Here is a 55,476-nt window from a genome sequence, read left to right as displayed (position 1 = left end):
TCGGCCGACCGCGCGGCGACGGCCAGGACCTCGGCGACCGTGGAGGAGCGGGCCGGGTTGATGACGGCGGCCGGCGCGATCGTGGCCGCGCCGAGCACTCCGATGCGCACGTGGTCTGTCACGCGGCGACCCTACACCGCTGGTTAACGCTGTTCACTCCACCAGATCGGTCGTCCGCGGCGGGAAGAACGGGATCTTCTCGACCGGCGACGGGTCGGACCAGGCCCACGACTCCATCTGGCGGCGCGAGCGCCTGCCGAAGAACGCGCGCCACAGCTCGTAGCCGTCGACCTCCAGGGTGATCGGGCCGTCGCCGAGGACACCGGTCCCGGTCCTGACGGCGACTCCCTCCAGGCGGCGCGGCGTCATCCACACCAGCGTGGGCTGCCACACCGCGTCCGGCAGGCGTTCGCGGCCGAGCGCCGCGCGGAGGTCGGCCTCGTGCGTGATCGCGTCCAGTGCCAGCTGGAACGGGATGCGCGGCATCTCGCTGATCCGGTCGCCGGAGACGTTCCACTGCTCCAGCAGGTCGTCCACCGGGACGTCCGCGCGCTCGGCCACGTGCCGCGCGGTCCACTCGTCCGACGGCGCGCCCTCCGTGCGGCCGCTCACCAGATCGGCGGCCGAGCCCGAGAGGTGCGCGATCACCTGGTGCACGGTCCACTCAGGACAGGCGGGCACGGTGCGGGCCAGCTCGTCGGCGCTCAGGCCCATCGTCAGGCCGATGATGCGTTGACGTGCCTCGCGGTAGATCTCTTCGAACACCCTCGGCTCCTCGCAGCGGTTACGGTGTCGGGCATGGACGTCCTGGTGGTCGATCATCCACTCGCCAAGGCGAGACTCACAACCATGCGCGACGCGCGCACGGACAACGCCGCGTTCCGCGCGGCGTTGCAGGAGCTCACCGTCATGCTGGTCTACGAGGCCATGCGCGAGGCTCCGCTGAAGGAAGAGCGCACGCACACGCCGGTCGCGCGCACCACCGGCCACCGGCTGGAGAACCCGCCGCTGCTCGTGCCCGTGCTGCGGGCCGGTCTGGGCATGGCCGACCAGGCGCACAAGCTCATCCCGGACGCCCAGATGGGGTTCGTGGGGCTCGCGCGCGACGAGGAGACGCTGCAGCCGACGCCGTACATGGAGTCGTTGCCGGAGAACCTCGCCGGACGCCCGGTGCTCGTGCTCGACCCGATGCTCGCCACCGGTGGCTCGATGGCCTACACGATCCGGCTGCTGACCCAGCGCGGCGCGACCGACGTGACGGCCGTGTGCGTGCTCGCGGCGCCCGAGGGCATCAACCACCTCGAGGACTCGAAGCTCCCGGTGCGCCTCGTCACCGCGTCCGTGGACGAGCGGTTGAACGACTCCGGCTTCATCGTTCCCGGCCTGGGCGACGCCGGTGACCGTCTGTACGGGGCGGTTTAGGACATACCTCCGATCGGACGTAGCAGTGGTCTAGACCTCAGGCCTATCGTGCTGTGGACCACATCGCCGCTGCCGCGAACGACTGAGGAGATTCATGTCCAGACGGAGATGGGGTGTCGCCGCCCTGGCGGTCGGCGCCCTGTCCGCGTCGCTGGCCGTTGCGCCCGCGAACGCCGACGTCGAGACCCAGGGGCACCACGGTTACTCGAAGGCCCGGACCGTCGGGTACTTCATCCAGTGGGGCGTGTACGGCCGGAACTTCCGGGTCAAGAACCTCGTGGACAGCGGAGCCGCCGCGCGGCTCACGCACCTGAACTACGCCTTCGGTTTCCTCGACGAGTCGGGCAAGTGCGTCAGCGCCGACCCGTGGGCCGACTGGCAGATGCCCTTCACCGCGGAGCAGTCCGTGAGCGGCGAGGCCGACGAGGCCGGGCAGGTGCTGGCGGGCAACCTGAACCAGCTCAAGCAGCTCAAGGCCAAGTACCCCAAGCTGAGGGTCAACATCTCGCTCGGCGGCTGGACCGGTTCGCGCTACTTCTCCAACGCCGCGCTGACCCCCGAGTCGCGTGCCGCGCACGTCAAGTCGTGCACCGACATGTGGATCAAGGGCAACCTGCCGGGCCTGCCGGAGGGCGCCGCGAAGGGCATCTTCGACGGAGTCGACCTCGACTGGGAGTGGCCCTCCAGCAACGGCAACACGGAACCGCCCAACGTGGTGCGTCCCGAGGACAAGCAGAACTTCACCAAGCTGCTCGCCGAGTACCGCGGGCAGATGGGCTGGAACCGCGACCTGACCGCGTTCCTGCCGGCCGACCCGAAGCAGGTGGACGCGGGCTTCGAGGTCGCGAAGGTGTTCTGCTACCTGACTTTCGGCACCCTGCAGGGCTACGACTACCACGGCGCGTGGGACCCGAACGCGAACCAGCAGTCCGCGCTGCGCGTCCCGAAGGGCGACCCGGCGCAGTTCGAGTTCAGCTCCGAGGTGACGGTCGACGCGTGGCTGCGCCGCGGTGCCCCGCGCTCGAAGGCCGTGCTCGGCGTTCCGTTCTACGGCCGCGGCTGGACCGGTGTCGCGCCGGGCACGCGCAACGGCCTGTTCGGCACGGGCACGCCCGCACCGGCCACGTACGAGGCCGGCTACGAGGACTTCAAGGCCATCAAGCCGAAGCTGGCCGACCCCCGGTACAAGATCTACCGCGACGAGCGCGCCGGCTTCGCGTGGATCTACGACGGCACGACGTGGTGGACCTACGACGACGCCACGGAGATGAAGCGCAAGGCCCGTTTCATCAACGACCGCAAGCTCGGCGGCGCGATGATCTGGTCGCTCGACGGTGACACCGCCGACGGCGAGCTCATCAAGGCGCTCGACGGCGCCCTGAAGTAGGGCCGCACCAGACGGACTGTCCTAACCGGACAGTCCAGCGGGTCCGGGGAGGTTTCGCGGCGGCCGCCTCCCCGGATTCCGCGTTTCTCCGTGGTTCTACGCCAGCCAGCCGCGGCCGTGCGCGCGCAACGCCAGTTCGTACGTGGCGGCGGCGTCGACCCCGTGCGGCAGGTTCCCGTTGAGCTCCAGGCTCACCAGGCCGTGCGCGATGCCCCACATCGACAACGCGATCCGCTCCGGGTCCTCGTCGCGGAAGACGCCCGTCTCGACCGCCCGCCGCACCGCGTTCCGCACCGGCGCGAACGTCCGGCCCGCCGCGCGGCTCATCTCCTTCGTCGGTTCGACGACCTTCGAGTACAGCACCGAGTAGAAGCGCGGGTCCGCGAGCGCGCTGCGCCGGTAGGCCAGTCCGATCTGGACGAGGTCCTCCGCGGGGTCGCCGGTGATCGGCACCGCGGCGAGGTGCGTCCCGAACCTCGTGAACGCCTCGTCGTAGAGAGCCTCGAGAAGTGCCGGTTTCCCGCCGAAGAGGGAATAGACCGCCGTCGTCGAGGTGTTGACGTCGGTGGCGATTTTGCGCAGGCTCACCGCGGCGGGTCCCTCGGTGCTGAGCAGCTCGCCCGCCCGCTCGAGCAGACGCCGCCTCAGCGCGTCGTCGTGGGTCCTGGGCCTGGGCATCGGTCAATCCTAACGGGCGCTGGCCTCGGTGGTATCACATTGGTACCGTCGTGTGAATGGCGATGACCTTGCGGTTGACCGAAGAGGAAAACCAAGCGCTCGCTGAACTGGCGCAGGCCGAGGGCCGGTCCAAGCAGGAGGTCGTGCGGCTCGCGATCGCGGAACGGTACCGGCGGATGCAGCAGGAAGAGCAGCTCGGAGAGGTCCTCGGGAGAGTGCTGCCCAAGTACCGAGGTCTTTTGGATAGGCTCGGATCCTCCTGACACTGTCATACCTCTCTGATCAACTGGGTGCTGTGATCTCCTACCTCGACGCCGGGGACCTGTTAGTGCTGGCCACGGCCGTGACCGGCGGCGACCTCGTCGTCCGGGACATCGGCCTGCTCGACACCGCTGCCTACCGTCCTCGCGCCACCGTCCTCGGCGTGGAGGCCTACAACACGCTGTGGATGAAGTCCTCCGCACTGCTCGACTCGATCGTCAGGACCCGCCCCCTGGTGGAGGGCAACTGGCGCCTCGGCTGGGTCTCCGCCGTCACGATGTGCGACATCAACGGCTACTGGATCGACGCCGACGAGGACGACGCGCTCGACCTGGTCCGCTCGCTGGGCCGCGACAAGATCGACGTCGCCGAGATGGCCGGTCACCTCGAAGCGTGGGGACTCCCGAAGGATTCCGCTTGACCTAGAGCGCACTCCAGGTCATAGCGTCGATCTCGTGAGTTACTCGATAGCCCAGGCCGCCCAGCGCAGCGGGTTGTCCATCGACACATTGCGCTACTACGAACGAATCGGGCTCGTCGACCCTCCCGCACGGGACTCGGGCGGTCGCCGCAGCTACTCGGAGGAGGACCTCGGCTGGCTGGCCTTCGTGACGCGTCTGCGCACGACCGGCATGCCGATCCGCATGATGCGCGAGTTCGCGCAGCTCAGGCACCGCGGCGACCTGACGGCGGGCCGTCGCAAGCAGATCCTCGTCGACCACCGCGCCGACGTCCGTGCCCGCATCGCGGAGCTGCAGACGTGCCTCGAGGTGCTCGACTACAAGATCGACCACTACGAGGTGGTCGAGCAGGACCTGGAAGCGACGGCCTGAGCCGGGCGGGTCCGCGTCGTGGTCGTGCGGAACGCCGACTTGAGCTGGAGCGCGCTCCAGGTCCTAGCGTGGAGGGATGGACGTGAAGCGAAGGAAGATCGGTGAGCTGGAAGTCGGGCCGCAGGGGCTCGGCTGCATGGGGATGTCGGAGTTCTACGGTGCCGGCGACGAGAAGGAGTCGATCGCGGTCATCCACCGCGCGCTCGAGCTCGGCGTCACGTTGATCGACACGGCCGACATGTACGGCCCGCACCTGAACGAGGAGCTCGTGGGCCGCGCGATCGCGGACCGGCGTTCGGACGTCGTGCTGGCCACGAAGTTCGGCATCGTGCGCGAAGAGGGCGGTGGCCGCTCGATCCGCGGCGACCGCGACTACGTGCGGTCGGCGGTCGAGGGCTCCCTGCGCAGGCTCGGCACCGACGTGATCGACCTGTACTACCTGCACCGCGTCCCGGCCGACACGCCGATCGAGGAGACCGTCGGCGCGATGGCCGAGCTGGTCACCGAGGGCAAGGTGCGGTACCTGGGCCTGTCAGAGGCGGGCCCCGACACCCTCCGCCGCGCTCACGCCGTGCACCCGATCACGGCGCTGCAGAGCGAGTGGTCGCTGTGGTCGCGCGACATCGAGGCGGAGATCGTGCCCACGGCCCGTGAGCTGGGCATCGGCCTGGTGCCGTACTCGCCGCTGGGCCGTGGCGTTCTGACGGGCCGTTTCGCGTCGACCTCCGACTTCGGCGAGGGCGACTTCCGCGCCGCGAACCCGCGGTTCTCCGGCGCGAACCTCGAGACGAACCTGAAGATGGTCGCGGAGCTGCGCGCACTGGCCGAGGAACGCGGCGTCACGGCCGGGCAGCTCGCGCTGGCGTGGGTGCAGCACCGCGGCGACGACGTCGTGCCCATCCCGGGGACCAAGCGGATCAAGTACCTGGAGGAGAACGTGGCGGCGGCGTCGCTCTCGCTGTCCTCCGACGACCTGGCCGCGATCGAGGCCGCGGTGCCCGCGTCGGCGGTGGCCGGCGACCGCTACCCGGACATGAGCTCCGTCGGCCGTTAGAACACACGTTCGAATCCATCCCCAGGGTTGTCCACAGGGTGGGGACAAGAAGCTGTGGACAACCCTGGATTCATGTGGACAACTGGGCCGCAACAGTCGCGCCGAGCTCCCAGCACGCCTCCAGATCGGCTTTGGCCGGTTCACCCGTGGCGGTGACGTGCCGGGCCGCCTTCTCCCAGCCCAGCCCGGTCGTGGCGGTCTCCACGCTGCGCACCGCGCCCGTCGTGTCGTCGTTGCCGTGCACGTAAAGCCCGAACGGCCGCCCACGCGTCGAGTCGAGACACGGGTAGTAGACGGTGTCGAAGAAGTGCTTCAACGCACCGCTCATGTACCCGAGGTTCGCGGGCGTGCCGAGCAGGTAGCCGTCGGCCTCCAGGACATCCACAGCGGTTGTGGACAACGCGGCCCGGCGCACCACCTCGACGCCCTCGATCTCGGGCGTGGTGGCGCCGGCGAGCACCGCCTCGAACATCGCCTGCAGGGCGGGTGACGGCGTGTGGTGCACGATCAACAACCTGGACACGCCGAGCAACATAACGTCCATGACCCGCGCCTCCTACGACATCGTCGCCGCGATCACGCGCCTTCGCCGAGCTCGCGCACGCGTGGTGAGACCACCGTTGTGATGCGCGGCTTTGCCTGAGCGGGCCGATGATGAGAATCCGTTCCGCTGATCTGCATGCTTCGAAAAGCGCTACTAAGTCCTTCGTGTGACATTGTTCGAGCGGGCGGCTCTTGTTCGACTGCGTCGGGATGCGGCTTGTCGTCTGCTGAGTGCGCTATCGTGTCTTCATGGAGTTCCTGAAGGTCGCGGGCAAAACTATTCAGCGGCCATGGATCGAGGAAGAAGACCTCGTGGACGAAGTGGCCGCCTTCCGGGGTGACTTCGAAATTGAAACAGCTCGGGTCCAGTGGGGTGATCAGTCGGGCGTCGCCGGAGAGGGGTCCGTTTCTGTTGCACTGGTGTCGGACGTGGATCTGTCGGAATCTCGTCTTGCTCCGCTCGAACTTTCAGACGTCAGGTTTGAAGAAGTGAATCTGGCGAACGCGGTCCTGACTGATGTGACCGCGCGGAGGGTGGACTTCCTTCGCTGTCAGGCGATCGGGCTTCGAGTGTCATTCGTGCAAGCTTCGGACATCTACGCCGAGGACTGCCGTTTCGACTACGCGACCTTCAGGATTGACCAGGTCAAGAATGCGGTCGTCTTCCGTCGTTGCTCATTCCGTGAGGCCGTTCTTGTTGGAGACCTTTCCAATGTGGTTTTTGACGAATGTGAGATGTCTCGAGTTGAATTTGATGCCACCCGCGCCGGTGGCTGCGACTTCACGACATCCAGGCTCAGCGATGTCAGTGGGCTGTTGACGCTGCGCGGTGCGAGGATCGAAGCCGTTCAGGCCGGCTCCCTCGGTGCTCAGTTCGCCAAGGAAGCCGGCCTGACGGTTGCGGGCTAGCTATTTCTTGTCCCAGTTGTCCCACGTCGGACGATTGTCGAAGCCGCCGCCTCCGGTCGCGTTGTCCCATGTGGGGTCGTTGTCAAAAGCGTTGATCCGCGCAGGTGGCTGACCGGTCTTGGTCAGCAGGTCCACGAGCGTCGTTCGACACTCCAAGATCCTGGTTTCCAGTAGCTGTCGACTGGTCAAGGCGCAGCACTCCCTCCAGTAGTGAGATCTTGCTGTTCCGGCAGTAGTTGGTCGCGGTTCCATCCATGCGGCCGTGCTCGAAGTAGCGGTTGGCAGGATGTCCGCCACCGCAGAAGTCGAAGTACGGGCATGTGAGCCGGCAATTCTTGACTCCCCGGAAGAACTCGGAGACCCAGGGTTCTTCGGTCGCTGATCGCTCGATGATCTCGTTCAGAGTGTTGTGCAGTACGTTTCCGCTGGAGAACGTGCCGCGAATCGAGTCGAATCCCGCGAGTTCAGGCGAGATCAGGGTTACCGAGCCGTCGTGGCCAACGGTCGGCAGGGGATCGATCAGTACTCCATCGCGGTGCGTAGCGCTGTCACGTCTGAGCACCGCGCTGGCATAGCCGAGTGCCCGTTCAAGCTCACGGACGCGGCAAGCGGGGTTCTCGCGCCAGCTCTCCGCGAGCGTCGTCCAGAAGTCGGTTACGACGTCTTGGCGGTGAGCGTTGGTGGAGACGTTGACGCCTTCCTGCTCCTCGATGTTGACGCCGAGATGCGCGATCCCGCACTCCAGGGCGAAGGCGTAGAGCCTGCGGGCGCGCTTGGGAGTCGGATCGGACACCACCGCGATGGCGTGGACCTTGTGGCCGTGCGCGCGCAGAAGTTCCACGCCGCGCAACGCCTTTGCCTGCGTGGGCATCCGCCGTCGGTCTACGCGACTCGCATTGTCGGCTGGTGGGCCGTCGATGCTGACACCGACGTGCACGTCCCGCGCTGCGAAGAACTCACACCAGGCCTCATCGATCAGCGTCGCGTTCGTCTGAACCACGTGCTTGACGTCGATCCCTGCGAACGCGTCCATCAGTTGCCCGAGGCGGGCGCGACCAGTGGCCAGCGGCTCGCCGCCGTGCCAGCACACTTCGACCGTGCCGGACGCTGCCCAGGGACGTACTGATGCGGCCACCGCTCGTGCGACCGCGAGTGCCATGGTGTTCCGCTCGTGCCGGAACGGCAGATAGCAATAGGTGCAGTCGAGATTGCAGAGCGTCTCTGGCTGCATGATGACCGCTGTCGGCCGAAGGTAGAGCTGCTGGTCCACGATTCCCCCTCGTTCATGACTTGGTCCGAGCGCTATCGGCGCCTCGGTCGCCGCTTCCACCACATCCACGGGAAGCGATGAACGAACGGCCATCGGTTTTTGAGCTGATCCCAGATGACGACGCCGATGATGAAGGCGAACGAGAGTGAGGCGAGGATCGCGCCGATGGTCTGTTCCCAGCCCCAGTTCACGCCGGCACCCTCCTCGGGCGGGAATGGGTTGTGCAGATCGTGCTCATGGTGGGCGAACCTCCCGGTGGATCTGACTGTCTCTGTTCCTACCGGGGTCAAACGATGTTTATGCTGATCAACGCGTTCACAAGAGTTGACAACGCGGACCGGGAGCGTGCGTGTCGGAGCTGGGTGATGCCCTCAGGGCAGCGCGCGAAGCCGCCGGGCTCAGCCTGTCCCGGATGGCCCAGCTCACCCACTACAGCAAGCCGTATCTGAGCCTGATCGAGAACGGGAAGCGCCGGCCGCTCCCGGACGTCGTCACCGCCTATGAACAGGCTCTTGGCGTGCCGTTGGGTAGTGATCCGGTGCGCCGCGCGCACGAGTGGCTTGTTTCGGACTCCCCGATTGCCGTGCAGTGCCGTTCCGGCCGGAGGGTCGGCGACTCCCTTGCGGACGCCGTAGAGGCTCGCGTGGTCGAGCTGCGGCACCTGGACGACGTGGTGGGAAGTACGGATCTGCTGCCCGCCGTGCGGCACGAGTTGTCCGAGGCAGAGTCGTTGGTGCGTAACGGTTCCTACTCCGAAGTCACAGGACGAAGGCTGCTGATCGCGACCGGTGAGCTTGCCCAACTCGGTGGGTGGGTCGCATCGGACGCGGGCAAGTACGCGGAGGCTCAGCGGCTCTACCTCGGCGGGGTGTCCGCGGCTTCCGAGGCGGGCGACGCTTCCCTTGCCGCGCAACTGTTCTCGTCGCTGAGCTATCAGATCGCGAACGTGGCTGACCCGCATGATGCGCTGTTGCTGGCACGGTCTGCGGTCAAGGGTGCTCGTGATGCCACGCCTGTGGTCAGGACGCTGTTGCTGGAGAGGGTGGCGTGGGCTAGCGCCAAGACGAAGGACCACGACGGGACACGCCGCGTGCTCGACGCGGTAGACGATGCGTACGAGCAGTGGTCACCTGGTATCGAAGAGCCTGAGTGGGTCTATTGGCTCAACAGAGCTGAGATCGACGTGATGGCCGGGCGTTGCATGATCGAGCTGGGTGACCCCGGCAAGGCTGAACCGCTGCTGTCGGCCGCTGTCGCCTCCTACCCGGAGGAGCACTCGCGGGAAGTGGCGCTCTACCTCTCGTGGCTCGCCGAGTCGTACGCGCGAGTCGGTGCACTGGACGCTGCGAGGGACACGTTGAGTCGAGCGCGGGGGTTTGCCTCGCGAATGCCGTCCGCGAGAACACACGACCGGTTCAGGCTGGTGGAGACCTTGCTCGGGGCATGAGCTGCGCCAGTCGAGCCGAGCCTGCTCGTAGATCATCCTTGGACGGCCGTCGGCTCAAGTGCGTTAGACGCGAAGCCGGACAGGGCCCGGCGACGGTACAAGGCTGCTCGCAGCACGCTCGCCGGAGGGCTTACTTGTTGTGGAGTTGTCATGCCGGCGTGGTGGCTGCGGCAGCCTTGACGATGCCAGCCTTGTCCAGGCTCCTTTGGCGATGGTTCGAGCTGCGCTTCCTGCACCGCGTCTACGAGCGCGGCGGCGCGAAAGACCTCGAAGTTGCTGCCGAGGCGCTGCGCACCACCCAGTCGAGGTCCCTCGCGGCCAAGCTTCAGCATCGCCGTGACCAGGGCGAACAGTGAACGCTATTTCGTCGCGTTGCCATCGCCTGCAGGGCGGGTGACGGCGTGTGGTGCACGATCAACAACCTGGACACGCCGAGCAACATAACGTCCATGACCCGCGCCTCCTACGACATCGCCGCCGCCGGCTACGCCCGCCTCATCCCGGACGCGCACGACGGCCGCCCGCTCGACGCCGCGATCATGCGCGCGTTCGCCGAGCTCACCGACGGCCCGGTGGGCGACCTCGGCTGCGGTACCGGCCGCATCACGCAGCACCTGCACGAACTGGGCCTCGACGCGTTCGGCGTCGACTTCTCCGAGGGCATGCTCGACCAGGCGCGGCAGCTCTACCCGCACCTGAGCTTCACCTGGGGCGACCTCACGAAGCTCGACATCGAGGACGACAGCCTCGGCGGTGCCGTCGTCTGGTACTCCACGGTCCACATGCCCGCGGACGACGTGCCGTGGGAGGAGTTCCACCGGGTGGTGAAACCGGGCGGGTACCTGTTGCACGCGTTCAAGCTGGGTAACCAGAAGAGGCACCTCGACCACGCGTACGGCCACGACGTGGACCTCGACGTCCACTGGCACGACATCGACGAGACCGTGACCAACGCGACGCGGGCCGGGTTCAACGAAGTCGCACGGCTGCAACGTCAGAAGGGTGTGGACGAAGGGGGACCGCAGGCGTTCTTGTTGCTCCGGAAACGGAACCCCGAAGCCGGAAGCACGTCTTAACGGGTGTACACAGGAGGGACCATGAAGACCACCGCCCTTATGACCACCAGTCCTCGTCAGCGTCGCATCACCTGGGGTTTCGGCCTTGCGATCAGCATCGGGATGATCGGGTTCGGGCCCCTCTTCGCGTCGCTGTGGCCGGGGTTCGACCACAGCCCGTGGGACGTCAACACGATGTTGCTCGGACTCGGCGTGGGGCTCTGCACGATCGCGTACATCTTCGGCCGGATCGCCGTCGCGGCGGTGACCGAGGGACGCCGCACCGCGGTGGCCCCGCCGACCAGGAGGGCGTACCTCGTAGCCGGCGGGGGTTTCGCCCTTGCCCTGCTGTGCCTGGTGATCGCGCTGAGCAGCTGACCTAGCCGACCAGCTCGGTCACCCGTTCACGCAGTTCAGACAACCGAGCCTTGCCCGCCGCACGGGCGGACTCCAGTCCGTCCGTGACGGGCTCGACCACTTCCAGGTACGCCTTGAGCTTCGGCTCGGTGCCCGACGGGCGCACGATCACGCGCACGCCGTCGGCCGTCCACCGCAGCACGTCGGCGCCGGGGAGCAGGTCCTCGGACGCGAAGTCCGCGGGCGGGTCGGCCCGCAGACGGGACATCGTCGCGCCGATCAGGCTCAAGTCGGTGTACCGCAGGGAGATCTGGTCCGTCAGGTGCAGGCCGTGGTCCACCGCGAGCTGGTCCAGCGCGTCCAGCAACGTGCGTCCGGACGCCTTGAGGCCCGCGGCCAGGTCGGCGGCGACGACGGCGGCCGAGATGCCGTCCTTGTCCGCGACGTGCGTGGGGTCGACGCAGTTGCCGAGCGCCTCCTCGTAGGCGAACACGAGGCCTTCGCCCGCCCGCGCCAGCCACTTGAAGCCGGTCAGCGTCTCCGCGTACCGGGCGCCATGTGCGGACGCGATCGACTTGAGCAGTGACGACGACACGATCGTCGTCGCCACCAGGGGATCCGCCGAGTCCGTCGTGGACAGCACGAGCGAGCCGAGCAGCACACCCGTCTCGTCGCCGCGCAGCATCCGCCACGTGTCGCCATCTCGAACGCCGAGCGCGCACCGGTCCGCGTCCGGGTCCAGCGCGATGGCCAGGTCCGCGTCCACCGACGCCGCGAGGGCGAGCAGCTCGTCGGACGCACCCGGCTCCTCCGGGTTCGGGAACGCCACGGTCGGGAAGTCCGGGTCCGGCACCGCCTGCGACCGCACCACGTGCACGTCGGTGAAACCCGCGCGCCGCAACGCTTCCACGGCGAACGCGCCACCGACGCCGTGCATCGGCGTCAGCGCGATCTTCAACGACCGCGCCTGACCGGTGGGCAGCGTCGAGACCCGCTCCAGGTACGCGTCGATCTCGTCGTCCGAAACCGTGGTGTACGAGGGGGTCCGGGGCACGGACACCGCCGCCGGCACCGACTCGATCGCCTTCTCGATCTCGCGGTCCGACGGCGGCACGATCTGCGAGCCACCGGCCAGGTAGAGCTTGTAGCCGTTGTCCGCGGGCGGGTTGTGCGACGCGGTGATCTGGATTCCCGCCACCGCACCGTGCGCGCGCACCAGGAAGGCCAGGACCGGCGTCGGCAACGGTCCCGGCAGCATCCGCACGTCGAAGCCCGCCGCCGCCATCACCTCGGCGGCGGCGACGGCGAACTCCTCCGAGCCGTGCCGGGCGTCGCGGCCGACGAAGACCACGCCTCCCGAAGTTCCCAGCCACGACGCCAGACCGGCCGTCGCGCGGACGACGGTGGCGACGTTCATGCCGTTCGTGCCCGCCCGCACCGGCCCGCGCAGCCCGGCGGTGCCGAACGTCAGCGGCCCGGCCATCCGGTCCCGCAGGTCCTCGAGCGCCGCGGCGTCACCGCCCATCGCCCGTGCCAGAACCCCTTGCAGCTCCTCACGGGCAGCAGTGTCGGGGTCGTCGGCGATCCACCGGAACGTCGCGTCACGCAGTGCCGGCGTCAGGCTCATGCGCGGTCCACCAGTTCCCGCAGCAACGTGCCCATGCGCTCGGCGGCGGCGGCACCGGCGTCCAGCACCTCCTGGTGGTTCAGCGGCTCACCGGTGATGCCCGCCGCGAGGTTCGTGACCAGCGACAACCCGAACACCTCGACGCCCTCGGCCCGCGCGGCGATCGCCTCGTGCACGGTCGACATGCCGACCAGGTCGGCACCCAGCGTGCGCAGCATCCGGATCTCGGCGGGCGTCTCGAAGTGCGGACCGGGCAGACCCGCGTACACGCCCTCCTCCAGCGACGGGTCGATCTCCTGCGCCAGCTTGCGCAGCCGCGGCGAGTACAGATCCGTGAGGTCCACGAACCGCGCGCCGACCAGCGGCGACAGCGAGGTCAGGTTGAGGTGGTCGGAGATCAGCACCGGCTGCCCGACGGTCATGCCCTGCCGCAGGCCACCGGCCGCGTTGGTCAGCACGACCGTCGACACGCCCGCGGCGGCGACGGTGCGCACGCCGTGCACGACCTTCTGCACGCCCTTGCCCTCGTAGCCGTGGGTGCGGCCGAGGACGACGAGGACCTTCTTGCCGCCCACCTCGACGGAACGGATGGTGCCGCCGTGGCCGAGCGCGGTCGGCGCCTCGAAGCCCGTCAGCTCACCGACCGGAACCTCGCTGACCGGCTCGCCGATCACGTCGGCGGCGGGCCGCCAGCCGGAGCCGAGCACGATGGCGATGTCGTGCTTCTCGATGCCGGTGCGGCTCTGGATCTCTTCCGCGGCCTTGCCGGCCAGCTCTTCTGGAGTCACCGCGAGAGCTTAAGCCGTGTCGTGCGGGTCTGTTCGATGAGAGTCGTGTCCCGCACGACACGGCTTACACCGGGGAGAAGGTCGAGGCGATCGCGTCGAACAGTCGTGCGCGTGCCTCGTCCTCCTGCTCTGTGGGCACCACCACTTCGACCACCCACAGGTCGTTGCCGTAGGGGAGCACGCGGGAGAAGTGCGACCGCCTCAGCGCGGTGGGCCCGTCGCCCTCGACCGTCCGGTAGATGAACTGGACGCCGTCCTCGGAGTGCGGCCCCGCGAGGTTCGGCGTCGGCACCTTCTCGCCGCCGAAGAACCGGTTGGGCCACCGCGCCTGCACGCCGGAGAAGTACACCTTGATGTCGCGCTTCGGGTAGAAGTCCGGAAAGCGCTGCACGGCCACCTCGTACGCGCCGCTGCCCGACACGAAGTGCACCACCGCGGACTCCGGCAACCGCGTGTCCGCGGCGCGCTGCTCGGTGTACGTCGTCCAGCTCCGGTCGACGTTCAGGGTGAACTTGCCGCCCTGGTCGCCGTTCGCGGTCACGGCGGACGCGGTCCTGGGCTCCAGCGTCGCCGCCGTGGGCAGGGTCGGCAGCGTCTGCACGGTCTGCTGGGCGGGCGGCAGCAGCGTCGCGCCCGCCACGAGCCGGGTCAGCGCGAACCCGCCACCGGACCCCGCCACGAACAGCAGAACCGCCGCGACCAGCACAAATGCGGAGGCGACGCGACCACGTGCCCGTGGCGGCAGCGGCTTGGTGACCATGAACGGCAGCGGACCGGGGTCGTCGGCCAGCGGCGCGTCCGGCTCGATCCTCGGCTTGGGGCGCACGACCACCGGCAACCGCACCGACTCGCGCACCTCGAACGCGTCCGTGCCCGGCTCCGGCAGCAGCGGGTAGACCTGCCGGCGCACGTCGACGAGCGACATCCGTTCGGCGGGGTCCTTGCGCATCAGCCCGCTGATCACCGGCGCGAGCCGGCCCGCGCCCGCCGGCACCGGTACCTCGCCGTTGATCACGGCGTTGATCGTCTGCATGACGTTCTTGCCCATGTACGGCGGCTCGCCGGCCATCGCGGCCCACATCGTCGCGCCCAGCGACCACCGGTCCGCGGCCTCCGACACGTCACCGCCCTGCGCGACCTCGGGCGCGATGTAGGCGGGCGTGCCCAGCGTGACGCCGCGCGCGGTCATGGTGGCCTCGGCGACGTTGCGCGCGATGCCGAAGTCCGTGAGCTTCACCCGGCCGTCGTCCGCGATCAGCACGTTGCCGGGCTTCACGTCCCGGTGCGTGATGCCCGCCCGGTGCGCGGACGCCAGCGCCCACGCGACCGCGTCCAGCACCGCCGCGCCCTGCTTCTCGGTGAGGCAGCCCTGCTCCTGCAGCACCTCGCCGAGACTGCGGGACGGCACCAGTTCCATCACCACGTACGGGTCGCCCTCGTGCTGCACGACGTCGTACAGCGTTACGACGTTCGGGTGGGAGAGCGCGGCGACGGCGCGGGCCTCGCGCATGGTCCGCTCGCGCAGGTCCTCCGCGGCCACGTCGGGCATGCCGGGAGGCCGCAGGATCCCCTTGACCGCGACCTGGCGGCGCAGCACCTCGTCGTGAGCGGCCCAGACGGTGCCCATCGAGCCCTGACCCAGCAGGTGCAGCAGCCGGTATCTGGCCGCGATCAAGCGCTCCTGGTCACCGTTCTCCACTGGTTCATCATTCCTGAGACACTCTGCGGGGCTTCACTGCATCGTTAACGGCGGTGAACCTCACATAGCTCTGTCGGTACTGGTCGGTAACACTGCAACGCATGATGGAGTTGGCCTTGCCCGCCGAATTCCGCCCGAACGAGTTCCCCTCGGCGTCGAGGGAACAGTGGCGTGACCTGGTCGACGCCGTCCTGAACAAGACCGGCGCGAGCTACGACTCGCTGGTCACCAGAACCTACGACGGCGTCGAGCTCCAGCCGCTCTACACGCTCGACGACGCCCTGCCCCCCTACGCCCTGGTGCCCGCCAAGCAGGGCTGGGACGTCCGGCAACGCCACTGCGTGCCCGACCCGGTCGCTCTGATGAACGACCTCGAAGGCGGCGTCACGTCCCTGTGGCTCGCGGTGCCCGCGCCGTCGCTGGAGCGCCTGCTGGACGGCGTCTACCTCGACCTCGCACCGATCGTGCTCGACGGTTCCGTGGAGGCCGCGCGCGCGATGCTGCGGATCTACGACCAGTCGCCGCTGCTGGCCGCCGACGTGCGCGGCAACCTCGCTTTGACACCTTCGGGTGAAGCCCTGGACGTGATCCGGCAGGCTTCGTCGGAGTTCCCGTCGCTGCGGACCGTCGTGGTCGACGCTCTGCCGTTCCACGACGCGGGCGGCTCGGACACCGAGGAGCTGGGCGCGTCGCTCGCTCTGGCCGTGTCGTACCTGCGGGCCCTGGTGGACGCGGGACTTCCCGTCGCCGACGCCTTCGCGCAGCTGGAGTTCCGCTACGCCGCGACGGCCGACCAGTTCATGACGATCGCCAAGCTGCGCGCCGCCCGCCGGTTGTGGGCGCGCGTGGCCGAGGTGTCCGGCGTCGAGGCAGTGCAGGTGCAGCACGCCGTGACGTCGTCGGCGATGATGACGCGCCGCGACCCGTGGGTGAACATGCTGCGCACGACCGTGGCCTGCTTGTCCGCCGGTCTCGGCGGCGCCGACGCCGTGACGGTGCAGCCGTTCGACGCCGCGATCGGCCTGCCGGACGAGTTCGCGCGCCGGATCGCCCGCAACACGCAGAACCTGCTGCTGGAGGAGTCGCACCTCGGCAAGGTGATCGACCCGGCCGCCGGGTCCTGGTACGTGGAGCAGCTGACCGAGTCGCTGGCCGTGTCGGCCTGGGCGTGGTTCCAGGAGCTGGAACGGGCAGGGGGACTGCCCGCCGCGGGTGGGCTGGTCCGCGATCGGATCGCCGCGACGTGGGCGAAGCGGTCGGCGCGGCTGGCGGACCGGAGCGACCCGATCACCGGGGTGAGCGAGTTCCCGAACCTCGCCGAGAAGCCCGTGGTCCGCGACCCGGCGCCGGTGCAGGAGCCCGCCGGGGAGTCTGCCGCGGTCCGCGAGCCCGCCGAAGAATCTGCTGCAGTGCGCGAGCCCGCGCAGGACTCCGCCGCGGTCCGCGAGCCCGCCTCCGGAATCGATTCGGACTCACCGGCCCCCAGGGGGGATTCGCCCCCCACTCCAAGTATCCCAAGCAGGTCTGACAGTTTCGGGCTGCCGCGCGTCCGCTACGCCCAGGCCTTCGAGGAGCTGCGCGACCTCGCCGACGCCCAGCCCGAACGCCCCCTGGTCTTCCTCGCCACCCTCGGCCCGGTCGCCGCCCACACCGCGCGGGCCACCTTCGCCGCCAACCTCTTCAACGCAGGCGGCTTCGCCACCCCCAGCGCGGGCCCGACCAGGACGGCCGACGACGTGGCGGCGAAGTTCACGGAGTCCGGCGCCAGGATCGCGGTGCTGTGCGGCAGCGAGAGCAGCTACGCCGACCAGGCGGTACCCACCGTCGAAGCCCTGCGCGCGGCCGGTGCCGAGCGGGTGCTCCTCGCGGGCAGGAAGAGCGACGCGGACGTCGACGGCTTCGTGCACATGGGCTGTCCCGCGCTGGAGATCCTGACCAGCACCTACGACTTCCTCGCCATCGACAAGTCCCAGGGAGTGGAGCGTTGATCCCCAACTTCGCGGACATCGACCTCGGCCCGCTTCCCTCGGCCAAGTACGAGGCCGACCTCCCCGCCTGGGAGACGCCGGAGGGCATCGCGGTCAAGCCGGTCTACGACCGGTCCGATGCGGACGGTCTCGGCTTCCTCGAGACCTATCCCGGCATCGCGCCCTTCCTGCGCGGCCCGTACCCGACGATGTACGTCAACCAGCCGTGGACCGTGCGCCAGTACGCCGGTTTCTCGACGGCCGAGGAGTCGAACGCCTTCTACCGCCGCAACCTCGCGGCCGGGCAGAAGGGCCTGTCCGTCGCCTTCGACCTCGCCACGCACCGCGGGTACGACTCCGACCACCCGCGCGTCGCCGGTGACGTCGGCATGGCGGGGGTGGCGATCGACTCGATCTACGACATGCGCACGCTGTTCGACGGCATCCCGCTCGACAAGATGTCCGTGTCGATGACGATGAACGGCGCGGTGCTGCCGATCCTGGCCCTGTTCGTCGTGGCGGCGGAGGAGCAGGGGGTGAAGCCGGAGCAGCTCATGGGGACCATCCAGAACGACATCCTCAAGGAGTTCATGGTCCGCAACACCTACATCTACCCGCCGAAGCAGTCGATGCGGATCATCTCCGACATCTTCTCCTACACCTCCCAGCACATGCCGAAGTTCAACTCCATCTCGATCTCCGGCTACCACATGCAGGAGGCGGGGGCGACGGCCGACCTGGAGCTGGCGTACACGCTGGCGGACGGGGCCGAGTACCTGCGCGCCGGCAGGGAGGCCGGGCTGGACGTTGACAGGTTCGCGCCGCGGCTGTCCTTCTTCTGGGCGGTCGGCATGAACTTCTTCATGGAGATCGCCAAGATGCGGGCCGCCCGGCTGCTCTGGGCCAAGCTCGTCAACCAGTTCGAGCCGAAGAACCAGAAGTCGCTGAGCCTGCGCACGCACTGCCAGACGTCCGGGTGGTCGCTGACCGCGCAGGACGTGTTCAACAACGTCGCGCGCACGTGCGTCGAGGCGATGGCCGCGACGCAGGGACACACGCAGTCGTTGCACACCAACGCACTCGACGAGGCTCTCGCGCTTCCCACGGACTTCTCCGCGCGCATCGCCCGCAACACGCAGCTGCTGCTCCAGCAGGAGTCCGGCACCACGCGCGTGATCGACCCGTGGGGCGGCAGCGCTTACGTCGAGCGGCTGACGAACGAGCTCGCCGCCAAGGCGTGGGAGCACATCACCGAGGTCGAGAAGGCCGGCGGCATGGCCCGCGCGATCGACGAGGGCATCCCCAAGCTGCGCATCGAGGAGGCCGCCGCCCGCACGCAGGCGCGCATCGATTCCGGACGGCAGCCCGTCATCGGCGTCAACAAGTACCTGGTGGACACCGACGAGCAGATCGAGGTCCTCAAGGTCGACAACGCCGGAGTGCGCGCGCAGCAGCTCGAGAAGCTGCGCAGGCTCAGGGAAGAGCGCGACCAGTCCGCTGTGGACGGTGCGCTCGACGCGCTGACGGAGGCGGCGAGCGGCGAAGGCAATCTCCTGGAGCTGGCGATCGAGGCCGCGCGCGCCAAGGCCACCGTCGGCGAGATCTCCGAGGCGCTCGGCAAGGTGTGGGGCCGCCACTCCGCCCAGATCCGCACCATCACCGGTGTCTACCGGCAGGAGGTGGGCCAGGTGTCCAACGTGGACGGCTGCCGCGAGGTCGTCGAGACGTTCGCGGAGCAGGAGGGACGCCGCCCGCGCATCCTGGTCGCCAAGATGGGGCAGGACGGGCACGACCGCGGCCAGAAGGTGATCGCCACGGCGTTCGCGGATCTCGGCTTCGACGTCGACGTCGGCCCGCTGTTCCAGACGCCCGAGGAGGTCGCGCGCCAGGCCACCGAGGCCGACGTGCACATCGTCGGCGTGTCGTCGCTGGCCGCCGGGCACCTCACGCTGGTGCCCGCGCTCAAGGAGGAGCTCACGAAGCTCGGCCGCGAGGACATCATGATCGTCGTCGGTGGCGTGATCCCGCCGCAGGACTTCGACGAGCTGTACGCGGCGGGGGCAGCGGCGATCTTCCCGCCCGGCACCGTGATCGCGGACGCCGCGAAGGACCTGCTGGTGAAGCTCGCGGACCAGCTCGGTCACGATGCCTAGGGTGATCGACGTCGCCGAGTACGTGAAAGGCGTGCTCGACGGCAACCGGGGCCTGCTCGCGAGGGCGATCACGCTGGTCGAGTCGACGCGCGCCGACCACCGGGCCAAGGCGCAGGAGCTGCTCGTCGAGCTGCTGCCCCGGTCCGGCGCGGCGATCCGCGTCGGCATCACCGGTGTGCCCGGCGTGGGCAAGTCGACGTTCATCGACGCCCTCGGCACCGCGCTGACCGAGCAGGGCCACCGGGTCGCGGTGCTGGCCGTCGACCCGTCGTCGACCCGCACCGGCGGCAGCATCCTGGGCGACAAGACGCGCATGCAACGGCTCTCGGTCAACGAGAACGCGTTCATCCGGCCGTCGCCGACGTCCGGCACGCTCGGCGGCGTCGCCCAGGCCACCCGCGAGACGATCGTGCTGGTGGAGGCGGCGGGCTTCGACGTCGTGCTGGTCGAGACCGTCGGCGTCGGGCAGTCCGAGGTGGCGGTCGCGAACATGACGGACTGCTCGCTGTTCCTCACGCTGGCGCGCACCGGCGACCAGCTGCAGGGGATCAAGAAGGGCATCCTGGAGCTCGCGGACGTCATCGCGGTCAACAAGGCCGACGGCGACCACGGGTTGGACGCCCGCAAGGCCGCGCGCGAACTGGCCGGCGCGCTCAAGCTCCTGCGCCCGCCGGACGCCCTGTGGCACCCGCCGGTGCTCACCTGCTCGGGTCTCACCGGAGCCGGTCTCGACGAGCTCTGGTCCCGCGTGCTGGAACACCGGCGGACCCTGGAGGAGGCCGGCGAACTGGACGAGCGGCGGCGCCGTCAGCAGGTCGACTGGACCTGGATGATGGTCCACGACGAACTGCGGCGGCAGGTGCGCGAGAGTGCCGCCGTGCGCTCCCTCACCCCCTCCCTGGAGGGCAAAGTGCGGTCGGGTGAGCTCACCGCGACCCTCGCTGCCGAGCAGATCCTGAAGGCGTTCCAATCGGACTGTCGGTAGGCACTTAGCTAGTTTGGGTGACCATCGAACGTGGTATTCGAGGTACAGTTCAGGCCATGTCGAGGTTGCTGCTGGCCTGCGTGTTCGCGCTGATGAGCGTTGTCGGGATCGCCGGTGTGGCATCCGCGCAAGAGGCCGCGAGCACGCCGTTGGTCGCGCAGCAGACAACGGCCGTGGACCCGGCTCCGAGCGTGAACGCGCCGCAGGAGTCGTCTCCGGAGGAAAAGGCGGAGACCAAGCGCAAGCTGTGGATGGGTGGCATCGCCCTGCTGCTGTTCGTGCTGGTCTACTACCGCAACAAGAAGCGGTGGGCGATGTGGCGCAAGGAGCGCAAGGCGAAGAAGGGCTGAGACACCTCGTCCCACGTGGTGGGACGTAATAGTCAAAGTTAAGCGCGGCTCCCGACCATTTGCGTCATCGTTGATCGGTCAGACCGAAACTCGCTCGCCGCTTGGCGCAGCGCTGCGACCGGCCGTCCGGTTGATCATCATCAGCGCGCCGTGTCCCACAGGTGGTGATGCAGGATGGTGGCCAATGGGTACCGACTTGAAGACCAGCACGCGCTCGTCCGTCGAGCGGTACTCGGACGCGCTGCTGGACCTCTCGCACTCGATCCACGCCGAACCAGAGCTGGCCTTCGAGGAGCACCGCAGCGCCGAGAAGATCACGTCTCTGCTGGTCGAAGAGGGTTTCAAGGTCGACAGCGGTGTGGCCGGCCTCGACACCGCCTTCGTCGCGACCTTCGGTGACGGCGAGCTGGTCCTGGGGCTGTGCGCAGAGTACGACGCCCTGCCCGAGGTCGGGCACGCGTGCGGGCACAACGTCATCGCCGCCGCGTCCGTCGGCGCCGCGCTCGCTCTGCGTGACGTCGCCGACCGTCTGGGTATCACCGTGAAGGTGATCGGGACTCCGGCCGAGGAGGTCGGCGGCGGCAAGGTGCTCATGCTGGAGCGAGGCGTGTTCGACGACGTCTCGCTCTCGATGATGGTGCACCCGGCGCCGTACGAGTCCTGCGCCGCGAAGTCGCTGGCCATCACGGACCTGAAGGTGCACTACACGGGCAAGCCGTCGCACGCGGCCGCGGCCCCTCACCTGGGCATCAACGCCGCGGACGCGGTCACGATCGCCCAGATGTCGATCAGCCTGCTGCGGCAGCACTTCGAGCCCGGCCAGATGGTGAGCGGCATCGTCACCCACGGCGGCACCGTGCCGAACGTAATACCCGCCCACGCATCGGCGATGTTCGATGTGAGAGCGGAAAACCTGGAATCGCTGCAGCGCCTGGAGAACCGGATCCGGGACTGCTTCAGAGCCGGCGCGCTCGCGACCGGCTGCACCCATGAGGTCGAGCAGGTCTCGCCGACCTACGCGGAGCTGACTCCCGATCCTTGGCTGGCGGACGCCTACCGGCGCGCGGCCACCGAGCTGGGACGACGCCCTCTCTCGCCGGAGCAGGAGCAGCGGGAGAAGATCGGCAGCACCGACATGGGCAACGTGACACGAGTGTTGCCCGCCATCCACCCGACCATCGCCATCGACTGCGGAGACGCGGTGAACCACCAACAAGAGTTCGCGACCGCCTGTGCCTCGGCGTCGGCCGACCGTGCGCTCCTCGACGGAGCACTTGCCATGGCTTGGACGACGATCGCGACAGCCACCGATTCCCGGCAGCGAGCACGGCTGCTGGCCCGCGGAGGAGCGGCATGACGGTTCTGGACTCCCGGCCTTCGGGCTCCTCAACTGTGAAGACTTCCCCTGAGATGCTCGTGGGCCCCACCGGGGTGAGCATGTCTGGTGTGGATGATCTCGGAGACGGCCGCGGCCCCGCGTGGCTCGACGACTGGCTCAAGGTGCACGCCGCCGACGTGGTGGCCTGGCGCCGTCACATCCACGCCCACCCCGAGCTGTCGCGCCGCGAGTACAACACCACCGAGCTGGTGGCGAAGCTGCTGCGCGAGGTCGGCCTCAAGCCGCGCATCCTGCCCGGCGGCACCGGCCTGATCTGCGACGTCGGCAGCGGCCCCCGCTGCGTGGCCCTGCGCGCCGACATGGACGCCCTGCCGCTGCACGAGAACACCGGCCTCCCCTTCGGGTCCACTGTGGACGGTGTGTCGCACGCGTGCGGCCACGACGCCCACACGACGGTCCTGCTCGGCACGGCACTGGCGCTCGCCTCGGCCACGGAGCTCCCCGGCCGCATCCGCCTGGTGTTCCAGCCGGCGGAGGAGGTCATGCCCGGCGGCGCGCTCGACGTGCTGGCGGCGGGCGGTCTCGACGGCGTGGAGCGCATCTTCGGCCTGCACTGCGATCCGCGGCTGCAGGTCGGCCGCATCGGCACGCGCATCGGCGCCATCACGTCGGCCTCCGACCTGCTGGAGCTGCGGCTCAACTCGCCGGGCGGCCACACCTCGCGCCCGCACCTGACCGCGGACCTGGTCCACGCGCTCGGCACGGTCATCACCGGCCTGCCGACGATGCTGTCGCGCCGCGTCGACCCCCGTTCCGGCACCGTCCTGGTGTGGGGCGCGGTCCACGCGGGTGAGGCGCCCAACGCGGTTCCGCAGGACGGCCTCCTGCGCGGCACCCTACGCACCGGCGACCGCGACATCTGGGCGGAGCTCGAGCCGCTGGTCAAGGACCTGGTCACGGGCCTGCTGGCCCCGACCGGCGTCGGCTTCGACCTGCACCACCGCCGCGGCGTGCCGCCGGTGGTCAACGAGCGCGAGTCCACCCAGATCCTGCGCGCGGGCATCGAGGCCGCCCTGGGCGACGACGCCCTGGCCGGCACCGAGCAGTCCTCCGGCGGCGAGGACTTCGGCTGGTACCTGGAGCACGTCCCCGGCTCGTTCGCGCGCCTGGGCGTGTGGAACGGCCACGAGAAGCAGCGCGACCTGCACCAGCCGACGTTCGACCTGGACGAGCGCGCCCTGCTCGTGGGTGTCCGCGTCATGGTCCACACGGCGCTGGCCGCATTGGCCTGATCCGCACCGGCCTGATCCGCACCGGCCTGATCCGCACCGACGCGACGAGCCCCCTGGACGACCCAGGGGGCTCGTTCCGTTGTCAGAACAGCACGGGCTCGACGTGGGCCGTGTCGTGGCGGGTGCGCCACGAGTGGGCCTTGCGGATGGTGGCGTCCGGATCGGCGCGGTCGGACGTGTAGAACCAGTCCATCCGCACCTCGTCCGGCGTCACGTCCAGCACCGAGACGCCGTGCGAGTCCAGCTCCACGAACTTCACGTGCGGGTTGTTCGCGATGATCGCCGCCTCCAGCGCCAGCGACCCGGTGCGCGGCGGCACGTTCAGGAACTCGTCGAAGGTGTTCGTCGACGGGAACAGCGGGTTCGGCGGGATCACGAGCGGGCTGGACATCACCGACGTGCCGATCAGCCGCCAGCGGGCCGTGCCGTCGCAGAGGCCGCGCGCCAGCCAGTCCCGCTGCCGCACACCCATGATCGTCTCCGGCGTGCGTGCGAGCGCAGGCCCAGCATCGTCAGGTCGACGAGCGAGCCGTACCTCAGCCGCCGGAAGATCAGGCCCTCGCGGATCGGCATCCACTCGAAGTAGGCCTGGGTCGCCGCGGCCAGCCGGACCGCCCACGGCCCCTCGGTGGCCGGGTCGTGACCGAGAGCCCCCAGCGCGGACGAGTCGTCGGCCGACTCGTTGTCGTCCCAGGTGGCGACCATGGGGTGGGCGGCGTGCAACCGCCGCAGGTGCGGGTCGGTCTTGTAGAGCGCGTGCCGGGTCCGGTAGTCCTCCAGCGTCACGGTCTCGTGCGGCGGCACGGCGTCGCGGATGCGGGTAGACGTAGTCGCCCGGGTGGATCACTGCGTCGAGATCGTCGCGGCCGGCCAGGTAGCCGTACGGGACGAAGTGCCCCGCCATCCAGTTCGCGCACGACACCACGCCGAACAGCGCCCGCGAGCAGTCGGCGGGCGCGGTCTTCGTGCGGCCCACCGGCGACACGACACCATCGGCCCGGAACCGGTACCAGTACCAGTACCTGGTTCCCGGCCGCAGCCCGTGCACCTCGACCTTCACCGTGTGGTCGCGGTGCGGGCCGGTGGTGGTCCGGCCGCGGCGGGTGATGCGGGAGAGCGACTCGTCGCCGGAGACCTCCCACTCCACCGGCGACGACGTGACGACGCGCGTCCACAGCAGGACGCCGTCCGGCAACGGGTCGCCGGACGCGACACCGTGCTCGAAGACGGGAACGGCCGCGGCGGCGGTACCCGGGGTACCTGCCACCGCGGCCGTCGCGATCAGGAAAGTCTGCGATCGACCCCAGTCATGCCTCCAGCATGCGGGATCAGCTCACGGGTTCGGTCAACTGCGGACGCGCTTCCGGTGCGGAGGCGCGGACGGCGTCGGCCGCCTGGTCGTCCGGCTTGGTCTGCGACGTGCGCTCGGACTCGACACGGGCGTTGTAGACCTCGACCTCGCGCTTGATCGCTTCCTCGTCCCACCCGAGCACCGGCGCGACCAGCCGTGCCACCGCCTCCGCCGAGTCGACGCCGCGGTGCGCGTACTCGATCGAGATGCGCGTGCGCCGCGTCAACACGTCCTCCAGGTGCATCGCACCCTCGTGCGAGGCCGCGTACACCGCCTCGACCTGCAAGTAGTCGGGGGAGGACGGGATGGGCTTCAGCAGCTCCGGGTTGTCGGCCGCGAGCGAGAGGACCTCGTGGACGAGCGAGCCGTAGCGGTCGAGCAGGTGGCGGACGCGGTACGGGTGCAGGCCGTGCTTGGCCGCCAGCTGGTCGGCCTGGTTGACCAGGGCGTGGTAGCCGTCGGCGCCGACCAGCGGCACCTTGTCCGTGATCGACGGCTGGATCCGGCCGGGCAGGTCGACGTGCGCCGCGTCCACGGCGTCCGCGCCCATCACCCGGTACGTCGTGTACTTGCCGCCCGCGATCGCCACCAGGCCCGGCGAGACCCGTGCCACGGCGTGCTCGCGGGAGAGCTTCGACGTCGAGTCGGATTCCCCCGCCAGCAACGGCCTCAGGCCCGCGTAGACGCCCTCGATGTCGTCGTGCGTCAACGGTGTCGCGAGCACCGAGTTGACGTGCTCGAGGATGTAGTCGATGTCGTGCTTGGTCGCCGCGGGGTGCGCCAGGTCGAGGTTCCAGTCGGTGTCGGTGGTGCCGACGATCCAGTGGTTGCGCCACGGGATCACGAACAGCACGGACTTCTCGGTGCGCAGGATCATCCCGGACTCGGCGACGATCCGGTCGCGCGGGACGACGATGTGCACGCCCTTCGACGCCCGGACGCGGAAACGGCCGCGTGAACCGGAAAGCCGTTGCAGCTCGTCCGTCCAGACGCCCGTCGCGTTGATGACCGCGTGCGCCCGCACGTCGACCTCGCGCCCGTCCTCGACGTCGCGCACCCGCACGCCGGACACGCGGTCCGCCTCGCGCAGGAAGCCGACCACCTGCGTCGACGTGCGGACGACGGCGCCGTAGTGGGCGGCGGTGCGGCCGACCATCATCGTGTGGCGGGCGTCGTCGGCCTGCGCGTCGTAGTACCGGATGCCGCCGATCAGCGCGTCGCGCTTCAACGCGGGGACCAGCCGGAGCGCGCCCGCCCTGGTGAGGTGCTTCTGCCCCGGCACGGACCGGGCGCCGCCCATCGTGTCGTAGAGGAACAGGCCGGCCGCCGTGTACGGGCGTTCCCAGACCCGGTTCGACAGCGGGTAGAGGAACGGCACCGGCTTCACCAGGTGGGGCGCGATGCGCGTCAGCATGAGCTCGCGTTCGCGCAGTGCCTCGCGGACCAGACCGAACTCGAGCTGCTCCAGGTAGCGCAGGCCGCCGTGGAAGAGCTTGGACGACCGGCTCGACGTGCCCGATGCCAGGTCGCGGGCCTCGACGAGCGCCACCCGCAGGCCCCGTGTCGCGGCGTCCAGCGCGGCGCCGACGCCGACCACGCCACCGCCGATCACGACGACGTCGAAGGTCTCCGACTCCAGCCGCTGCCAGGCCTCCTCGCGTTCCGCCGGTCCCAGCCGTCCGGTGATCGGAGGTTCGGCGTGGGTTTGTGGTGCAGCTGCGTTCTTGCCCGTGGCCACGACAGACGCCTCCCTGTGCCGACTCGCGGATCACGTTACCTGCAGCTACCGCCCTTCGCTCAGGGGCGCGAGGGCCAGATCCCAATGGCCTGAAAACGACCCATGCGCGCGCACTTGGCATGGACAACTGATCAGCTCGGTAATAGCGTCCGACCTCGTTGTAGGCGGGCGGCGCGGCCCTGACCTCAGGTGTGCGCGCCCTCCTCAGGCCGCAAAGCACGGGAGGTCGGCGATGAGCGCAGGCTCGATCTTCGTTTGGGAGATGCTGGGGACAGCGGTCCTCATCCTCCTGGGCACCGGTGTCGTCGCGAACCAGGTGCTCAGGGACACGCTCGGCAACAGCACCGGTTTCCTGTTCGTCAACATCGGCTGGGCCTTCGCCGTCTTCACCGGCGCGAGCATCGCCAACCCGTCGGGGGCGCACCTCAACCCCGCCCTCACGCTGGGGCTCGCGATCGCGGAGAAGACGCCGTGGGCCGATGTTCCCTTCTACGTCCTCGGGCAGATGGTCGGCGCGATCATCGGCGCGATGCTCTGCTGGGCGACCTACAAGCTGCAGTTCGACACGCACGACGAGCCGCAGAACACGCTCGGCATCTTCTCCACCGGACCGACGGTGCCGAACGTGCCGTGGAACCTCGTGTCCGAGATCATCGGCACGTTCGTGCTCGTCGCGTGGGTCCTGCTGTCCCCGTCCGCGAAGGTGTCCGTGGACGGTGTGCCGACGTTCGGCAACTCGGCGCTCGGGTACGCGGGCGTCGCGTTCGTCGTCCTGGTGATCGGTACGTCCCTCGGTGGCCCGACGGGCTACGCCATCAACCCGGCGCGCGACCTCGGTCCGCGCATCGCCTACGCGTTCATGATGCCGATCCGCAACAAGGGCAACGCCAACTGGAGCTACTCGTGGGTCCCCGTCGTGGGCCCGCTCGTGGGCGCCGCGCTCGCCGCGTTGCTCTACCTGGTTCTCCCGGTCTGAAAGGACTTCTCGCATGACCCAGTACGTGGCCGCGATCGACCAGGGCACCACGTCGACGCGTTGCATGATCTTCGACCACTCCGGCCGGGTGGTGTCGGTCGACCAGAAGGAGCACGAGCAGATCTTCCCGAAGGCCGGCTGGGTGGAGCACGACCCGATGGAAATCTGGCAGAACGCCCGCCAGGTCGCCGCGGGCGCGCTTGCGAAGGCCGATCTGTCCACTTCGGACGTCGTCGCCGTCGGCATCACCAACCAGCGCGAGACCGCGCTGGTGTGGGACAGGAACACCGGCGAGCCCGTCTACAACGCCATCGTCTGGCAGGACACCCGCACCGACAAGATCGTCACCGAGCTGGGCAACCTCGGCGGCGGGCAGGAGCGCTACCGCACCAAGGTCGGGTTGCCGCTGGCCACCTACTTCTCCGGCCCGAAGGTCCGCTGGATCCTCGACAACGTCGAGGGCGCGCGGGAGAGGGCAGAGGCGGGTGACCTGCTGTTCGGCAACATGGACACGTGGGTGCTGTGGAACATGACCGGCGGCACCAGCGGCGGCGTGCACGTCACCGACCCGACGAACGCCTCGCGCACCATGCTGATGGACCTCGACACGTTGCAGTGGGACTCCTCCATCGCCGCTGACATGGGCATCCCGATGTCGATGCTGCCGGAGATCCGGTCCTCGTCCGAGGTCTACGGCCAGGTGCGCGAACGGGGTGCGCTGGCCGGTGTGCCGATCGCCGGCATCCTCGGCGACCAGCAGGCGGCGACGTTCGGCCAGGCCTGCCTCTCACCCGGCGAGGCCAAGAACACCTACGGCACCGGCAACTTCATGTTGCTCAACACCGGCACCGAGAAGGTGATGAGCGAGAACGGGTTGCTCACCACCATCTGCTACAAGATCGGTGAGTCGGCGCCCGTCTACGCGCTGGAGGGCTCGATCGCGGTCACCGGATCGCTGGTGCAGTGGCTGCGCGACAACCTCGGCATGATCGGCTCCGCGGCCGAGATCGAGGAGCACGCCCGTTCGGTGGAGGACAACGGCGGCGCGTACTTCGTGCCCGCGTTCTCCGGCCTCTTCGCGCCCTACTGGCGTTCCGACGCCCGCGGCGCGATCGTCGGCCTGACCCGGTTCGTCAACAAGGGCCACCTCGCGCGGGCCGTGCTGGAGGCAACCGCTTTCCAGACCCGCGAGGTGCTCGACGCGATGAACGCGGACTCGGGCGTCGACCTGACGGCGTTGAAGGTCGACGGCGGCATGGTCGTGAACGAGCTGCTGATGCAGTTCCAGGCCGACATCCTCGGCGTGCCGGTGATCAGGCCCGTCGTCTCGGAGACCACCGCGCTGGGCGCCGCCTACGCGGCCGGTCTCGCGGTGGGGTTCTGGGAGTCCGAGGACGACATCCGCGAGAACTGGGCCGAGGACAAGAAGTGGGAGCCGCGGATGGACGACGCCCGCCGCACGTCCGAGTACGCCAACTGGAAGAAGGCCGTCACCAAGACCTTCGACTGGGTCGAAGACTGAGCCGGGTGAGCTGGTCGAGCACCTGAGTCACTGGGCAGGGGCTGCGTGCACGATCACGTTGTCGCGGGTGCCGCACGTGATCAGCCGCAGCCCCTGTTCGTCCGCGTCCCTCGCCACCGCCTCGGCGAAGAAGTCGTCGCGGATGATCCTCTCCGTGCGCTGCACGGTGAAGCGCGCGAGTGAACCGTCCTTCTTGGACACTTCGACGACGTCGCCCTGGGTCAGGTCGTTGAGCCGGTAGAAGACGCCTCTGGCCTTGTTGCTCTCGATCCGCCCCACGATGATCCACTGCTTCGAACGCGTTTGACGCCAACCGGCCTGCATGCCCTCGCTGGCCGGCGGCATCTGGACGACACCCTGCGGGTCGAGGCCGAGCTGCACCAGCGACGAGCGCACGCCGATCCGTTCGATCCGCAGCTCCACCGGGTCCGAGGTGCCGAGCGGCGACACCACCGGCGGCGGAGCGGCTTCGCTCGTCGCCGCCGACGGCTTCGGTGCCGGGCCCTGCGAACAGGCGGTGGCCAGCGCCGCGGTCAGCACCGCGATCAAGACACGAGTCCCCACGGACCTATTGACGCACATCCGGTGGCTCGGTTGCTCGTCCAATCGCGACTGATCAAGAACCGGTACTTCTCCCGGTCACGGCCGCGGGTCAGGCGGTGCCGCCACCACCGGTCTGCGGGGCGCCCTTCGGCTTCACGACAGGAGCCTTCACCCGCGGCTTCTCCGTGGCGGACGTCGACGTAGGTGCCTTCGCCCTGACCACGAACTGCTGGTGAACCGGCCGGCCACCGCACACCATCTCGGCCTGGTACGTCCCGGGCCGGTCGACGACCTCGCCGTTGCCGATCCGCGTGTTCCGGGACTCGTACACGAGCTCGATGGGCGCGGTGAAGCCGGGAGAGGTCGCGACCTGACCGCAGTTCGACTGCTTGGTCCTGATGACGCTGATGTCGCCACCTGCCTCGACCTCGGTCATCGGCAGGAAGAAGGTGTCGCCCTGTTCGACCACCTCGAACCCGGCGGTGCCGGTCTTGCTGCTGCCCTTGCACTTCAGCGTCGCGGTGTACCTGCCCGGCACGGCGACCACGATGCCGTGGAGGTCGCCCGCGGGCAGGGGTGCGACGAAGCCCGGCGAAGTGGTGTGCTCGGTGCCGCCGGGGCAGGTTCCCCGCTCGGGCCGCACCTCGAAGTGCTGGTTCACCAGCAGGACGTTCGGCTCGATCGTGAACTGGGGCGTGACCTCCTCCTGGGCGCCTGCGCTCTGCCCGGTCACGACCGCTGCTGCCACCGCCGCGAATGCGACGACAGACGTGATTCCCCTCATCTTCTTCCCCCAGTTACCTGTTCGGACTCGCGGATCTCAGATCAGCGTCGCGTAGACGATGATGTTGTCCCGGTAGCTGCGGGCCTTCTCGTCGAAGCCGCCCCCGCAGGTGATCAGCCGCAGCTCGGGCTCCTCCGTGTCGCCGTAGACGGCTTCGGTGGGGAAGCTGTCCTTGGCGACCTGCTCGGTCCCGCGCACGCGGAACCGGGCCGTTGTTCCGTCCTTTCTGGACACTTCGACCTCGTCGCCCGCGACGAGGTCGCTGAGCCGGAAGAAGATCCCCGGCTTCTCGTCGCCGTCGACGTGGCCCAGCAGCACGGCGGGGCCTGCCTCACCTGGCGTGCGGGCGAGCTCGTACCACCCGGCCTGCATCGGCAGGCTGACCGGCGGCACCTCGACCGTCTCGTCGGCGTTGAGCCCCAGCGGGACGAGCGACGACGTCGCGCCGATCTCCGGGATGCGCACCTCGGTCGGTTCCGAAGGCGGCATCGCCCTGCCCGCGCCGGAAACCGGGGTGGTGCTCGCCGGTGCCGGCGCGGTGGGCAGCACGACGTCGGGTGCTGTGGCGCACCCCGTCAGCACCGCCAGCGCGAGAAGAAGTCCCCAGAACGAACGCATGCCCCGGACACATCTGTGTCCGGGGCACGGTTGCCGTGCGTCACCTAGTCGAGATCGTCGTGCCGCATCAGCTGGCGGCCGGCCTCGGTGATGGAGCCCGAGAGCGACGGGTACACCGAGAACGTCGTGGCGAGGTGCTCGACCGTGAGCTGGTTCTGCACGGCCAGCGCGATCGGCAGGATGAGCTCGCTCGCGTTCGGGGCGACGACGACACCGCCGATGACCACGCCGGTGGCCGGGCGGCAGAACAGCTTCACGAAGCCGCGGCGCAGACCCTCCATCTTGGCGCGGGGGTTCGTGGCGAGCGGCAGCATGATCGTGCGCGCCGGGACCTCGCCCGAGTCGATCGCCTGCTGGCTGATGCCGACGCTCGCGATCTCGGGGTTGGTGAAGACGTTCGCGGCGACGGTCTTGAGCTTGATCGGGCTGACGCCCTCGCCCAGCGCGTGCCACATCGCGATGCGGCCCTGCATGGCGGCGACGGAGGCGAGCAGCAGCACACCGGTGCAGTCGCCGGCCGCGTAGACGCCGCTGACGTTGGTCCGGCTCACCCGGTCGACGGGGATGTAGCCGCCGCGCCCGAGCTCGATGCCGATCTTGTCGAGACCGATGTCGGTCGTGTTGGGCACCGAGCCGACGGTCATCAGGGCGTGCGATGCCTCGATCGTGCGACCGTCTTCCAGGTGGATCAGCACGCCGTCGCCGGTGTTCTCGACCTTGTCCGCGCGGGCGTGCTTGACGACGGCCGTGCCGCGCTCGGCGAACACGTCCTCGAGCACCGCGGCCGCGTCGGCGTCCTCGTGGGGGAGCACCCGGTCCCGGCTGGAGACCATCGTCACCTTCACGCCCATCTCGGTGTAGGCGCTGGCGAACTCGACACCCGTGACGCCGGAGCCGATGACCGCGAGGTGTTCCGGCAGGTCGGGCAGGTCGTAGATCTGCCGCCACGTGAGGACGCGCTTGCCGTCCGGCTCCGCGCCCTGCAACACGCGCGGCGTGGCGCCCGTTGCGATGAGCACCACATCGGCGTTGAGGATCTCCTCGGTGCCGTCCGCGCCGATGGCGACGACCTGGTGCTGCGCGAGCCCGCGGCCCTCGTCCACGAACTTCGCCCGCCCGTTGATCAGCCGGACGCCCTCGCGCTGCAGCCGCGCCCGCACGTCGGCGGACTGGGCCAGGGCGAGACCCTTCACCCGGCCGTGGACGACCGGCAGGTCGACGGCCGCGTGCTCGTTGTTGGTCTGAATGCCCAGCTCACCGGCGTTGCGGAAGGAGCTGCGAGCCCCCGCCGACGCGATGAAGGTCTTCGACGGCACGCAGTCGTACAACACGCACGCGCCACCGGCGCCGTCGCTCTCCACCACGGTCACGTCGGCGCCGTGCTGCGCCGCGACCAGGGCTGCCTCGTAACCTGCGGGTCCGCCGCCCATGATGACGATGCGGGTCACGATCAGTTCCCTTCTGCGCGCTTGCTGGTCGGCACAACCGTACGTGTTGCCCGAATCGAGCGTGTCGTCAGTACCGAAAGCTGATCGTCGTGTCGCTACGCTGTCGGACGTGCCGCTCTATGCCGCGTACGGGTCGAACATGGATCCGAACCAGATGATGGAGCGAGCCCCGTACTCCCCGCTCGCGGGGACCGGCTGGCTCGTCGGTTGGCGTCTGACGTTCGGTGGCGAGGACCTCGGCTGGGAAGGCGCCCTCGCGACCATCGTCGAGGAGCCCGACCAGCAGACGTTCTGCGTGCTCTACGACGTCTCACCCCGCGACGAGTCGCGGCTGGACCGCTGGGAGGGCGCGCTCGGCCTCTACAAGAAGATCCGGCTGCGCGTGCAGACCCTCGAGGGGTCCGTGGTGGCGTGGCTGTACGTGCTGGACGCCTACGAGGGCGGCCTGCCGTCCGCCCGGTACATCGGCGTGGTCGCCGATGCGGCCGAGGCGGCGGGGGCGCCCGCCGACTACGTGAACGACCTGCGGACGCGCCCGTGCCAGGGCATCGGGCCGTGATCCGTGCCGGTCGGGTGAGGTGATCGGGGCCCGGGCCGGGGTCGAGCGGTCCGGGCTGGGCCTGAAGTGCGGGCCGGACCGCAGTCGTCCCGGTTCGGAGCCGTGCCGTTGCGCCGTTCGACGGCGCTCGGGAATGCCTGGCCGGAGCCCGGTCAGGAACCCGCGGCCTCCGCCAGCAGCTCCACCAGGTGGTGGTGCATGCGGCGGTAGTCGACCGGCGTGATGGTCGACCACGGCGGCTGCCCCTCCGCGGCGCGCCTCATCTGCAGGTAGCGGCCCTTGGGCGTGTCGTAGAACGCCACCACCCGGTCCGGGCGCACCCGCTTGCCCCACTTGTCGCGTGCCGCCGCGCCGAACTGGCCCCGGTTCGAGGCGTCGCGGACCATCTCGGCCAGCGTGTGGGCGTCGTCGGCGCGCAGGTGGCCCCGCAGGGCCTCCTCCAGTTCCTCGGGGGAGGTGGCTGAGGCGGCTGCTGCGTCCAGGTCGGCCGAGGGCAGGGTGATCGAATGGCCCTCACCCGCCGGGGCGGTGGGCAGGGCGGTCAGGGCCTCGCGCGGCAGGCCGTCGGCCTCGGCGGGGCGCAGGACCAGCTGTCCGTTGTCCATGACGGCCAGCACCCCTGCCTGGCCCTTGCCCGCGGCCAGGACGCGGACGCTGCGCTCGTTCAGCCACATGCGGGCGTCGACCTCCTGCTGCGGCCGGTTCAGCACGTGCAGCAGGTCTTCCAGCGTCGGGTCCAGGGAGCGCGGGCCGCCGAGGCCCCGCGCGCCCAGCTGACGCCAGACCTGGTCCTCGACGCCGCGGCGCTCCTCGCGGGTCTTGCCCGGCGAGGGGACCTTCAGCACGAGTGGCATCGTCTCCAGGCCCAGGTGCTCCCAGAGGACGTCGAACTCCAGCGTGGAGATGATCACCGGGTCGCGCGTGTCGCTCATCCCGACGTCCAAGCCGAACAGGGTCATCAGTCGGTCGTGCTCTCCCCGATCACGGGCAGCGAGTAGCTGCCCACGCCGTAGATGTCGTCACGTTCGCGCAGGTAGTCGGCGGCCTTGTGCTCCAGGTCCTCCTCGTCCTCGCCCTTGCGCGGCCCCATGCCGCCGAAGGGGTCGAACGACTGCGGCATCGGCACGGACCTGCGGTGGACCTGGTCGTTGTTCTGCGAGCCGACCGTGCCCATCGGGCCCATGGCGGACCCGGCGCCGTTGGCGACGCTCGCGGTGTGGCCCTGGTTCATGACCGTGCCCATCGCGGCACCGGACGTCATGGTCGCGCCGTCCTCCATCTGCTTCCCGGAGTCCGCATCACCCCGCGAGCCCGGCCTGCCGGAGCGCTGACCGGGCACGGCGATGCCCGCGGCGCCCGTGCCACCGGAGCCCGCACCGGCACCGGTCGTCGGGACCGTGGTCGAGAAGTGCTTCGAGGACGTGACGGGCACCGACGTGCTGGAGCTGCGCGTCGTGGAGCCGGGAGAGGAAGACGGCGAAGAAGAGGACGTGGTGCCGCGCGGCGGCGTCGTGGTCGTCCCGCGCGAGCCGCCCGAACCGGTGCGGCCCCGCGTGACGCCGCCGTTCGAGCCGTGCGGGCCGACGCCCCAGACACCGGCCGTGCCGATGTGCGCGCCACCGCCGTGCGTGACACCGGTGCCGCTGATCTGCAGCTGCGGCGGCTGGCTGAACTGGCCCAGCGTCGAGGTGTTCGCCGTCGTGGACGACGCGTAGGTGGTCATGACCTCACGGGCGCGGCGCTCGGCGGCGTCCTGGGCCGCCTCCTGCTTCTCGTGGTCGGTCTGGCCGCCGAAGAGGTGGGTGAGGCCGCTGACCAGGGCACCCGGCTGCTCCGCGGTCACGTTGACGGGGGCCGGCATGTCCGCACGGGCCTTCGAGACGTAGCCGGCCTGCAGTTCGGCCGAGTAGCGCATCACGTCCGCACCGGTGCGCGCGCCGTCCGCCCACGCGGCGATCGGGTTGAGGCCCGACTGGGCCATGTCCGCGGCCTTGCCGGACCACTTGGCGCCGGACAGCGTGATGCCGCTGTGCAGGTCGTCGTTGATCTCGGTCAGCGCGGCGGACACGCCCTGCCAGCGCTCCATCGACGCGAACGACGCCGAGGGGCCCGGACCCGCGTGGATGCGGTCGTACAGCTCCTTGTGGCTGTAACCCTGCCAGCGGTGGTCTGCCATGCTCAGCACCCGCTCTTGTTCATCATGCCGGTGTTGTCGCCCTCGACCACCTGGTACTGGCGCTCGATCTGGTTCAGGTTGTCCATCGCGGTCTTGAGCTGCCGCTGGTAGTTCAGCAACGCCTGCAGCGCCGAGTCGCCGTCCGCGATCGAGCGGTCGTTGAACTTCTCGGCGGCCTCCTGGCTCACCGGGTCACCGGCCCACGGACGGACGCGGAACTCGGTGATGGCCATCTCGATCTGCTTGTCGAGCTTGGTCAGCGCGGCTGAGAACGTGTTGCGCAACGCGGGAATGGCCTCCGGTTCCACGTTCAGCTGATGCTGGACGGGTGGCGAGGCGTCAGCCCCGCTGCGTCCTCCTGGCGGCATCGTGAACCTCCGGCGATCGTGCGTACAAGCGCGACGTCACTCTATCCACCCGAGGTAACGCTGTGGAGTGCGATCAGTGACATCCGCCCGTGTGGGTCAGCGCTTCTGGAGCAAACTGGCCATCACGGCCTCGGCCACCCGCTGGGCCCCGAGGCAAAGATGATCTTGTTGCACGGCAGTGGAATTGCCCCCGTCGCGGAACATGACGTCGACGAACTGCCCATTGGCAACGTCTATTTCCACATTGCAGACGTCGTGCACGTCGGGTGTGCGGACAGTGATCGCCGCGAATCCCTCGATCGAGCCGACCGTGAAATCCACCTGGGCGTTCTCCGAGAGCCACACGTCGGCCCCCGAGACGAGCACGAGTGCGATCCTCGCCACATTTCCGCTCATGGTGCTCCGGATCGTGCACGCCTTGGCCCCGCCGAAGCTCGTCTCGACGTACGCGCTGGGCGGGTTGTCGAGGCTCAGCGACATGAGCTGGTCCGGCGACAGGACCGCGCACGGTTCCACCGCGTCGAGCGGCACCTCACGCGGCCGCTGCGGGAAGTCCATCCGCTCGACCGACGTGGTCGTCGGCGGAGGGGGTGGCGGCGGGGTGGTCAGCGAGCTCTGCCGAGGCGCTGCCGTGCAACCGGCCAGGGCCACCGCGACGATCAGGAGCGCCGGGGTCCGCATGGCCGGTCACGGTAGCTGCTCGGGCACCGGGTCCGTCGACAGTCGTGACCACGACAACTGGTCGACGCGCTGGTCATCGATGATCTCCTCGTCGCGAAGACGACCCTCCAGGGTGAACCCGCACTTCTCCGCGACCCGCTGCGACGACGCGTTGGCCACCGCGTGCTTGTAGACGATCCGGTGCATGTCCTTCGCGCCGAACGCCCAGCCGACCACCGCGTTGAGCGCCCTCGGCAGCACGCCCTTGCCGCGGTGCGCGGGATGGGTCCAGCAGGTCACCTCCGCGGACCCGAGCCTGCGGTCGATGTTGTGGAGCACGACACCCGCCACCAGGTCCGCGGTGACCGCGTCGCACACGGCCCACGACCAGCGGTAGTCCTTCTCCCATCCGTTGCTCATCAGCAGGATGAACATCTCGGCGGAAGGGGCGTTGACGATGCTCAGGCGGGTCATGTACCGCTTGGTCTCCGGGTCCGCGTAGATCTCGACGAGCGCCGGCACGTCGTTGACGCGGTCGTCGTTGCGGAAGGCGCGCAGGTAGTACTCACCCGCGTTGATCTCGACTGGCTCCACGCGCAGAAGGCTAGCTTTCGGCGGTGAAGCCCTCGTGCCGATCTGCCAGATCGTCGAGCTCGTCGCGGTGCGCGGACGCGGGCGCGCCGTCAGGGGCCGTGGTCAGCTCGATCACCCAGTCCACGTCCTCGGCGTCGTCCTCACCGGCCAGCATGTCGCGGTGCACCGCACACGGCCCCCAGCCGTCCTCGAGCATCGACGCGGCCAGCTCCTCGGCTTCGTCGCGGTCGGGGAGGATCAGCAGCACGGTCGCGGGGATCAGTCCTCGCACGGCCAGCGCCTTCCGCAACGCCGCCGTGTCCGGCACGTGCACGCCGTCCAGGCCCGCCTCGCGCGCGGCCGCCGCGTTCTCCGCCGAGTCGTCGCAGAACACGCCGGTCGGGTAGCCCAGCTCGTCGAGCACCCGGCGGTAGATGGCGGGGTCCGGCTTCGCGAGGCCCATCCTGGCCGAGTTGAAGACCGCGTCGAACTCGGCGTCCAGGCCGAGCAGTTCCAGGTCGGCTTCGAGACGGGTGGTCGCGTTGGACAGCAACGCGACGAAGCACTGCCGTCGCGCGGTCCGCACCAACGCCAGCGCCTCGGGGATCACCGAACCCGTGACCGCCCACGCGTCGACCTCCTCGCGCGGCACAACCTGAGCGATCGCGTCGTGCCACTGCTCGTCGGTGATGCGGCCGGTGACGGCGCGGTGCAGCAGCGACGGCTCGAAGGCGACCTCGGCGATCCGCGGTGGCGTCGGCGCGTAGGAGCGCAGCACACCGTCGAGATCGAGCAACAACAACGGTTTCAGCGCCGGCGTCCGTTCCAATGGCCCCACAGCAGCGCCACGGCGGGGATGAGCAGGAAGATGAGCGGGTTCTTCACCAGCACGAAGAACGCGATCACCACGGCCACCCCCACCACGGGGATGACCGCGCCCTCCCACCGCCGGGCAGGCGCGCGGGACGGCTCGGGGAACAACGTCATCGGCGTGGCGAACTGCGGCCGCGGGTCGGGCAGGTCGTAGAACAACGTCATCAGCTCGCCGCGGGTCTTGGCGGTCGTGATCTTCGCGGACCGCTCGCCGTACTCCTCGATGTCGATGCGGCCCGCGCTCATGTGCTCACCGAGCACCTCCAACGCCTGCTGGCGTTCGGCGTCACCGACGCGGATGTCCCTCGAGGGGTCGCTCACGGCTCAATCGTAGGTGAGCGCCCCGCCGGGACGGCCCCGCCGCCCGCAGAACGCGGTGCGACCACCTCGGCCCGCCGGGAGTGTCAGACCCCGCGGCTAGGTTGGGTCGCGGGGGATCCACCGGCGAGGGGGACCCTTGCGCGAGCCTGCGGCGGACGCGCCGACGCAGGCTGAGCACGGTCTTGACCGCAACCCACCCCTGCCGCGTGAGCACCACATCTGTACAGCGGTGCCCACAGCGGCCCTCGACCTGCTCGAACGCTCGGGCTCGGGTCAGTCCTTCAGCTCGCAGATCACGGTGCCCTGGGTGATCGGGTCACCGGGCGAGGCCGCCAGACCCGTCACGGTGCCCGCCTTGTGCGCGGTAACCGGGTTCTCCATCTTCATGGCCTCCAGCACCACGATCAGGTCACCGGCCTCGACGGTCTGCCCGTCCTCGACGGCCACCTTCACGATTGTGCCCTGCATCGGCGCCGCCACCGCGTCACCGGACACCGCCGCGGACCCGCCACCCCCGCGCTTCGCCTTGGGCTTCTTCGAAGCCGAAGCCGAAGCAGCCGGACGCGCCGCACCGACGGCGAGATCACCCGGCAGCGACACCTCCAGCCGGCGTCCGCCCACCTCGACCACGACGGTCTGGCGCGGCGTCTCGTCCTCGGCCGAGCCGGCGCCGCCGGTGAACGGCTCGATGCGGTTGTCGAACTCCGTCTCGATCCACCGCGTGTGCACGGTGAAGCCCTCGGGCTTCTCGGCCGTGAACGCCGCGTCCCGCACGATCACGCGGTGGAACGGCAGCACGGTCGCCATGCCCTCGACGACCATCTCGTCCAGCGCGCGGCGGGCGCGGGCCAGCGCCTCCTCGCGGGTCTCGCCGGTGACGATCAGCTTGGCCAGCAGCGAGTCGAACTGCCCGCCGATCACCGAGCCCGACTCGACGCCCGCGTCCACGCGGACGCCGGGGCCGGACGGCGCGACGAACGACGTCACGGTGCCCGGTGCGGGCAGGAAGCCGCGGCCGGCGTCCTCGCCGTTGATGCGGAACTCGATCGAGTGCGCTCGGGGCGTCGGGTCCTCGGTGAACCGCAGCTTCTCGCCCGCGGCGATGCGGAACTGCTCGCGCACCAGGTCGAGGCCCGTGGTCTCCTCCGACACCGGGTGTTCGACCTGCAGGCGGGTGTTGACCTCCAGGAACGAGATCGACCCGTCGAGGCCGACGAGGTACTCGACGGTGCCGGCGCCGTGGTAGCCCGCCTCCAGGCAGATCGCGCGGGCCGAGGAGTGGATCGTGGCGCGCTGCTCGTCGGTCAGGAACGGCGCGGGCGCCTCCTCGACCAGCTTCTGGTGGCGGCGCTGCAGGGAGCAGTCGCGGGTGCCGACGACGATCACGTTGCCGTGGGTGTCGGCGAGGACCTGTGCCTCGACGTGGCGCGGCTTGTCCAGGTAGCGCTCGACGAAGCACTCGCCGCGGCCGAACGCCGTGACGGCCTCGCGGACCGCCGAGTCGAACAGCTCGGGGATCTCCTCCAGCGTGCGCGCGACCTTCAGGCCGCGGCCGCCGCCGCCGAACGCCGCCTTGATCGCGACCGGGAGCCCGTGCTCGGAAGCGAACGCGATGATCTCGTCCGGGCCGTTCACCGGGTCCTTGGTGCCGGGCACCAGCGGCGCGCCCGCGCGCATCGCGATGTGCCGCGCGGTCACCTTGTCGCCGAGGTCGCGGATCGCCTGCGGGGTCGGGCCGATCCACACCAGGCCCGCGTCGATCACGGCCTGCGCGAACTCGGCGTTCTCGGACAGGAAGCCGTAGCCGGGGTGCACGGAGTCGGCGCCGGACTGGGCGGCGGCGTTCAGGACCTTCTCGATCGACAGGTAGGTCTCGCCGGGGGTGCTGCCGCCGAGCGCGAACGCCTCGTCCGCGAGCCGGACGAACGGCGCGTCGCGGTCGGGGTCGGCGTAGACGGCGACGCTCGTCAGACCGGCGTCGCGGCAGGCGCGGATGACCCGGACGGCGATCTCACCGCGGTTGGCGATGAGGACCTTGCGCAGCGACACGGCGTCGTACCTCCTGCTGGGACCGGTAATTACGGCTCTGGCTGGTGCCGCAGTCTACGGAAATCGGTGTACCCGGAGAGGGAGAGACGGCTCACTTCACCACAACCGCGCGGGCATCGGTCAGAATCTGCGTTGTGGGTGGGTCCAGATCTGCGCAGGTGGTTGCCGTCGTCGCCGCCGTGGTGGTCGTCGCGGGGCTGGTGTTCGCCTATTTCCAGCGGCCGGACAGCACCGATTCAGGTCAACGCGGAACCGATCCCGCGATGCGCTGCGGCACCACCGTCTGCCAGGTCGTCATCGGCAAGTCGGTGGGGCGCGACCTCGTCGAGCTGCTCGGCGGGACGGGCGGCGGCCGGATCAGGATCAGCGGTGAGTCCGGCCCGTTCGTCTTCGAGATGACCGTCGCCGAGTCCGGCGCCGTGGTGGACGACAGGTCGCTGCAGTGCGTGGACGCGGCGGTCAGCGTCTGCCTCGTGCACGGCGCCCGCGGCACCGACCTGCTCGGCGAGGTGCTGGTCCGCAAGGACGGCACGTGGTCGCGCGCGCAGGCGTACCTGTCCACCGGCGGGTTCCTCGGGCTGCACGACGTCGACTCCGACGGCACGGCGGACGTCGTCGCCGTCCAGCTCGCGTGCGACGGCCAGTGCGTCAACGCGTTCGTGCAGGTGTTCTCGATCGCGGGGCCGGACCTCGGGTGCACGACGGCGGCACCGGCGCGGGACCAGCTCCCTGGCTGGCCCGCACCGGTGCCGACGTTGTCGCAGCTGCGCCCCTGTGCCGATTAGCGCGACACGGGTCAGGCGTTCACGAGGTCCTTCTCGGCGGGAGCGGCGGGCTCCTCGATCAGGTTCTCGCTGCGCGCCACCAGCACGGGGATGGTGATCTGGCCCGCCACGTTCGTCGCGGTGCGCATCATGTCGAGGATCGGGTCGATCGCGTAGACCACGGCCACACCGGTCGCGATCACGGCCGGCGGCAGGCCGACGACGCTCAGGGTCAGCGTGAGCATCGTGTACCAGCCGGTCGTCCCGGCGGTGGCGAGAGCGCCGAACACCGCGACGAGCACGATGCCGACGTACTGCCACACCGAGAGCTGGATGCCGAACAGGTTCGCGATGAAGATCGTCGCGATGGCCGGGTAGACCGCGGCGCAGCCGTCCATCTTGGTCGTCGTGCCCAGCGGCACGGCGAAGTTCGCGTACTCCTGCGGGACGCCGAGGTCGGTGGCGGCCTTGCGGGACAACGGGAGCGTGGCACCGGACGAGCGGGACACGAACGCGAACTGCAGCGCGGTGCCCGCCTTGCGGAAGAACTCGACCGGCGAGGTCTTGCCGACGAACCTCAGCAGGACCGGGTAGACGACGAACAGCACCAGCGCCGCGCCGAGGTACACGGCGAGGATCAGCGAGAACAGCGGCTTCACGAACGAGTTGCCGTAGGACGCCACCGCGTTGCCGATGAGGCCGAAGATGCCGATCGGCGCGAGCAGGATGATCCAGCCGACGACCTTCTGGATGATGTCGAAGAACGACCGGACCAGGTTCGTGAAGGGCGCGGCCTTGTCACCCAGCGCGTAGGCGGCGAAGCCGACCAGCACGGCGATGAACACGACCTGCAGCACGTCGCCCTCGGTGAAGGCGCTGAAGATGTTGGTGGGCACCAGGTTGTCGAGCAGTGCCTGCCACGAGCCGGACGCGCGCTTGGCGAGCTTGTCGACGGCACCGGCGGCGGGCTCGATCCGCACGCCCTGGCCGAGCCGGAAGACCGAGGCGACCGCGATGCCGATCAGCACCGCGATGAACGACGTGATGGCGAACCACAGGAACGTCTTGCCGCCGAGCCGGGCGGCGGTGCGGCCGCCGCCGAGGTTCCGCAGCGACGCGATGCCCACGACGATGGCCGTGAACACCAGCGGGATCACGGTGAGCTGCAGCAGCGCCGTGAACGTGGAACCGATCTTGGCGAGCACGGGCGCGAGCCACGTGCCCTTGCCGAGCCAGCCGGCGAGCGCGCCGAGGACGAGCGCGCCGAGAACTGTGAAGCCGAAGACCTTCGGCTTGCGGTACGTCTGGACGATGGACACAGGGGATCTCCTGCACAGGGGTGAGCGGAAGGGGCCGGCGGAGCGGTTAGCTCCGACAGCCCGTGCTCGTCCTGCGTGCCAGGTCGATGTGCCTGCGACGCGTCAAGTACTCGTTCACCACTAGCCCCCAACGCTCGCGGTGAGAGCAGTCTTCCCTGATCAGGCGAACTGTGACCAGCGTCTACCAGAGTGTGGACACCACGACACCCACCTGGCCGAGCAGCCGGCGGGTGAGGGGCAGGCTGATGCCGATGACGGAGGTGTGGTCGCCGTCGATGCCGTCGATGAACCAGCCGCCGCGGCCGTCGATCGTGAAGCCGCCGGCGACGTGCAGCGGCTCACCGGTCGCGATGTAGGCCTCCAGCTCCTCGTCCGACGGCGTGCCGAACCGCACGGTCGTCGACTCGGCGGCCGACGCGCGGTCCACGACGATCCCGCCGGACACCTTCAGCACGGTGTGGCCGGTGATCAGCACGCCGCTCTTGCCCGCGACCCTGCGCCACCGCTCCCGCGCGACCTCGGCCGTGCCGGGCTTGCCCACGAGCTCGCCCTCGAACAGCAGCATCGAGTCGCAGCCGATGACGACGCACTCGTCGTCGTGCTCGACCGCCTCCGCCTTGGCCGCCGACAGCGCGACGACGGTCTCCTCCGGCGTGGGGTTCTCGAGCGACGCGACGAGCGCGTCCTCGTCGACACCGGAGACGCGGACGACGGGCTCGATGCCCGCGGCGCGCAGGACGCTAAGACGGGCGGGAGACTGGGAGGCCAGGATCAGACGCACGCTCGGAGTCTTTCACGCCGCCCGGAGCGGCGACCTGGCGAAAGGCGAGCGCGGCGGCGAAGCCGACCACCAGCACCGCGAGCAGCAGGTAGAACGCCGCCCGCACGGCCGAGGTGAAGTCCCCCGTCGACGCCAGCACGATCTGCAGCACGGCTCCCGTGGCCGCGCTGCCCAGCACGTTCCCGAACTGGCGCGAGGTGTTGTAGATGCCGGACCCCGCGCCCAGCAGCGACCGGTCGAGCGATCGCGTCGAGATGTTCGTCAGCGGCGAGAACACGAGCCCCATGCCGATGCCCAGGGCGACCATCGACGGCAGCAGCACCCACTGCGACCCGTCGCCGAGCAGGAACGTCATCGCGAGGATGCCCGCCGCCATCAGGACGAAGCCGGTGATCGGCAGGAACTTGGCGTCCGCCCGGTTCGACAGCCGCCCCGCGAAGATCGCCACGACCCCGGACATCAGCGACGCCGGTGCCGTGACCAGGCCCGTCATCAGCGGCGACAGCTTCGGCACGGTCTGCAGGAACAGCGCCAGCGGCACGAACACACCGGTCACCGTGATGCCGATGGACATGTTCGCGACGTTGCCGAGGGAGAAGTTGCGGTTGCGGAAGATCCGCAACGGCATCAGCGGCTCGGGGTTGCGCGCGGAGGCCTGCCAGAGCAGGAACAGCACGAGGAACAGCACCCCGGCCGCGATGATCTCGCCGACCGTGATCGGCCCCGCCACCCGGCCCCAGTGGTAGTGCTCGCCGTTCTGGATGCCGAACACGAGCAGCCCGAGGCCCAGGCAGCACAGCACGACGCCGAGCACGTCGAACCTCGGCGCGCGGTTCGGCCGCAGGTCGGGGACCCACAGGAACAGCAGCGTCAGCGCGAGCACGCCGATCGGGAGGTTCACGAAGAAGATCCACTCCCAGCCCAGGTGCGTGACCAGCACCCCGCCGAGCAGCGGACCGGAGACCGTCGCGAGCCCGGCGACCGACCCCCACATGCCCAGCGCGGCGCCCCGCTTGGCCGGCGGGAACAGGCGGGTGATGAACGCCATCGTCTGCGGCGTCATGGCCGCGGCGCCCAGGCCCTGGAAGACGCGGGCCGCGATCAGCGCCTCCGCGCTGGCCGACAGACCGCAGGCCAGCGACGCGAGGAGGAACAGCACGAGCCCGATGCCGTAGAGCCGCTTCGGCCCGTACCGGTCGCCGAGCCGTCCGGTCAGCAGCAACGGCACCGCGAACGCGAGCAGGTAGGCGCTGACGACCCAGATGACGTCGTTCAGCGAGGCGTTCAGATCGGTGATCATCGACGGCAGCGCGACGTTGACGATGGTCGTGTCCAGCAGCGTCATGAAGAAGCCGATGCACAGCGCGTAAACGGTCCGCCAGTTCTCGCGGTCCGTCCGAGTAGTACTACTGATGCGCGATCACCTCTCCGGTCGGCACTCTCGTTCAAGTGAAGCGCTGGGTGCTTGTCCTCACCGAACGCGGCTCCGATCGCGAAGGCAAGCGCAGACGGATCGCGGCACTGCTCGTCGTGCTCGGCGGTCTCATTGGATCGTGGGGCGTTGGAAGCGTGCTCGCGAGTGACCCGATCGGCTACGGGGTGCCCATCTGGCCGTTCGCCGACACCGCCGATCGGGCGGAGAACGCACTCCTCACCCAGGTCGTGCCCGCGGTGCGCTCCAACCTGCCGATCGACCACGAGGACGTGCAGGTGCTGCGGCGGACCACCGCCTACGGCAGCGCTTTTTGGACCCTCAAGCTGGAGGTCGACGGCGAGACCCGCTGCCGCGAGGTCGCCGTCGGTCTCAACGTGACCAGTCGCCGGGTGGAGTGCTGATGGCGTCGAAGACGGCCTCTCGCTGAGTGCGAGAGGCCGTGCTTCCTAGCTCGGGAAACCGGAGGCGCGCCACGCGCCCGGCCCGTGCTGGAGCGGCCTGCGCGTCCGGCGGGCGTGGTTCGCCCACTCCGAGCGTCGCGCGGGCTTGTCCTCGGCGGGCTGCGAGGCCGACGCCAGCCCGGCGACGACCGCGGTCAGCGCCGCCAGCTCGTAGTCGTCCGGCGTGCCCTTGACGACCTGCAGGAGCGGCTTGTCCTCCTCGGGCGCGGTCACAGCGGGATGTTCCCGTGCTTCTTGGGCGGCAGCGTCTCGCGCTTGTCCCGGAGCATCGACAACGCCCGCGCCACGTACCCGCGGGTGTACGACGGCGGGATCACCGAGTCGACGTACCCGCGCTCAGCGGCGACGTACGGGTTGCACAGCGTGTCCTCGTACTCCTGCTGCAGCTGCGCGCGCAGGGCGTCGACGTCCTCACCGTTCTGCGCGGCGGCCGCGAGCGTCTTGCGGTGCACGATGTTCGCCGCGCCCGAAGCGCCCATCACGGCGATCTGCGCGGTCGGCCACGCGAGGTTGATGTCGGCGCCGAGGTGCTTGGAGCCCATCACGTCGTACGCGCCGCCGTACGCCTTGCGGGTGATGACGGTGACGAGGGGGACCGTGGCCTCGGCGTAGGCGTAGATCAGCTTGGCGCCGCGGCGGATGATGCCGTTCCACTCCTGGTCGGTGCCGGGCAGGAAGCCGGGCACGTCCACGAAGGTCAGCACCGGGATGTTGAACGCGTCGCAGGTCCGCACGAACCGCGCCGCCTTCTCGGAGGCGTCGATGTCGAGGCAGCCGGCGAACTGCGTGGGCTGGTTCGCGACGACGCCGACGCTCTGGCCGTCCACGCGGCCGAAGCCGACGAGGATGTTCGGCGCGAACAGCGGGTGGACCTCCAGGAAGTCGCCGTCGTCGAGCACGCGGTTGATGACCTCGTGCATGTCGTACGGCTGGTTCGCGGAGTCCGGGATCAGCGTGTCGAGCTCGCGGTCGGAGTCGGTGATCGTGTCGGAGATCGAGCCCCCGGCGAGCGTGCCCTCGAACGCGGGGGCGTCGGAGAGGTTGTTCGACGGGAGGTAGCTCAGCAGCTCCTTGACGTACGCGATCGCGTCTTCCTCGTCGTCGCCGAGGTAGTGCGCGACGCCGGACTTGGTGTTGTGCGTGCGACCGCCACCGAGCTCCTCGAACGTCACGTCCTCGCCGGTGACGGTCTTGATCACGTCGGGGCCGGTGATGAACATGTGGGAGGTCTGGTCGACCATCACGACGAAGTCGGTCAGCGCGGGGGAGTAGACGTGCCCGCCCGCGTTGGAGCCCATGATCAGCGAGATCTGCGGGATCACGCCGGAGGCCTTGACGTTGCGGGAGAAGATCTCGCCGTAGAGGCCGAGCGAGACGACGCCCTCCTGGATGCGCGCGCCGCCGCCCTCGTTGATGCCGATGATCGGGCGGCCGGTCTTGATGGCCATGTCCATGACCTTGACGATCTTCTCGCCGTAGACCTCGCCGAGCGAGCCGCCGAAGACCGTGACGTCCTGCGAGAACACGCACACCGGACGGCCGTCGACGGTGCCGTACCCGGTCACCACGCCGTCGCCGTACGGGCGGTTGCGCTCCTGGCCGAAGTTCGTCGAGCGGTGCCGCGCCAGCTCGTCCAGCTCGACGAACGAGCCGGGGTCGAGCAGGAGGTCGATGCGCTCGCGGGCGGTCTTCTTGCCCTTCGCGTGCTGCTTCTCGACAGCGCGTTCCGACCCGGCGTGAACCGCCTCGTCGTTGCGCCGGTAGAGGTCAACGAGCTTGCCCGCGGTGGTGTGGACGTCCGGGGCGTCCGCGGGGACGTTCCCGATCGGCTCGGTCGCACTGCTCATGGGCTCGCAGCCTAACGAGACCATTGCTGAACTGCTCCGTGCAGTTGTCCAGGTCACGGCGACCTGTTGGTGGTCTTCGATCGCACGTACCCTCTTCGGTTCCCCTAACCTGGCGCGATGGCTACCGCACTCGACGCCGACGCGCTGCGCTCCCGGCTCGTCGCCCCCAACGGTCCGTACGCCGCTCTCGACGTCGTGGAGTCCACGCCGTCCACGAACGCGGACCTCGCCGCGGCCACCGGTGCCGCCGACCGCACCGTGCTGATCGCGCTGGAGCAGACCGCGGGGCAGGGCCGTCGCGGTCGCGGCTGGTCGTCGCCGGTCGGTGGGCTCTACGTGAGCGTGCTGTTCCGTCCCGCCGGGGTGTCACCCGCCCGGTTGCCGTGGCTCAACCTCATCGCCGGGCTGGCGCTGGTGCGCGTCGCCCACTCCGCCGGTGTCGAGGCGTCGTTGAAGTGGCCCAACGACCTGCTGCTCGGCGCCGGTGCCGGCAAGGGCGCCGGGATCCTGGCCGAGATCACCGCTTCCGGTGACGTCGTGGTGGGGATCGGCCTGAACGTGGCGAAGCTGCCGGCGGACGTCCAACCGGCGCCGGGCGGTCTCGCGCCGACGTCGCTGGAGGACGCGGGCGCGTCCGAGCTGGACCGCGAGGAGCTCGCGTTCCGGCTGCTGGTCGAGCTGGCAGGGCTGGAGGGCGTGTGGCGCAAGAACGGCGGCGACGCCGTCGAGTCCGGCCTGCTGGAGGAGTACCTGGAGCACTCGGCGACCGTCGGTTCGCGTGTGCGCGTGGAACTCTCGGGTGGTGCCCAGCTGGAAGGGGTGGCGCAGCGCGTCGAGGCCGATGGGACACTGGTGGTGCGCGGCGCCGACGGCGTGGAGCACGGCGTGTCCGCTGGTGACGTGGTGCATTTGCGCCAGGCGTGATTAGGGTTGGCCCATGGCCTATCCCGACGACCTGCTGAGCTCGGGCGAGCACGTCGTGATCCACAAGCACCCCCACTGGAAGATGCTGTTCTTCCCGGTGTTCTGGCTGCTGGTGGTGGTGGCGCTCGGCACCTACCTGGCGGGGCTCGTCGCGGACCAGTCGTGGGCCTCCGCCGCGCTGATCGCACTGGCGGTCATCGGGGTCGTGCTGATCTTGTGGCTCACCGTCGCGCCGTTGGCCCGGTGGCGCACCACGCACTTCACCATCACGTCGGAGCGGGTGATGTACCGCGAGGGCGTGTTCAAGCGCACAGGCCTCGACATACCTTTGTCGCGTGTCAACAGCGTGCTGTTCGAGCACTCTTTGATGGACAGGGTGCTGGGCTGCGGCACCCTCACCATCGAGTCCGCGTCGAACGAGCGGCTCGTGGTCGACGACGTCCCGTCCGTGGAGAAGGTGCACACGATGTTGTACCGAGAGGTCAATGACAACCCCTCCGACGACTTCCACCCGCAGGGTGCCTGATGGGTGCGCGTTCGGTCGGGCTGCCTGATGTCGTTCCGTCCGGGTCGTTGCCGTCGCGGGTGACGATCTGGGAGGTCGGGGCTCGGGACGGGTTGCAGAACGAGTCCGTCGTGGTGCCGGTCTCTGTGAAGCTGGAGTTCCTGTCTCGGCTGGCTGACGCGGGGCTGTCCGTTTTGGAGGCCACGTCGTTCGTGCATCCCAAGTGGGTGCCTCAGTTGGCTGATGCCGCTGAGCTGCTGGCTGGGCTCGAGCGGCGGCCTGGGGTCGTCTATCCCGTGCTGGTGCCCAACGAGCGCGGGTTGGACCGGGCGCTCGAGGCCGGGGTTTCGCACATCGCGATCTTTGCTTCCGCCACTGAGACTTTTGCTTCCCGGAACCTGAATCGGACGTTGGAGTCCCAGTTCGAGATGTTCGCTCCTACCGTCGCTCGGGCTCTTGAGGCCGGGTTGTCCGTGCGCGGGTACGTGTCCATGTGTTTCGGGGATCCTTGGGAAGGGCCCGTTTCGCCGTCTCAGGTCGTGGCCGTGGGGGAGCGGTTGCTCGAGATGGGCTGTTCGCAGGTTTCTCTTGGCGACACCATTGGTGTTGCCACGCCTGGGCAGGTTGAGGCCTTGGTGGGCGGCTTTCGGGACGTTTCCTCGTTGGCTGTGCATTTTCATGACACGTACGGGCAGGCTTTGTCCAACACCCTGGCGGCTTTGCGGTGTGGGGTCACCACTGTGGACTCTTCTGCCGGTGGGCTTGGTGGGTGCCCCTATGCGGAGTCCGCTACTGGCAATCTCGCTACTGAGGATCTTGTTTGGATGCTGGACGGGTTGGGGGTCGAGACTGGGGTTGATCTTGACCTGCTCGTGTCTGCTTCCGTGTGGATGGCTGAGCGGTTGGGGCGGCCTTCGCCTTCTCGGGTTGTTCAGGCGTTGAGCAAGTAGCGTTCCCCTGGAGACCGACCGCTGGAGTTGCGCTCCGAAGGCTCGCGTCAGCCTCGTGTCGTGAACATGCCTGTCGCTATGAAGCGGTAGACCACGGTGTCGCCTCGTTTCGCTCTTCCCTCGAACTCCACCAGGCCCAGTTCTGGGCGCTTCTTCGACAGGCGGGCGCTCAGCACCTCTGCTTCGAAGGTCAGCCTGTCGCCTGCGTAGACCGGGGCCAGCCAGGAGAGTTCCCGGCCTCCCGGTGAGCCCTGGGAGGTGGAGTCCGCCAGGACCTCGTCCACCCAGCGGCGCATCCAGAGGGAGGCCGTGTACCAGCCCGACGCGGACAAACCGCCGAAAATCGAGTTCCTGCCCGCCTCCTCGTCCAGGTGGAAGGGCTGGGGGTCGAACTTCTTCGCGAAGTCCAGCATGTCCTCCCGGTCGACTACCACCTCGCCCAGCGGGATGATTCGGCCTGCTGGTAGATCCTCGAAGGCGATCATGCGGTGGATCCTAGTAACTGAATCCTGCTGGAACCGATCTACGGGCAACGGCGTCCTAGAGCCCGAGGCCCGGGCTATGCGTGTTAGGGGGACTCGGTGGACGACCACCGTGCGCAGGTCGAGGAGCTGCTTGCCGACTACCGGCGCAGCCGCGAGCAGTTGGTGTCGGTTCAGCGGGAGCTCGCTGCTGTGTCCGGGCGGGCTTCCAGTCCGGACGGGACCGTCACCGCTGTTGTCGGGGGCGGTGGGAAGCTGGTCGCGCTCGAGCTCTCTGAGCTCGCTTACCGGCGGCATCGTCCTGAGCAGCTGGCCGAGTTGATCGTGCGGACTGTCGAGGCGGCTGGTGCTCTTGCTGCCGAGGACACCTATCGGACGTTGAGTGCCGTGTTGCCTGCCGCTACCGATCCTGCGGCGGTGGTGGCCGGTACTGCTGACCTGAAGCCCGACGAGTACGAGCCCCAGCCGGCTCAGCAGCCTGCTCGTCGTCGCGTTGACGACGACGAGGACAACGAGCAGCGGGAGAGCTGGCTCGACTCCGAGCTCATCGACAGGAGGGTGCGATGACCGGGTATGAGGCCGACCTCGAGCGGTTGGACGCCGGGGCGCGCGAGTTGAAGGGCTTTGCCGGGCAGGCCACCGAGATCAAGGGGTCGCTCGAGCGGGCGCTGGCCGCGTTCGGTGCCTGCTGGGGTGATGACGCTGTCGGGCAGAGCTTCGCCGCTTCGCACGAGAAGCCTTCCGGCGATGCGGCCGGGGCGTTGGCGGCACTTGCCACGACGTTGGGTGACGTCGGGGACAAGCTCGCCGCCACCGCGGAGACGTACCGGCACGTCGAGCAGAGCAACGCCTCGGCGATGAGAAGGCTGGAAGGCTGACATGGGCATCGAGCTTCCCGCCGAACTCGCCGCCGTCGCGGCCAAGGCCGGCGTCACGTGGCCCAAGGCCGACGAGGACGCCATGCGGTCCAGCGCTGCCGCCTGGCGCGAGGCCGGCGACAAGATCAAAGGGCTGGGCACGTCGTCCGACGGTGCCGCCGGCCGTGCGCTCGACGGGGTCAAGGGCGCTACCGGTGACGCCGCTCGTGGGCGGTGGGCGAAGGTTGTCGCGCCTGATGGCGAGTTGCAGCGTGCGGCTCGTGGGTGCCATGCCGCCGCTGACCGGTTGGACCACGCCGCCAAGCAGGTCGGTGCCGCGAAGGTCGAGATCGTCCGCGAGCTGGTGACGCTGGCCAAGAACACCGATGCCGCGAACACCTCCGCGAAGGCCGGCAACCCCAACGCTTTGCTGGGCCTCGACACGTTGACGAAGGGTGCCGCGGCCAACGTCGCGAACCTGCAGAACACGCTGTCCTCGGCGATCCGCATCGACAGCGGTGTGGACATGACGCACGGCTCGCAGCCCGTCAACACCGCGCCCGGCGCCCACGGGCCCGGCGGTGCGGGCGGTGGTGGTCTGGGCGGGTTGTTGTCGCCCGTCACGGACGTCGTCGGTGGCGTTGTGGCGCCGGTGGCCCAGGTCGTCGCGCCCGTCGTCGAACCCGTTGCCGCCGTGGTCGCCCCGGTGACCGAGGGGGTCGCCCCCGTCGTCGGCGCGGTCACCGCTCCGGTGGCTCCTGTTCTCGGTGCCGTCACGGCTCCGGTCGCGCCCGTCGTCGGCGTGGTGACGGATGCCGTCGCTCCTGTTCTCGATGCCGCGGCGCCTGTCACGGCGCCCGCCGCCGCCGTTGTCCAGCCGGTGGTCGACGCGGTGCCCGGTGGCCGGGAGGCCACGGCTCCGGTGTTCGACGGGCCCGGTGACGGGCATGGTCGTGGTGACGGGCCTGGGCAGGGGCCGGGACAGGGTCACGGGCAGGGACCCGGGCCTGGTCGCGGCGACGGTGGGCCGCAGGTGCCGCCGGGCGTTGCCCAGGCCGTCGGGCACGTCACCGCTCCGGTGGCGGAAGTCATCCCCAGCGTTCAGGGGCATCTCGGGCCGATCGCCGAGGGCACGACCCAGGCCTCGGCCGCCGCGGTGCTCGATCAGCCGCTGGTGCGCGGGGGAGAGGTGCACGGTGCGCCTGCGGCTGCTGCTCAGGCCGCACCCGCCGCGCCTGCTGCTCCTGCCGGACCGGCGATGGGCAGTGCTCCCGCCGGCGGACCGGTCGGTGGGGCTGTCGGTGCCGTTGGCGGTGTCACCGGTGGTGCTCCGGCCGCGGTTCCCGCCCAGGTCGGTGCCGCTGTCGCTCAGCAGAGTGGTGCTCAGGCGCCCGGCCAGGCCGCTCAGCAGGGACAGGCCGCCCAGCAGGCCGCCAAGGCCGCGGACGCGAAAGCCGCCGAGGTCAAGGCCGGTGAGGCCAAGGCCGGTGAGGTGAAGGCCGGTGAAGGCAAGGCCGGTGAGGCCAAGTCCGCCGGGCAGGTCGCTGCCGGCAAGGCGGGCGCGCCGGGTGCGGTGTCGTCGGCCGGGCAGGCGGCGGGAGTGCAGCCGGGTCAGTCCGGCAGCCAGGTCTCCGCCCAGAACCAGGCTTCCGGCCAGACCGGTGGCACCCAGGCGGCAGGTCAGGGACACCAGGCGCCGGTCGGCAAGGAAGCCCTCGTCAAGGACCCGGCCAAGGACGCGCTGCTCAACGACGCCGAGCTCGGCGAAGGGGACACCTACGCCCCCGCCCCCGGAGGCGCGCCGGTCCAGCCCGTCGTCGACACGGGTGCGTCGGGGCCGCTGGCGACCGTCGACCTCGGCGGTCACGCGATCTCGGGTTCTCTCACCGACCGCCTCGACAACCGCGAGAACCTCGCGCTGGTCGACCCCGGTCTCGCCGGGGAGGTCGTCCGCCACACCTACACGGCGGTGGCGGCCGGCAGCTGGTTCATGGCCATCTTCCTGTCCGCGGGCCAAGCTCCCCGGCTCGCGCCGAGGCCTGCCCGCCAGCTCCCGCCCCCGGCGCAGGCCGAGGAGCAGGTCACGCCGAGGTTCGCCCCGAACGACCACCCGAGGGCCGACCTCGTCGACACGACGGACCCGCGGCCGTCGGAGCAGTCCGGCGGTCTGGGCGGAGATCACCCGGTCGTGCAGGAGCTGCTGGAGGGCTACGACCCGCTCGCGGGCATGCACGAACGCGACTGGGAGAGCCTGTTCCAGCACGAGGACGGCACGCCGCGCTGGCCCGTCGAACGCGAGGGCGGCTACGAGGACAGCCAGCCCGAGGTCCTCGAAGCGGGCGCCGAGCTCGACAGGTTCGGCACGCCGGAGGGACGCGTCCTGAGCTCGATCGGCACGCCCTTCGCCCAGCGCTCGCTGCCGCCGCAGGCGGTGGAGAGCGGCTACCGGCGTTACCGCGTCACCAAGGACCTGCCCGTCCACCGCACGATCAGCGCGCCGTGGTTCGGCCAGCCCGGTGGAGGTGGTCGCTACCGCACCACCTACCCGGTCGCCGACCTCGTCGCGCTCGGCTACCTCACGGAGATCACCGCATGAACGTCGAGTCGCTGCCGGAGTGGCTGGCCAGGATCGGCGTGCCGGACGACGTCGTCAGCATCGGTGAGGAGGCGGAGGGCCGCTGGTGCCTCCTCACCGACGAGACGGGGCACGAGGTGTTCTGGCAGGAGCAGGGCAACCGCTACGACTGGGCCCGGTTCGACGACGAGGGCGTGGCGTGCCACTACCTCTTCGGCCGGCTCGCCTGGGCCCAGGTCGCGCGCGGAACCCTCACCGTGCCAACAGCTTGAGCGCTGCCTCGTGCAGGTGGCCGTTCGACGTCAGCACGCTGCCGCCGTCGTAGCGCTCCTCGCCGTCCAGCGAGGTGAAACGGCCACCCGCCTCGGTCACCAGCACCTGGAACGGGGCGATGTCCCACGGGTTCGCCACGCACTCCGGTGCCAGGTCGATGGCGCCCTCGGCGACCAGGCAGTGCTGGTAGAAGTCGCCGAACGCGCGGCTCTCCCAGGTCGCGTCCACCAGACGCAGGTACGCCTCGCGTGAGTGGTACTCCACCCACGTCTTGATGTCGGTCGTCGACACGTACGCGTCCTCGAGAGAGCGCACGCCGGACACGGAGATCGCGCGCTCGCCCGCGGCATCGGACGCGTACGCGCCGCCCCCGGCGGCGGCCCACCAGCGACGGTCCAGCGCGGGCGCGGACACGACCCCCACGACCGGCACGCCGTCGACGACGAGGGCGATCAGCGTCGCCCAGACGGGTACACCGCGCAGGAAGTTCTTGGTGCCGTCGATCGGGTCGAGCACCCACACGCGTGCAGCGTCCAGCGTGCCGCCGCGCTCTTCGCCCATGATGACGTCGTCCGGGCGTTCAGAGGACAGCACCGAACGGATCGCGTCCTCCACCGCCACGTCGGCATCGGTGACGGGCGTGCGGTCCGGCTTGCTCTCGACGGCGAGGTCATGAGCGCGGAATCGGGTCGCGGTGATGGCGTCGGCGGCGTCGGCGAGACGGAGGGCGAGTTCGAGATCAGCATCGTGGCGTGACACGCGGCGATCGTTCCACGAATACGCTGGGCCCCGTGAGCGTGGTGTTGCTGGCCGAGGACGATCCGGCCATCGCGGAACCGCTCTCCCGCGCATTGACGCGGGAGGGCTATTCGGTGCAGGTAGTGAGTGACGGGCCGAGTGCCTTCGAAGCCGCGATGGTCGGGGGGATCGACCTCCTGGTCCTCGATCTCGGCCTGCCCGGCATGGACGGACTGGAGGTGTGCCGGAGGCTCCGGCAGAACGGCAGGGGCATCCCGGTGCTGATGCTCACCGCCCGAGCCGACGAGGTCGACTTCGTGGTCGGGCTCGACGCGGGAGCCGACGACTACGTGGCGAAGCCCTTCCGGCTCGCCGAGCTGATGGCCCGCATCCGGGCCCTGCTCCGCCGCCGCGCGCCCGGCACGCTGGAGGTCAACGGCGTGCGGGTCGACCTGGCCGCCCGCCGCGTCACGGTCGACGGCGGCGAGATCCAGCTCGCGAACAAGGAGTTCGAGCTCCTCAAGGTGCTCATCCAGCGCGCGGGCCAGGTCGTGAGCCGCGACGAGATCCTGTCCGAGGTCTGGAACGACCCGGACCTCAAGGGCAGCAAGACGCTGGACATGCACATGTCGTGGCTGCGCAGGAAGCTCGGTGACGGCACACCGAATTCGGCCGAGAAGCGCATCGCGACGGTCCGCGGCCGCGGTTTCCGCTTCAACGCCGACTGATGCGCCGCCGGATCCTGCGGGCGATCTTGCTCGCCGTCGCCGTCACGGGCTTCGTCCTCGGCCTGCCACTGGGCTACACCGCGTTGACGCTCGTCGAGGACAACGCCCGCGGCGCGCTCGCCGAACGCGCCCAGAGCATCGCGACGAGGCTCGACGACCAGCTCGCCAACCGGCAGACCCTGGACATCGAGGCCGTCAGTATCGCCATCCCGACCGACGGCCGCCTCACCGTGATCTTCGGCGGCAGCACCAGTACCACCGGTCCCTCTCCTGGCGCCGACCCGCTGACCGTCGAGCTGCCGATCGCGCAGCAGGGCACCGTCCGGCTGGAGATCCCATCCGGCCCGATGCACACCACCCAGGCCCAGGTGACAGGCCTGGTGCTGCTCCTGCTCGCGCTCTCGGTCGGCACCGGCACCGTCGTCGCGCTGGTGACGGCGCAAACGCTCGCCCGTCCCCTCGGCTACGTCGCCGCCCGTGCGTCCCGGCTGGGCGCCGGCGACTTCCGCGAGGACGAGCAGCGCTACAACATCTCCGAGCTGGACGCCGTCTCCGACGCCCTCGACACCTCGGCGACCGCTCTGGCCCGCCTGGTCCAGCGCGAACGCGAACTGGTCGGCGACGTGTCCCACCAGCTCCGCAGCCGCCTGACGGCCCTCCAGTTGCGGCTGGAAGCTCTGGCCGAGCACCCGGAACCCGACACCGCCGCGGAGGCCCGCGCGGCCCTCGAACAGGCCGAACGCCTGGCCGCGGTACTCGACGAGCTCCTCGCCGCCGCCCGCGCGGCCCGAGCCGTCGACGCCGAGCCGCTGGAGCTGCGGCCCGCGCTGAACGCCATCGCCGAGGAGTGGCGCGAACAGGT

The 55,476-nt window shown here is 69.6% G+C and carries 61 protein-coding genes and 1 pseudogene (1 of these 62 only partly in view); 31 read left to right on the top strand and 31 right to left on the bottom strand.

All coding sequences use genetic code 11. The features are described 5' to 3' along the window. Both VM306_RS10215 and VM306_RS10210 read right to left on the bottom strand, forming a co-directional pair. A protein-coding gene (locus VM306_RS10215) for a Gfo/Idh/MocA family oxidoreductase (RefSeq protein ID WP_325513413.1) crosses the window boundary here: on the bottom strand, window positions 1-122 show its 5' end (the start). 871 nt of this gene lie to the left of the window's left edge; the window shows 122 of its 993 coding nt (coding positions 1-122); it begins with the start codon at window positions 120-122; the stop codon falls past the left edge of the window. Window positions 123-153: 31 nt separating this feature from the next. Next, entirely contained in the window at window positions 154-765 is a 612-nt protein-coding gene (locus VM306_RS10210; RefSeq protein WP_325513411.1) for a maleylpyruvate isomerase N-terminal domain-containing protein, read from the bottom strand. A gap of 33 nt (window positions 766-798) precedes the next feature. Between VM306_RS10210 and upp the strand changes: the two genes are divergently transcribed. Together upp and VM306_RS10200 are read left to right on the top strand one after the other, a co-directional pair. After that, window positions 799-1,422: a uracil phosphoribosyltransferase gene (gene upp, locus VM306_RS10205; protein WP_325513409.1), complete on the top strand. Its 624-nt coding sequence runs from the start codon at window positions 799-801 to the stop codon at window positions 1,420-1,422. A 94-nt stretch (window positions 1,423-1,516) separates the two neighbouring features. Continuing rightward, entirely contained in the window at window positions 1,517-2,809 is a 1,293-nt protein-coding gene (locus VM306_RS10200; RefSeq protein WP_325513407.1) for a glycoside hydrolase family 18 protein, read from the top strand. A 96-nt stretch (window positions 2,810-2,905) separates the two neighbouring features. Here VM306_RS10200 and VM306_RS10195 read toward each other — a convergent pair whose 3' ends face one another. Then, window positions 2,906-3,487 (bottom strand): TetR/AcrR family transcriptional regulator, encoded by a 582-nt coding sequence (locus tag VM306_RS10195; RefSeq protein WP_325513405.1) that lies wholly within the window; start codon window positions 3,485-3,487, stop codon window positions 2,906-2,908. Window positions 3,488-3,543: 56 nt separating this feature from the next. Here VM306_RS10195 and VM306_RS10190 point away from each other — a divergent pair, with 56 nt between their 5' ends. From VM306_RS10190 to VM306_RS10175, 4 genes are all read left to right on the top strand, one after another. Then, complete coding sequence (locus tag VM306_RS10190) at window positions 3,544-3,750, top strand: CopG family transcriptional regulator (RefSeq protein WP_325513403.1); 207 nt, start codon at window positions 3,544-3,546, stop codon at window positions 3,748-3,750. 32 nt (window positions 3,751-3,782) lie between these two features. Then, window positions 3,783-4,169, top strand: coding sequence for a type II toxin-antitoxin system death-on-curing family toxin (locus VM306_RS10185; RefSeq protein WP_325513401.1), 387 nt, complete (start codon window positions 3,783-3,785; stop codon window positions 4,167-4,169). Between the two features lie 34 nt (window positions 4,170-4,203). Further along, a complete protein-coding gene (locus tag VM306_RS10180; RefSeq protein WP_325513399.1) occupies window positions 4,204-4,581 on the top strand; it encodes a MerR family transcriptional regulator in 378 nt (125 codons plus the stop codon). 76 nt (window positions 4,582-4,657) lie between these two features. Then, complete coding sequence (locus tag VM306_RS10175; RefSeq protein ID WP_325513397.1) at window positions 4,658-5,635, top strand: aldo/keto reductase; 978 nt, start codon at window positions 4,658-4,660, stop codon at window positions 5,633-5,635. A gap of 70 nt (window positions 5,636-5,705) precedes the next feature. On the opposite strand, the gene VM306_RS10170 is transcribed toward VM306_RS10175, so the two are convergent. After that, complete coding sequence (locus VM306_RS10170) at window positions 5,706-6,158, bottom strand: flavodoxin family protein (protein ID WP_325513395.1); 453 nt, start codon at window positions 6,156-6,158, stop codon at window positions 5,706-5,708. A gap of 269 nt (window positions 6,159-6,427) precedes the next feature. Between VM306_RS10170 and VM306_RS10165 the strand changes: the two genes are divergently transcribed. Then, window positions 6,428-7,087, top strand: a complete 660-nt coding sequence (locus VM306_RS10165) for a pentapeptide repeat-containing protein (RefSeq protein WP_325513393.1) — start codon at window positions 6,428-6,430, stop codon at window positions 7,085-7,087. Here the strand turns inward: VM306_RS10165 and amcA are convergent, their stop codons facing one another. The 3 genes from amcA to VM306_RS10155 are packed head-to-tail and all read right to left on the bottom strand — an operon-like array spanning window position 7,088 to window position 8,548. Further along, window positions 7,088-7,222, bottom strand: coding sequence for a multiple cyclophane-containing RiPP AmcA (gene amcA, locus VM306_RS41330; RefSeq protein WP_414672358.1), 135 nt, complete (start codon window positions 7,220-7,222; stop codon window positions 7,088-7,090). Beyond that, on the bottom strand, window positions 7,170-8,357 hold the full coding sequence (gene amcB / locus VM306_RS10160) for a cyclophane-forming radical SAM peptide maturase AmcB (RefSeq protein WP_325513391.1): 1,188 nt from the start codon (window positions 8,355-8,357) through the stop codon (window positions 7,170-7,172). Before amcB ends, amcA begins: the two co-directional genes overlap by 53 nt. A gap of 32 nt (window positions 8,358-8,389) precedes the next feature. Further along, complete coding sequence (locus VM306_RS10155) at window positions 8,390-8,548, bottom strand: hypothetical protein (protein ID WP_325513389.1); 159 nt, start codon at window positions 8,546-8,548, stop codon at window positions 8,390-8,392. Window positions 8,549-8,706: 158 nt separating this feature from the next. Here VM306_RS10155 and VM306_RS10150 point away from each other — a divergent pair, with 158 nt between their 5' ends. The 4 genes from VM306_RS10150 to VM306_RS10135 all read left to right on the top strand — a co-directional run bounded on the left by VM306_RS10150 (window position 8,707) and on the right by VM306_RS10135 (window position 11,237). Beyond that, the gene (locus tag VM306_RS10150) at window positions 8,707-9,804 is read left to right on the top strand and encodes a helix-turn-helix transcriptional regulator (protein WP_325513387.1); all 1,098 of its coding nucleotides are present in this window, start codon (window positions 8,707-8,709) and stop codon (window positions 9,802-9,804) included. Window positions 9,805-9,995: 191 nt separating this feature from the next. After that, window positions 9,996-10,160: a hypothetical protein gene (locus tag VM306_RS10145; RefSeq protein ID WP_325513385.1), complete on the top strand. Its 165-nt coding sequence runs from the start codon at window positions 9,996-9,998 to the stop codon at window positions 10,158-10,160. Window positions 10,161-10,253: 93 nt separating this feature from the next. Further along, window positions 10,254-10,880: a class I SAM-dependent methyltransferase gene (locus VM306_RS10140; RefSeq protein WP_325513383.1), complete on the top strand. Its 627-nt coding sequence runs from the start codon at window positions 10,254-10,256 to the stop codon at window positions 10,878-10,880. 21 nt (window positions 10,881-10,901) lie between these two features. Next, window positions 10,902-11,237, top strand: a complete 336-nt coding sequence (locus VM306_RS10135) for a hypothetical protein (protein ID WP_325513381.1) — start codon at window positions 10,902-10,904, stop codon at window positions 11,235-11,237. A 1-nt stretch (window position 11,238) separates the two neighbouring features. Here VM306_RS10135 and VM306_RS10130 read toward each other — a convergent pair whose 3' ends face one another. The 3 genes from VM306_RS10130 to VM306_RS10120 form a co-directional block, all read right to left on the bottom strand. Then, a complete protein-coding gene (locus tag VM306_RS10130; RefSeq protein ID WP_325513379.1) occupies window positions 11,239-12,843 on the bottom strand; it encodes a phospho-sugar mutase in 1,605 nt (534 codons plus the stop codon). Continuing rightward, complete coding sequence (locus VM306_RS10125; RefSeq protein WP_325513377.1) at window positions 12,840-13,631, bottom strand: purine-nucleoside phosphorylase; 792 nt, start codon at window positions 13,629-13,631, stop codon at window positions 12,840-12,842. Before VM306_RS10125 ends, VM306_RS10130 begins: the two co-directional genes overlap by 4 nt. A 64-nt stretch (window positions 13,632-13,695) precedes the next feature. Beyond that, entirely contained in the window at window positions 13,696-15,330 is a 1,635-nt protein-coding gene (locus tag VM306_RS10120; RefSeq protein WP_325513375.1) for a serine/threonine-protein kinase, read from the bottom strand. A 101-nt stretch (window positions 15,331-15,431) separates the two neighbouring features. On the opposite strand from VM306_RS10120, the gene VM306_RS10115 reads away from it, so the two are divergent. The 6 genes from VM306_RS10115 (at window position 15,432) to VM306_RS10090 (ending at window position 23,416) form a co-directional block, all read left to right on the top strand. Next, the gene (locus VM306_RS10115) at window positions 15,432-17,318 is read left to right on the top strand and encodes a methylmalonyl-CoA mutase family protein (RefSeq protein WP_325513373.1); all 1,887 of its coding nucleotides are present in this window, start codon (window positions 15,432-15,434) and stop codon (window positions 17,316-17,318) included. Next, entirely contained in the window at window positions 17,315-19,450 is a 2,136-nt protein-coding gene (gene scpA / locus VM306_RS10110; protein WP_325513371.1) for a methylmalonyl-CoA mutase, read from the top strand. Before VM306_RS10115 ends, scpA begins: the two co-directional genes overlap by 4 nt. Next, complete coding sequence (gene meaB, locus VM306_RS10105) at window positions 19,443-20,435, top strand: methylmalonyl Co-A mutase-associated GTPase MeaB (protein WP_325513369.1); 993 nt, start codon at window positions 19,443-19,445, stop codon at window positions 20,433-20,435. The genes scpA and meaB overlap by 8 nt, the downstream gene beginning before the upstream one ends. 56 nt (window positions 20,436-20,491) lie before the next feature. Then, window positions 20,492-20,785: a hypothetical protein gene (locus tag VM306_RS10100; RefSeq protein WP_325513367.1), complete on the top strand. Its 294-nt coding sequence runs from the start codon at window positions 20,492-20,494 to the stop codon at window positions 20,783-20,785. A 184-nt stretch (window positions 20,786-20,969) separates the two neighbouring features. Further along, a complete protein-coding gene (locus VM306_RS10095; RefSeq protein WP_325513365.1) occupies window positions 20,970-22,142 on the top strand; it encodes a M20 family metallopeptidase in 1,173 nt (390 codons plus the stop codon). Beyond that, entirely contained in the window at window positions 22,139-23,416 is a 1,278-nt protein-coding gene (locus tag VM306_RS10090) for a M20 family metallopeptidase (RefSeq protein ID WP_325513363.1), read from the top strand. The genes VM306_RS10095 and VM306_RS10090 overlap by 4 nt, the downstream gene beginning before the upstream one ends. Before the next feature lie 82 nt (window positions 23,417-23,498). Here the strand turns inward: VM306_RS10090 and VM306_RS10080 are convergent. Next, window positions 23,499-24,683: pseudogene (locus VM306_RS10080) on the bottom strand (alkaline phosphatase D family protein). Between the two features lie 61 nt (window positions 24,684-24,744). Then, window positions 24,745-26,505 (bottom strand): glycerol-3-phosphate dehydrogenase/oxidase, encoded by a 1,761-nt coding sequence (locus VM306_RS10075; RefSeq protein WP_325513358.1) that lies wholly within the window; start codon window positions 26,503-26,505, stop codon window positions 24,745-24,747. A gap of 232 nt (window positions 26,506-26,737) precedes the next feature. Between VM306_RS10075 and VM306_RS10070 the strand changes: the two genes are divergently transcribed. Both VM306_RS10070 and glpK read left to right on the top strand, forming a co-directional pair. After that, the gene (locus tag VM306_RS10070; RefSeq protein WP_325513356.1) at window positions 26,738-27,481 is read left to right on the top strand and encodes an MIP/aquaporin family protein; all 744 of its coding nucleotides are present in this window, start codon (window positions 26,738-26,740) and stop codon (window positions 27,479-27,481) included. Window positions 27,482-27,494: 13 nt separating this feature from the next. Beyond that, window positions 27,495-29,003, top strand: a complete 1,509-nt coding sequence (gene glpK / locus VM306_RS10065) for a glycerol kinase GlpK (protein ID WP_325513354.1) — start codon at window positions 27,495-27,497, stop codon at window positions 29,001-29,003. 27 nt (window positions 29,004-29,030) lie between these two features. On the opposite strand, the gene VM306_RS10060 is transcribed toward glpK, so the two are convergent. From VM306_RS10060 to VM306_RS10045, 4 genes are all read right to left on the bottom strand, one after another. Continuing rightward, window positions 29,031-29,567, bottom strand: a complete 537-nt coding sequence (locus tag VM306_RS10060; RefSeq protein WP_325513352.1) for a sortase domain-bontaining protein — start codon at window positions 29,565-29,567, stop codon at window positions 29,031-29,033. 88 nt (window positions 29,568-29,655) lie between these two features. Then, window positions 29,656-30,279 carry a hypothetical protein gene (locus tag VM306_RS10055; protein WP_325513350.1) on the bottom strand — a complete coding sequence of 208 codons (624 nt, stop codon included), beginning with the start codon at window positions 30,277-30,279 and terminating at the stop codon, window positions 29,656-29,658. Window positions 30,280-30,366: 87 nt separating this feature from the next. Beyond that, entirely contained in the window at window positions 30,367-30,948 is a 582-nt protein-coding gene (locus VM306_RS10050; protein WP_325513348.1) for a class F sortase, read from the bottom strand. Window positions 30,949-30,992: 44 nt separating this feature from the next. Continuing rightward, complete coding sequence (locus tag VM306_RS10045) at window positions 30,993-32,396, bottom strand: NAD(P)H-quinone dehydrogenase (protein ID WP_325513346.1); 1,404 nt, start codon at window positions 32,394-32,396, stop codon at window positions 30,993-30,995. A 109-nt stretch (window positions 32,397-32,505) separates the two neighbouring features. On the opposite strand from VM306_RS10045, the gene VM306_RS10040 reads away from it, so the two are divergent. Next, window positions 32,506-32,955, top strand: coding sequence for a gamma-glutamylcyclotransferase family protein (locus tag VM306_RS10040; RefSeq protein WP_325513344.1), 450 nt, complete (start codon window positions 32,506-32,508; stop codon window positions 32,953-32,955). Window positions 32,956-33,107: 152 nt separating this feature from the next. On the opposite strand, the gene VM306_RS10035 is transcribed toward VM306_RS10040, so the two are convergent. The 8 genes from VM306_RS10035 to VM306_RS10000 all read right to left on the bottom strand — a co-directional run bounded on the left by VM306_RS10035 (window position 33,108) and on the right by VM306_RS10000 (window position 39,975). Then, entirely contained in the window at window positions 33,108-33,914 is an 807-nt protein-coding gene (locus VM306_RS10035) for an ESX secretion-associated protein EspG (RefSeq protein WP_325513342.1), read from the bottom strand. Further along, complete coding sequence (locus VM306_RS10030; RefSeq protein ID WP_325513340.1) at window positions 33,914-35,131, bottom strand: PPE domain-containing protein; 1,218 nt, start codon at window positions 35,129-35,131, stop codon at window positions 33,914-33,916. The genes VM306_RS10035 and VM306_RS10030 overlap by 1 nt, the downstream gene beginning before the upstream one ends. 2 nt (window positions 35,132-35,133) lie before the next feature. Next, the gene (locus tag VM306_RS10025; protein WP_325513338.1) at window positions 35,134-35,439 is read right to left on the bottom strand and encodes a transcriptional regulator; all 306 of its coding nucleotides are present in this window, start codon (window positions 35,437-35,439) and stop codon (window positions 35,134-35,136) included. Between the two features lie 156 nt (window positions 35,440-35,595). Further along, a complete protein-coding gene (locus tag VM306_RS10020) occupies window positions 35,596-36,180 on the bottom strand; it encodes a DUF3558 domain-containing protein (RefSeq protein WP_325513336.1) in 585 nt (194 codons plus the stop codon). A gap of 6 nt (window positions 36,181-36,186) precedes the next feature. Continuing rightward, window positions 36,187-36,753, bottom strand: a complete 567-nt coding sequence (locus tag VM306_RS10015; RefSeq protein ID WP_325513334.1) for a GNAT family protein — start codon at window positions 36,751-36,753, stop codon at window positions 36,187-36,189. A gap of 10 nt (window positions 36,754-36,763) precedes the next feature. Further along, window positions 36,764-37,561 carry an HAD-IA family hydrolase gene (locus VM306_RS10010; protein ID WP_325513332.1) on the bottom strand — a complete coding sequence of 266 codons (798 nt, stop codon included), beginning with the start codon at window positions 37,559-37,561 and terminating at the stop codon, window positions 36,764-36,766. After that, complete coding sequence (locus VM306_RS10005) at window positions 37,540-37,926, bottom strand: DUF1707 domain-containing protein (RefSeq protein WP_325513330.1); 387 nt, start codon at window positions 37,924-37,926, stop codon at window positions 37,540-37,542. The genes VM306_RS10010 and VM306_RS10005 overlap by 22 nt, the downstream gene beginning before the upstream one ends. A gap of 273 nt (window positions 37,927-38,199) precedes the next feature. Next, the gene (locus VM306_RS10000; protein ID WP_325513328.1) at window positions 38,200-39,975 is read right to left on the bottom strand and encodes an acetyl/propionyl/methylcrotonyl-CoA carboxylase subunit alpha; all 1,776 of its coding nucleotides are present in this window, start codon (window positions 39,973-39,975) and stop codon (window positions 38,200-38,202) included. Between the two features lie 158 nt (window positions 39,976-40,133). On the opposite strand from VM306_RS10000, the gene VM306_RS09995 reads away from it, so the two are divergent. Continuing rightward, window positions 40,134-40,760 (top strand): hypothetical protein, encoded by a 627-nt coding sequence (locus VM306_RS09995; protein WP_325513326.1) that lies wholly within the window; start codon window positions 40,134-40,136, stop codon window positions 40,758-40,760. Window positions 40,761-40,771: 11 nt separating this feature from the next. Here VM306_RS09995 and VM306_RS09990 read toward each other — a convergent pair whose 3' ends face one another. The 3 genes from VM306_RS09990 to VM306_RS09980 all read right to left on the bottom strand — a co-directional run bounded on the left by VM306_RS09990 (window position 40,772) and on the right by VM306_RS09980 (window position 44,202). Continuing rightward, window positions 40,772-42,058: a dicarboxylate/amino acid:cation symporter gene (locus tag VM306_RS09990; protein ID WP_325513324.1), complete on the bottom strand. Its 1,287-nt coding sequence runs from the start codon at window positions 42,056-42,058 to the stop codon at window positions 40,772-40,774. 181 nt (window positions 42,059-42,239) lie between these two features. Beyond that, window positions 42,240-42,839, bottom strand: coding sequence for a nucleoside triphosphate pyrophosphatase (locus tag VM306_RS09985; RefSeq protein WP_325513322.1), 600 nt, complete (start codon window positions 42,837-42,839; stop codon window positions 42,240-42,242). Continuing rightward, a complete protein-coding gene (locus VM306_RS09980; protein ID WP_325513423.1) occupies window positions 42,799-44,202 on the bottom strand; it encodes an MFS transporter in 1,404 nt (467 codons plus the stop codon). The genes VM306_RS09985 and VM306_RS09980 overlap by 41 nt, the downstream gene beginning before the upstream one ends. A gap of 86 nt (window positions 44,203-44,288) precedes the next feature. On the opposite strand from VM306_RS09980, the gene VM306_RS09975 reads away from it, so the two are divergent. After that, window positions 44,289-44,675: a hypothetical protein gene (locus VM306_RS09975; RefSeq protein ID WP_325513320.1), complete on the top strand. Its 387-nt coding sequence runs from the start codon at window positions 44,289-44,291 to the stop codon at window positions 44,673-44,675. Window positions 44,676-44,720: 45 nt separating this feature from the next. On the opposite strand, the gene VM306_RS09970 is transcribed toward VM306_RS09975, so the two are convergent. Both VM306_RS09970 and VM306_RS09965 read right to left on the bottom strand, forming a co-directional pair. Continuing rightward, entirely contained in the window at window positions 44,721-44,948 is a 228-nt protein-coding gene (locus VM306_RS09970) for an acyl-CoA carboxylase subunit epsilon (protein WP_325513318.1), read from the bottom strand. Continuing rightward, window positions 44,945-46,582 (bottom strand): acyl-CoA carboxylase subunit beta, encoded by a 1,638-nt coding sequence (locus tag VM306_RS09965; RefSeq protein WP_325513316.1) that lies wholly within the window; start codon window positions 46,580-46,582, stop codon window positions 44,945-44,947. The genes VM306_RS09970 and VM306_RS09965 overlap by 4 nt, the downstream gene beginning before the upstream one ends. A gap of 117 nt (window positions 46,583-46,699) precedes the next feature. Between VM306_RS09965 and VM306_RS09960 the strand changes: the two genes are divergently transcribed. Genes VM306_RS09960 through VM306_RS09950 form a run of 3 tightly spaced genes read left to right on the top strand, consistent with a single transcriptional unit; the run spans window position 46,700 to window position 48,961 of the window. Further along, window positions 46,700-47,506 (top strand): biotin--[acetyl-CoA-carboxylase] ligase, encoded by an 807-nt coding sequence (locus VM306_RS09960; RefSeq protein WP_325513314.1) that lies wholly within the window; start codon window positions 46,700-46,702, stop codon window positions 47,504-47,506. A gap of 13 nt (window positions 47,507-47,519) precedes the next feature. Continuing rightward, complete coding sequence (locus VM306_RS09955; protein WP_325513312.1) at window positions 47,520-48,032, top strand: PH domain-containing protein; 513 nt, start codon at window positions 47,520-47,522, stop codon at window positions 48,030-48,032. Next, a complete protein-coding gene (locus VM306_RS09950; protein ID WP_325513310.1) occupies window positions 48,032-48,961 on the top strand; it encodes a hydroxymethylglutaryl-CoA lyase in 930 nt (309 codons plus the stop codon). Before VM306_RS09955 ends, VM306_RS09950 begins: the two co-directional genes overlap by 1 nt. Window positions 48,962-49,008: 47 nt before the next feature. Here VM306_RS09950 and VM306_RS09945 read toward each other — a convergent pair whose 3' ends face one another. Beyond that, window positions 49,009-49,446 carry a MaoC family dehydratase gene (locus VM306_RS09945; protein ID WP_325513308.1) on the bottom strand — a complete coding sequence of 146 codons (438 nt, stop codon included), beginning with the start codon at window positions 49,444-49,446 and terminating at the stop codon, window positions 49,009-49,011. Between the two features lie 96 nt (window positions 49,447-49,542). Here VM306_RS09945 and VM306_RS09940 point away from each other — a divergent pair, with 96 nt between their 5' ends. From VM306_RS09940 to VM306_RS09925, 4 genes are read left to right on the top strand one after another with little or no spacing between them, the layout of a single operon-like run. Next, window positions 49,543-50,010 (top strand): YbaB/EbfC family nucleoid-associated protein, encoded by a 468-nt coding sequence (locus tag VM306_RS09940; protein ID WP_325513306.1) that lies wholly within the window; start codon window positions 49,543-49,545, stop codon window positions 50,008-50,010. Then, on the top strand, window positions 50,007-50,321 hold the full coding sequence (locus tag VM306_RS09935) for a hypothetical protein (RefSeq protein ID WP_325513304.1): 315 nt from the start codon (window positions 50,007-50,009) through the stop codon (window positions 50,319-50,321). Before VM306_RS09940 ends, VM306_RS09935 begins: the two co-directional genes overlap by 4 nt. A 1-nt stretch (window position 50,322) precedes the next feature. Further along, window positions 50,323-52,896, top strand: coding sequence for a TNT domain-containing protein (locus VM306_RS09930; RefSeq protein ID WP_325513302.1), 2,574 nt, complete (start codon window positions 50,323-50,325; stop codon window positions 52,894-52,896). Further along, window positions 52,893-53,147: a hypothetical protein gene (locus tag VM306_RS09925; RefSeq protein ID WP_325513300.1), complete on the top strand. Its 255-nt coding sequence runs from the start codon at window positions 52,893-52,895 to the stop codon at window positions 53,145-53,147. The genes VM306_RS09930 and VM306_RS09925 overlap by 4 nt, the downstream gene beginning before the upstream one ends. Here VM306_RS09925 and hisN read toward each other — a convergent pair. Further along, entirely contained in the window at window positions 53,128-53,907 is a 780-nt protein-coding gene (gene hisN / locus VM306_RS09920; protein WP_325513298.1) for a histidinol-phosphatase, read from the bottom strand. The genes VM306_RS09925 and hisN overlap by 20 nt on opposite strands. Window positions 53,908-53,939: 32 nt before the next feature. Here hisN and VM306_RS09915 point away from each other — a divergent pair, with 32 nt between their 5' ends. Both VM306_RS09915 and VM306_RS09910 read left to right on the top strand, forming a co-directional pair. Next, the gene (locus VM306_RS09915) at window positions 53,940-54,614 is read left to right on the top strand and encodes a response regulator transcription factor (RefSeq protein ID WP_325513296.1); all 675 of its coding nucleotides are present in this window, start codon (window positions 53,940-53,942) and stop codon (window positions 54,612-54,614) included. Beyond that, window positions 54,614-55,476 (top strand): histidine kinase dimerization/phospho-acceptor domain-containing protein (locus VM306_RS09910; protein ID WP_325513294.1); only part of this gene is annotated, 863 nt, incomplete at its 3' end. The genes VM306_RS09915 and VM306_RS09910, both read left to right, overlap by 1 nt.

Origin of the sequence: Lentzea sp. (assembly GCF_035525475.1) — a bacterium.
In the GTDB taxonomy this organism is placed as follows: Bacteria; Actinomycetota; Actinomycetes; order Mycobacteriales; family Pseudonocardiaceae; genus Lentzea.
The sequence above is the reverse complement of the archived record's forward strand: the minus strand, read 5'-3'. Positions and strand labels throughout refer to the sequence as shown.

What these genes read in the sequence shown, in the direction of transcription:
- VM306_RS10050 (WP_325513348.1), bottom strand. Translation starts at nt 30,948, where the DNA reads ATGCGTTCGTTCTGGGGACTTCTTCTCGCGCTGGCGGTGCTGACGGGG.
- VM306_RS10200 (WP_325513407.1), top strand. Translation starts at nt 1,517, where the DNA reads ATGTCCAGACGGAGATGGGGTGTCGCCGCCCTGGCGGTCGGCGCCCTG.
- VM306_RS10190 (WP_325513403.1), top strand. Translation starts at nt 3,544, where the DNA reads ATGGCGATGACCTTGCGGTTGACCGAAGAGGAAAACCAAGCGCTCGCT.
- VM306_RS10020 (WP_325513336.1), bottom strand. Translation starts at nt 36,180, where the DNA reads ATGCGGACCCCGGCGCTCCTGATCGTCGCGGTGGCCCTGGCCGGTTGC.
- VM306_RS10095 (WP_325513365.1), top strand. Translation starts at nt 20,970, where the DNA reads ATGGGTACCGACTTGAAGACCAGCACGCGCTCGTCCGTCGAGCGGTAC.
- VM306_RS10115 (WP_325513373.1), top strand. Translation starts at nt 15,432, where the DNA reads ATGATGGAGTTGGCCTTGCCCGCCGAATTCCGCCCGAACGAGTTCCCC.
- VM306_RS09925 (WP_325513300.1), top strand. Translation starts at nt 52,893, where the DNA reads ATGAACGTCGAGTCGCTGCCGGAGTGGCTGGCCAGGATCGGCGTGCCG.
- VM306_RS09935 (WP_325513304.1), top strand. Translation starts at nt 50,007, where the DNA reads ATGACCGGGTATGAGGCCGACCTCGAGCGGTTGGACGCCGGGGCGCGC.
- VM306_RS09955 (WP_325513312.1), top strand. Translation starts at nt 47,520, where the DNA reads ATGGCCTATCCCGACGACCTGCTGAGCTCGGGCGAGCACGTCGTGATC.
- VM306_RS09950 (WP_325513310.1), top strand. Translation starts at nt 48,032, where the DNA reads ATGGGTGCGCGTTCGGTCGGGCTGCCTGATGTCGTTCCGTCCGGGTCG.
- VM306_RS10175 (WP_325513397.1), top strand. Translation starts at nt 4,658, where the DNA reads ATGGACGTGAAGCGAAGGAAGATCGGTGAGCTGGAAGTCGGGCCGCAG.
- VM306_RS09965 (WP_325513316.1), bottom strand. Translation starts at nt 46,582, where the DNA reads ATGAGCAGTGCGACCGAGCCGATCGGGAACGTCCCCGCGGACGCCCCG.
- glpK (WP_325513354.1), top strand. Translation starts at nt 27,495, where the DNA reads ATGACCCAGTACGTGGCCGCGATCGACCAGGGCACCACGTCGACGCGT.
- VM306_RS10195 (WP_325513405.1), bottom strand. Translation starts at nt 3,487, where the DNA reads ATGCCCAGGCCCAGGACCCACGACGACGCGCTGAGGCGGCGTCTGCTC.
- VM306_RS09960 (WP_325513314.1), top strand. Translation starts at nt 46,700, where the DNA reads ATGGCTACCGCACTCGACGCCGACGCGCTGCGCTCCCGGCTCGTCGCC.
- VM306_RS10140 (WP_325513383.1), top strand. Translation starts at nt 10,254, where the DNA reads ATGACCCGCGCCTCCTACGACATCGCCGCCGCCGGCTACGCCCGCCTC.
- VM306_RS09930 (WP_325513302.1), top strand. Translation starts at nt 50,323, where the DNA reads ATGGGCATCGAGCTTCCCGCCGAACTCGCCGCCGTCGCGGCCAAGGCC.
- VM306_RS10070 (WP_325513356.1), top strand. Translation starts at nt 26,738, where the DNA reads ATGAGCGCAGGCTCGATCTTCGTTTGGGAGATGCTGGGGACAGCGGTC.
- VM306_RS09945 (WP_325513308.1), bottom strand. Translation starts at nt 49,446, where the DNA reads ATGATCGCCTTCGAGGATCTACCAGCAGGCCGAATCATCCCGCTGGGC.
- VM306_RS10135 (WP_325513381.1), top strand. Translation starts at nt 10,902, where the DNA reads ATGAAGACCACCGCCCTTATGACCACCAGTCCTCGTCAGCGTCGCATC.
- VM306_RS10090 (WP_325513363.1), top strand. Translation starts at nt 22,139, where the DNA reads ATGACGGTTCTGGACTCCCGGCCTTCGGGCTCCTCAACTGTGAAGACT.
- VM306_RS10100 (WP_325513367.1), top strand. Translation starts at nt 20,492, where the DNA reads ATGTCGAGGTTGCTGCTGGCCTGCGTGTTCGCGCTGATGAGCGTTGTC.
- meaB (WP_325513369.1), top strand. Translation starts at nt 19,443, where the DNA reads ATGCCTAGGGTGATCGACGTCGCCGAGTACGTGAAAGGCGTGCTCGAC.
- upp (WP_325513409.1), top strand. Translation starts at nt 799, where the DNA reads ATGGACGTCCTGGTGGTCGATCATCCACTCGCCAAGGCGAGACTCACA.
- VM306_RS10130 (WP_325513379.1), bottom strand. Translation starts at nt 12,843, where the DNA reads ATGAGCCTGACGCCGGCACTGCGTGACGCGACGTTCCGGTGGATCGCC.
- VM306_RS10035 (WP_325513342.1), bottom strand. Translation starts at nt 33,914, where the DNA reads ATGACCCTGTTCGGCTTGGACGTCGGGATGAGCGACACGCGCGACCCG.
- VM306_RS10030 (WP_325513340.1), bottom strand. Translation starts at nt 35,131, where the DNA reads ATGGCAGACCACCGCTGGCAGGGTTACAGCCACAAGGAGCTGTACGAC.
- VM306_RS10165 (WP_325513393.1), top strand. Translation starts at nt 6,428, where the DNA reads ATGGAGTTCCTGAAGGTCGCGGGCAAAACTATTCAGCGGCCATGGATC.